Origin of the sequence: Pseudomonas fluvialis (assembly GCF_002234375.1) — a bacterium.
In the GTDB taxonomy this organism is placed as follows: Bacteria; Pseudomonadota; Gammaproteobacteria; order Pseudomonadales; family Pseudomonadaceae; genus Aquipseudomonas; species Aquipseudomonas fluvialis.
This window is the reverse complement of record NZ_NMQV01000011.1, coordinates 1-56,925: the sequence shown is the minus strand read 5'-3', so window position 1 is coordinate 56,925 and position 56,925 is coordinate 1. Positions and strand designations below refer to the sequence as shown.

At 63.1% G+C, this 56,925-nt stretch carries 47 protein-coding genes, 1 tRNA gene and 1 pseudogene (1 of these 49 only partly in view); 37 read left to right on the top strand and 12 right to left on the bottom strand.

The genetic code is table 11. The features are described from left to right. Positions 1-995, top strand: partial view of a threonine synthase gene (thrC, locus tag CFY91_RS06500; protein WP_093985539.1) — the 3' portion only. The gene continues 415 nt to the left of window position 1, outside the view; 995 of the gene's 1,410 nt are visible here — the last part of the coding sequence; its start codon lies beyond the left edge, outside the window; its stop codon occupies positions 993-995. A 53-nt stretch (positions 996-1,048) separates the two neighbouring features. On the opposite strand, the gene CFY91_RS06495 is transcribed toward thrC, so the two are convergent. Continuing rightward, positions 1,049-2,008 carry a GlxA family transcriptional regulator gene (locus tag CFY91_RS06495; RefSeq protein WP_093985538.1) on the bottom strand — a complete coding sequence of 320 codons (960 nt, stop codon included), beginning with the start codon at positions 2,006-2,008 and terminating at the stop codon, positions 1,049-1,051. 113 nt (positions 2,009-2,121) lie between these two features. Here CFY91_RS06495 and CFY91_RS06490 point away from each other — a divergent pair, with 113 nt between their 5' ends. Continuing rightward, positions 2,122-2,601 (top strand): nuclear transport factor 2 family protein, encoded by a 480-nt coding sequence (locus CFY91_RS06490; protein ID WP_093985564.1) that lies wholly within the window; start codon positions 2,122-2,124, stop codon positions 2,599-2,601. Here CFY91_RS06490 and CFY91_RS06485 read toward each other — a convergent pair. Together CFY91_RS06485 and CFY91_RS06480 are read right to left on the bottom strand one after the other, a co-directional pair. Continuing rightward, positions 2,582-3,220, bottom strand: coding sequence for a 2'-5' RNA ligase family protein (locus CFY91_RS06485; protein WP_165765307.1), 639 nt, complete (start codon positions 3,218-3,220; stop codon positions 2,582-2,584). The genes CFY91_RS06490 and CFY91_RS06485 overlap by 20 nt on opposite strands. Positions 3,221-3,224: 4 nt before the next feature. Further along, positions 3,225-4,442 carry a CaiB/BaiF CoA transferase family protein gene (locus CFY91_RS06480; RefSeq protein ID WP_229727108.1) on the bottom strand — a complete coding sequence of 406 codons (1,218 nt, stop codon included), beginning with the start codon at positions 4,440-4,442 and terminating at the stop codon, positions 3,225-3,227. A gap of 182 nt (positions 4,443-4,624) precedes the next feature. On the opposite strand from CFY91_RS06480, the gene bacA reads away from it, so the two are divergent. The 24 genes from bacA (at position 4,625) to CFY91_RS06360 (ending at position 33,253) form a co-directional block, all read left to right on the top strand. Continuing rightward, positions 4,625-5,239: a biofilm formation regulator BacA gene (gene bacA / locus CFY91_RS06475; RefSeq protein WP_093985535.1), complete on the top strand. Its 615-nt coding sequence runs from the start codon at positions 4,625-4,627 to the stop codon at positions 5,237-5,239. A gap of 19 nt (positions 5,240-5,258) precedes the next feature. Further along, positions 5,259-5,954, top strand: coding sequence for a PspA/IM30 family protein (locus CFY91_RS06470; protein WP_093985534.1), 696 nt, complete (start codon positions 5,259-5,261; stop codon positions 5,952-5,954). 63 nt (positions 5,955-6,017) lie between these two features. Further along, a complete protein-coding gene (locus tag CFY91_RS06465; RefSeq protein WP_093985533.1) occupies positions 6,018-6,656 on the top strand; it encodes an OB-fold-containig protein in 639 nt (212 codons plus the stop codon). Between the two features lie 39 nt (positions 6,657-6,695). After that, positions 6,696-8,759 (top strand): flotillin family protein, encoded by a 2,064-nt coding sequence (locus CFY91_RS06460; protein WP_093985532.1) that lies wholly within the window; start codon positions 6,696-6,698, stop codon positions 8,757-8,759. Between the two features lie 95 nt (positions 8,760-8,854). Beyond that, positions 8,855-14,071: a DNA repair ATPase gene (locus tag CFY91_RS06455; protein ID WP_093985531.1), complete on the top strand. Its 5,217-nt coding sequence runs from the start codon at positions 8,855-8,857 to the stop codon at positions 14,069-14,071. Beyond that, complete coding sequence (locus CFY91_RS06450; protein ID WP_093985530.1) at positions 14,071-14,616, top strand: rhomboid family intramembrane serine protease; 546 nt, start codon at positions 14,071-14,073, stop codon at positions 14,614-14,616. The genes CFY91_RS06455 and CFY91_RS06450 overlap by 1 nt, the downstream gene beginning before the upstream one ends. Before the next feature lie 15 nt (positions 14,617-14,631). After that, a complete protein-coding gene (locus CFY91_RS06445) occupies positions 14,632-15,315 on the top strand; it encodes a phospholipase D-like domain-containing protein (RefSeq protein ID WP_093985529.1) in 684 nt (227 codons plus the stop codon). Positions 15,316-15,412: 97 nt separating this feature from the next. Next, positions 15,413-16,576, top strand: coding sequence for a GGDEF domain-containing protein (locus CFY91_RS06440; protein ID WP_093985528.1), 1,164 nt, complete (start codon positions 15,413-15,415; stop codon positions 16,574-16,576). 38 nt (positions 16,577-16,614) lie between these two features. Further along, on the top strand, positions 16,615-17,154 hold the full coding sequence (locus tag CFY91_RS06435) for a YaeQ family protein (protein WP_093985527.1): 540 nt from the start codon (positions 16,615-16,617) through the stop codon (positions 17,152-17,154). A gap of 48 nt (positions 17,155-17,202) precedes the next feature. Further along, entirely contained in the window at positions 17,203-18,912 is a 1,710-nt protein-coding gene (gene recJ, locus CFY91_RS06430) for a single-stranded-DNA-specific exonuclease RecJ (protein ID WP_093985526.1), read from the top strand. 59 nt (positions 18,913-18,971) lie between these two features. Continuing rightward, positions 18,972-19,679, top strand: coding sequence for a tellurite resistance TerB family protein (locus CFY91_RS06425; RefSeq protein ID WP_093985525.1), 708 nt, complete (start codon positions 18,972-18,974; stop codon positions 19,677-19,679). Between the two features lie 106 nt (positions 19,680-19,785). Next, a protein-coding gene (gene prfB / locus CFY91_RS06420) for a peptide chain release factor 2 (protein ID WP_106408248.1) occupies positions 19,786-20,881 on the top strand; the annotation gives its coding sequence in 2 pieces (ribosomal slippage) (positions 19,786-19,857 and positions 19,859-20,881; 1,095 coding nt in all). 121 nt (positions 20,882-21,002) lie between these two features. Further along, positions 21,003-22,520 carry a lysine--tRNA ligase gene (gene lysS, locus CFY91_RS06415; protein WP_093985524.1) on the top strand — a complete coding sequence of 506 codons (1,518 nt, stop codon included), beginning with the start codon at positions 21,003-21,005 and terminating at the stop codon, positions 22,518-22,520. Between the two features lie 186 nt (positions 22,521-22,706). After that, positions 22,707-23,246 (top strand): hypothetical protein, encoded by a 540-nt coding sequence (locus CFY91_RS06410; protein WP_093985523.1) that lies wholly within the window; start codon positions 22,707-22,709, stop codon positions 23,244-23,246. Between the two features lie 17 nt (positions 23,247-23,263). Beyond that, positions 23,264-24,553, top strand: coding sequence for a flavohemoglobin expression-modulating QEGLA motif protein (locus CFY91_RS06405; RefSeq protein ID WP_093985522.1), 1,290 nt, complete (start codon positions 23,264-23,266; stop codon positions 24,551-24,553). Between the two features lie 61 nt (positions 24,554-24,614). Next, a complete protein-coding gene (locus CFY91_RS06400; protein ID WP_093985521.1) occupies positions 24,615-25,361 on the top strand; it encodes a TIGR00266 family protein in 747 nt (248 codons plus the stop codon). Continuing rightward, positions 25,361-26,239, top strand: coding sequence for an alpha/beta hydrolase (locus CFY91_RS06395; protein WP_093985520.1), 879 nt, complete (start codon positions 25,361-25,363; stop codon positions 26,237-26,239). The genes CFY91_RS06400 and CFY91_RS06395 overlap by 1 nt, the downstream gene beginning before the upstream one ends. An 11-nt stretch (positions 26,240-26,250) precedes the next feature. Further along, a complete protein-coding gene (locus CFY91_RS06390) occupies positions 26,251-26,571 on the top strand; it encodes a PA3694 family proteiin (RefSeq protein ID WP_093985519.1) in 321 nt (106 codons plus the stop codon). Between the two features lie 51 nt (positions 26,572-26,622). After that, positions 26,623-27,558, top strand: coding sequence for a DUF2628 domain-containing protein (locus tag CFY91_RS06385; RefSeq protein ID WP_093985518.1), 936 nt, complete (start codon positions 26,623-26,625; stop codon positions 27,556-27,558). A gap of 47 nt (positions 27,559-27,605) precedes the next feature. Then, positions 27,606-30,236, top strand: coding sequence for a phosphoenolpyruvate carboxylase (gene ppc, locus CFY91_RS06380; protein ID WP_093985517.1), 2,631 nt, complete (start codon positions 27,606-27,608; stop codon positions 30,234-30,236). A gap of 330 nt (positions 30,237-30,566) precedes the next feature. Further along, positions 30,567-31,214 carry an adenylate kinase gene (adk, locus tag CFY91_RS06375; protein WP_093985516.1) on the top strand — a complete coding sequence of 216 codons (648 nt, stop codon included), beginning with the start codon at positions 30,567-30,569 and terminating at the stop codon, positions 31,212-31,214. A gap of 80 nt (positions 31,215-31,294) precedes the next feature. Beyond that, positions 31,295-31,978 (top strand): tRNA (adenosine(37)-N6)-threonylcarbamoyltransferase complex dimerization subunit type 1 TsaB, encoded by a 684-nt coding sequence (gene tsaB, locus CFY91_RS06370; RefSeq protein ID WP_093985515.1) that lies wholly within the window; start codon positions 31,295-31,297, stop codon positions 31,976-31,978. A gap of 73 nt (positions 31,979-32,051) precedes the next feature. Next, positions 32,052-32,405, top strand: a complete 354-nt coding sequence (locus CFY91_RS06365) for a hypothetical protein (protein ID WP_093985514.1) — start codon at positions 32,052-32,054, stop codon at positions 32,403-32,405. Further along, positions 32,405-33,253, top strand: a complete 849-nt coding sequence (locus CFY91_RS06360) for a DUF72 domain-containing protein (protein WP_093985513.1) — start codon at positions 32,405-32,407, stop codon at positions 33,251-33,253. Before CFY91_RS06365 ends, CFY91_RS06360 begins: the two co-directional genes overlap by 1 nt. A 6-nt stretch (positions 33,254-33,259) precedes the next feature. Here CFY91_RS06360 and CFY91_RS06355 read toward each other — a convergent pair whose 3' ends face one another. Then, positions 33,260-34,042, bottom strand: a complete 783-nt coding sequence (locus CFY91_RS06355) for a hypothetical protein (RefSeq protein WP_093985512.1) — start codon at positions 34,040-34,042, stop codon at positions 33,260-33,262. 91 nt (positions 34,043-34,133) lie between these two features. On the opposite strand from CFY91_RS06355, the gene CFY91_RS06350 reads away from it, so the two are divergent. Continuing rightward, positions 34,134-34,919: a class I SAM-dependent methyltransferase gene (locus CFY91_RS06350; protein WP_093985511.1), complete on the top strand. Its 786-nt coding sequence runs from the start codon at positions 34,134-34,136 to the stop codon at positions 34,917-34,919. Here CFY91_RS06350 and CFY91_RS06345 read toward each other — a convergent pair. After that, complete coding sequence (locus CFY91_RS06345; RefSeq protein WP_093985510.1) at positions 34,914-35,570, bottom strand: TetR/AcrR family transcriptional regulator; 657 nt, start codon at positions 35,568-35,570, stop codon at positions 34,914-34,916. The two genes, CFY91_RS06350 and CFY91_RS06345, sit on opposite strands and share 6 nt — an antisense overlap. A 94-nt stretch (positions 35,571-35,664) precedes the next feature. Between CFY91_RS06345 and CFY91_RS06340 the strand changes: the two genes are divergently transcribed. Then, positions 35,665-36,768, top strand: coding sequence for an efflux RND transporter periplasmic adaptor subunit (locus tag CFY91_RS06340; protein WP_093985509.1), 1,104 nt, complete (start codon positions 35,665-35,667; stop codon positions 36,766-36,768). A 6-nt stretch (positions 36,769-36,774) separates the two neighbouring features. After that, positions 36,775-39,867, top strand: a complete 3,093-nt coding sequence (locus tag CFY91_RS06335; RefSeq protein ID WP_093985508.1) for an efflux RND transporter permease subunit — start codon at positions 36,775-36,777, stop codon at positions 39,865-39,867. Positions 39,868-39,912: 45 nt separating this feature from the next. On the opposite strand, the gene nadC is transcribed toward CFY91_RS06335, so the two are convergent. Next, on the bottom strand, positions 39,913-40,764 hold the full coding sequence (nadC, locus tag CFY91_RS06330) for a carboxylating nicotinate-nucleotide diphosphorylase (RefSeq protein WP_093985507.1): 852 nt from the start codon (positions 40,762-40,764) through the stop codon (positions 39,913-39,915). 288 nt (positions 40,765-41,052) lie between these two features. On the opposite strand from nadC, the gene CFY91_RS06325 reads away from it, so the two are divergent. Genes CFY91_RS06325 through ampE form a run of 3 tightly spaced genes read left to right on the top strand, consistent with a single transcriptional unit; the run spans position 41,053 to position 44,768 of the window. Continuing rightward, positions 41,053-43,329 (top strand): DUF1631 domain-containing protein, encoded by a 2,277-nt coding sequence (locus CFY91_RS06325; RefSeq protein ID WP_093985506.1) that lies wholly within the window; start codon positions 41,053-41,055, stop codon positions 43,327-43,329. 42 nt (positions 43,330-43,371) lie between these two features. Further along, complete coding sequence (gene ampD / locus CFY91_RS06320) at positions 43,372-43,917, top strand: 1,6-anhydro-N-acetylmuramyl-L-alanine amidase AmpD (protein ID WP_093985505.1); 546 nt, start codon at positions 43,372-43,374, stop codon at positions 43,915-43,917. Between the two features lie 14 nt (positions 43,918-43,931). Further along, a complete protein-coding gene (ampE, locus tag CFY91_RS06315) occupies positions 43,932-44,768 on the top strand; it encodes a regulatory signaling modulator protein AmpE (RefSeq protein ID WP_093985504.1) in 837 nt (278 codons plus the stop codon). 105 nt (positions 44,769-44,873) lie between these two features. Here the strand turns inward: ampE and CFY91_RS06310 are convergent, their stop codons facing one another. Then, positions 44,874-45,776 (bottom strand): ROK family protein, encoded by a 903-nt coding sequence (locus tag CFY91_RS06310; RefSeq protein WP_093985503.1) that lies wholly within the window; start codon positions 45,774-45,776, stop codon positions 44,874-44,876. A 244-nt stretch (positions 45,777-46,020) separates the two neighbouring features. Here CFY91_RS06310 and CFY91_RS16400 point away from each other — a divergent pair. After that, positions 46,021-47,157 (top strand): annotated as a pseudogene (locus CFY91_RS16400) (HAMP domain-containing protein); the annotation flags it as partial. 144 nt (positions 47,158-47,301) lie between these two features. Then, entirely contained in the window at positions 47,302-48,015 is a 714-nt protein-coding gene (locus CFY91_RS16395; RefSeq protein ID WP_371870494.1) for a methyl-accepting chemotaxis protein, read from the top strand. A gap of 47 nt (positions 48,016-48,062) precedes the next feature. Here the strand turns inward: CFY91_RS16395 and CFY91_RS06300 are convergent, their stop codons facing one another. From CFY91_RS06300 to plsB, 3 genes are read right to left on the bottom strand one after another with little or no spacing between them, the layout of a single operon-like run. Next, positions 48,063-48,860 carry a TatD family hydrolase gene (locus tag CFY91_RS06300; protein ID WP_093985501.1) on the bottom strand — a complete coding sequence of 266 codons (798 nt, stop codon included), beginning with the start codon at positions 48,858-48,860 and terminating at the stop codon, positions 48,063-48,065. 4 nt (positions 48,861-48,864) lie between these two features. After that, a complete protein-coding gene (locus CFY91_RS06295; RefSeq protein WP_093985500.1) occupies positions 48,865-49,542 on the bottom strand; it encodes a DUF4197 domain-containing protein in 678 nt (225 codons plus the stop codon). Positions 49,543-49,593: 51 nt separating this feature from the next. Further along, positions 49,594-52,086: a glycerol-3-phosphate 1-O-acyltransferase PlsB gene (gene plsB / locus CFY91_RS06290; protein WP_093985499.1), complete on the bottom strand. Its 2,493-nt coding sequence runs from the start codon at positions 52,084-52,086 to the stop codon at positions 49,594-49,596. A gap of 333 nt (positions 52,087-52,419) precedes the next feature. Here plsB and CFY91_RS06285 point away from each other — a divergent pair, with 333 nt between their 5' ends. From CFY91_RS06285 to CFY91_RS06275, 3 genes are read left to right on the top strand one after another with little or no spacing between them, the layout of a single operon-like run. Continuing rightward, on the top strand, positions 52,420-53,343 hold the full coding sequence (locus CFY91_RS06285) for an ABC transporter ATP-binding protein (RefSeq protein WP_093985498.1): 924 nt from the start codon (positions 52,420-52,422) through the stop codon (positions 53,341-53,343). After that, positions 53,340-54,074: an ABC transporter permease subunit gene (locus tag CFY91_RS06280; RefSeq protein ID WP_093985497.1), complete on the top strand. Its 735-nt coding sequence runs from the start codon at positions 53,340-53,342 to the stop codon at positions 54,072-54,074. Before CFY91_RS06285 ends, CFY91_RS06280 begins: the two co-directional genes overlap by 4 nt. 1 nt (position 54,075) lies before the next feature. Further along, on the top strand, positions 54,076-55,914 hold the full coding sequence (locus tag CFY91_RS06275; protein WP_093985496.1) for a GldG family protein: 1,839 nt from the start codon (positions 54,076-54,078) through the stop codon (positions 55,912-55,914). Positions 55,915-55,990: 76 nt separating this feature from the next. Here the strand turns inward: CFY91_RS06275 and CFY91_RS06270 are convergent. Further along, positions 55,991-56,064: transfer RNA gene (locus CFY91_RS06270), tRNA-Gly, on the bottom strand. Positions 56,065-56,118: 54 nt separating this feature from the next. Continuing rightward, positions 56,119-56,835, bottom strand: a complete 717-nt coding sequence (locus tag CFY91_RS06265) for a pseudouridine synthase (RefSeq protein ID WP_093985495.1) — start codon at positions 56,833-56,835, stop codon at positions 56,119-56,121. Positions 56,836-56,925 lie beyond the last annotated feature (90 nt).

Genomic DNA, 56,925 nt, shown 5'->3' with positions numbered 1-56,925 from the left:
CCACCAGCGGCGACACCGGTTCGGCGGCCATCGAAGGCTGCAAGGCCTGCGAAAACGTCGACATCTTCATCATGCACCCGCACAACCGCGTGTCCGAGGTGCAACGCCGGCAAATGACCACCATCCTGGGTGAGAACATCCACAACATCGCCATCGAAGGCAACTTCGACGACTGCCAGGAGATGGTCAAGGCCAGCTTCGCCGACCAGGGTTTCCTCAAGGGCACCCGTCTGGTTGCGGTCAACTCGATCAACTGGGCGCGGATCATGGCCCAGATCGTCTACTACTTCCATGCGGCCTTGCAGCTCGGTGGTCCGGCGCGCTCGGTGGCGTTCTCGGTGCCGACCGGCAACTTCGGCGATATCTTCGCCGGTTACCTGGCGCGCAACATGGGCCTGCCGATCAATCAGTTGATCGTGGCGACCAATCGCAACGACATCCTGCACCGCTTCATGAGTGGCAACCGCTACGACAAGGACACCCTGCACCCGACCCTGTCGCCGTCCATGGATATCATGGTCTCGTCGAACTTCGAGCGCTTGCTGTTCGACCTGCATGGTCGTAACGGCGCGGAAGTGGCTCGTCTGATGGATGGCTTCAAGGCTACCGGCCAGCTGGCCGTGGCTGACGAACGCTGGAGCGAGGCGCGCCGCCTGTTCGATTCGCTGGCGGTGGATGACGCGCAGACTTGCGCGACCATCGCCGAGGTCTATGCGCAGTGTGGCGAGATTCTCGACCCGCATACTGCGATCGGCGTGCGTGCTGCGCGCGAATGCCGGCGCAGCCTGAGCCTGCCGATGGTCACCCTGGGTACCGCGCATCCGGTCAAGTTCCCCGATGCGGTGGAGCAGGCGGGCATCAGCAAGCCGCTGGAGTTGCCGGCGCATCTGGCCGATCTGTTCCAGCGCGAGGAACGTTGCACCGTGCTGGCCAATGACCTGGCCCAGGTGCAGCAGTTCGTCGCTGCCCATGGCAACCGCGGCAAGCCGCTCTGAGTCGCTTGCCGTGCTAGAAGACCGGCCCCTGGTGGGCCGGTTTTTTTTGCCTTTCAGGGCCTGCTGGCGGCCGTGAGACGACGTCGATAGGCGGCCGGGGTTTCTGCGCAGACGTGCTTGAACAGGCGGCTGAAACTGGCCCGGTCGGCATAGCCCACGGCACTGGCGATGTCCTCCAGGCGTGTGCCGGGGTGGCGCAGGGCTTGCTGGGCGGCCAGGATGCGCAGGCGTTGCAGGTAGGCCAGGGGTGTCAGTCCGGTGGCATGGCGGAAACGCCGCAGCAGGGTGCGTGGCGAGCAATGTAGGCGTGCCGCCATGTTCGCCAGATCAATGGGTTCGGCATAGCGTGGTTGCAGCCAGCGCAGCAGTTCCAGCAGTGCGGGATCATCCTGGCGCGGGCTGGGCAGCAGCGGTTGCAGGCGACTCTGGCTGCCGCGCTGGCGTTCGACGACCAGTGCGCCAGCCACCTGTTCGGCGAGCCATGGGCCGCCATGCAGCTCGACAAGGTGCAGGCAGAGATCGACGGCTGCCTGTGCGCCGGCGGAGCTGAAGCGTTGCCCGCTGGCACAGAACAGTTGCTGGCTGCGTAGCTGTACCTGCGGGTAGCGTTGGCGAAACTGACCGGCCAGTGCCCAGTGGGTGGTCGCCTGGCAGCTATCCAGCTGGCCGGCTTCGGCGAGCAGGAAGGCGCTGCTGCACAGGCTGGCCAGGCCCTGTTCGGCGGGGCGTCTGGCCAGCCAGTTGAGCAGTGTGCCGTTGGCTTGGCGAACGGTTGCCTGGTCGCTGCCGGTGGCCGGGAGCATCACCAGATGGGCTGTTTCGGCCACCTCGAGTCCTCCTTCGACATCCAGCAGGGCGTAAGCCAGGCGTACGGGCTGGCCGTCCTGGCTGAAGCGCTGCAGCTTGAAGAGCGGCTGCGCGCTGAGCTGGTTGGCCAGTTGGAAGCATTCATAAGCCTGCGCCAGGCTGGACAGCACAGTATGCGGGCAGACGTACAGGCAGACGGACAGCATGGAGGCTCCTCGATGACCTTGGCGATTATCATCATAAAGTTGTCATTATCGCCAATAGCCGTACACCTGAATGACTGCGCATACTGTGCTCCTCTGTCGAGGAGATGACCTTCATGCACGCTGCTTCGCTCGCCGTTCTGCAACGTTTCTACCAGGCCCTGCAGCGTGGGGATGGCGAGGCCATGGCGGCCTGCTATCACCCGCAGGCGCGCTTTCATGATCCGGCCTTCGGTACGCTGCAGGGGGCTGAGGTGGGCGATATGTGGCGCATGCTGTGTGCGCGTGCGGAGGGCTTGCAGGTGACCTTCCAGGTGCGCGAGGCCACTGTGCAGCGTGCTCGGGTGGACTGGCAGGCGCGCTATCGATTCAGTCGCAGCGGACGTTGGGTGAACAATCGGATTCGTGGCGAGTTCGTACTGCGCGATGGCTTGATTGTCGAGCACCGTGATCATTTCGCTGTTTGGCGCTGGGCGCGCCAGGCCCTGGGTGCGCCGGGCTGGTGGCTGGGCTGGACACCCTGGCTGCAAGGGCAGGTACGTCGCCAGGCGCGTGCGGGGCTGGCTGCCTGGCGTGCTAGCGCGGCGCCAGGCTAATACTCAGTTGGCGCTCTAGGCGGCTGAATTGATCGCTGCTGGCGTAATGGGCGTAGTCCAGGCGCTCTACCTGCAGCGCATGCTGTGGCATGGGCAGTGCGGCGAGGCGCTGGCGCAGGGTGGCGGCGGCGATGCGCTGGCGATACAGGCCCAGGGTGATGTGGGCGATGTACTCGGCCTGGCGGATTTCCCGGCTGCCGGCGGCGAGCGCCTGGCGCCAGTTGGCCAGGTGTTGTTGCGGGTCGTACACGGGAATGAAGGCGGCACTGGCAAAGCTGTCCGCTGCGCCCAGGGGTAGCACGCAGGCGCTGCCAGCGCGCGGGCGCAGGTGCTGCAACTGGCTGTCGAGCCGGGCCGGGGTGAAGTCGTCAGCGTAGCGCTGGTTGGCCTGCGGGAAGCCGCAGACGAACAGGGTCAGGTGCGGCTGGCGCGCGCCGGGTGGGTGCAGCAGATCGGCCAGCTGTTCCTGCAGGTGCTGGATATAGGCAAGCAGTGCGGGCTGCTGCACCTCGACCATCCACACCGCGTAGTGCGGGCGGCCGCGATGCCACCGCGGGTAGTCACGCAGCTCCGCCGGCAGCGTGTGCCGGGGAAACTGTGCGGCGTCGATCTGGCGCATCTGCTCAGATCGCGCCCTGTGCGCGCAGTGCGGCGATCTGCGCGGCATCGTAGCCGAGCTCGCCGAGCACCTGCTGGTTGTGTTCGCCGAGCGCCGGCCCGGTCCACGCTACGCTGCCGGGGGTCGCGCTGAGCTTGGGGACAATACCCGGCATGCGGAAGGGCTGGCCGTCCGGCAGGCGTGCGCTGAGGAACATCTCGCGGGCCAGGAACTGCGGGTCGTTGAACATGTCGGCGGCCGAATAGATGCGGCTGGCCGGCACCTCGGCGCGCAGCAGCACGGCCTCCACCTCGGCCAGCGGCAGGCTGGCGGCCCAGCGGTCGATCACCCCGTAGAGTTCGTCGCGGCGCGCATCGCGGCCGGCGTTATCGGCCAGGTCGGGGGCATCGGCCAGGTCGTCGCGGCCAATGGCGCGCATTAAGCGCTGGAAGATCGCATCACCGTTGGCGCCGATCTGGATGTGTTTGCCGTCGGCGCAGGTGTGGATGGACGACGGAGTGATGCCGGGCATGATGTTGCCGCTGCGCTCACGGATGAAGCCGAATACATCGAACTCCGGGACCATCGATTCCATCATGGCAAACACCGCTTCGTAGAGCGCCACGTCCACCACCTGGCCCAGGCCGCCATTTACTTCGCGCTGGCGCAGCGCCATCAGCGCGCCAATCACCCCCCACAGGGCGGCAATGGAGTCGCCGATGCTGATGCCGGTGCGTACCGGCGGGCGGTCGGCGAAGCCGGTGATGTAGCGCAGGCCGCCCATCGACTCGCCGACCGCGCCAAAGCCCGGCTGGTCCTTCATCGGCCCGCTCTGGCCGAAGCCAGACAGGCGCAGCATGACCAGCCTGGGGTTGAGTGCATGCAGCTCGTCCCAGCCGAGGCCGAGTTTCTCCAGCACGCCGGGGCGGAAGTTCTCGATCAGGATGTCTGCCCCGGCGAGTAGCTCCCTGAGTACCTGGCGGCCTGCCTCGTGCTTGAGGTTGAGGGTTATGCAGCGCTTGTTGCGCGCCTGTACCAGCCACCACAGCGAGGTGCCTTCATAGAGCTTGCGCCATTTGCGCAAAGGGTCGCCGCCTTCGGGTGATTCGACCTTGATGACCTCGGCGCCGAATTCGGCGCAAATCCGCGAGGCGAAGGGGCCGGCGATCAGGCTGCCGAGTTCGATGACCTTGAGGCCGGCGAGGGGCTTGTCGTGCTGCATGGCAAGGGTTCCGGGAGGCATGGATGGCGGCAAGCCTAAGCCATCGGGCTGGCGATGCGAAGTGCTGGCCGGGTTTTCTGCTTGCGACCTAGTTGGCGCTGGGGTGGGGCCTTCTGGGGTTTAATGGCCGCCCCGGATGGTTCTTCAGAAAAACTTACATGTGATGGATTGATTCATTACATGTAAGTGGTTAGGCTGCCGCCATGGAAAGCAAATCGTCAGCACATTATCAGCGTCTGTATCGCCAGCGCCTGCGTGAGCAGGGGCTGGTCAAGAAGGAGGTGTGGATACTGCCCGAGCACGCCCCGCAGTTGCTGGCGTTCGAGCGTAGGTTGCGCCAGCCTCGCGCGATGCTGGCTTCTATGGAAAAGGAGGAAGGTATGCAAAGACCCCAGGTATGGACTGCCCAGGCATTGCACGATGCATTACTGGCGGCGCCGCTGTTTGTCTCTGGCCAGGCAACGGTCGAGCTGATTCAGGGTGCGGATGCCAGTTTGCATCTGTGCATGCGCGAATACGGCGATCTGCCGCTGTTCGTCGCCGTGTATGGCGAGCAGATCATCGTCGAGGCGTTGCTCTGGCCAGCTGACGATGTGCGCGACCTGGTGGCCTTCAACGAGGAAGTGCTGCGCACCCACAAGCTCTTCCCGTTGTCGTCGATCGGCCTGGAGAAGCTGGCTGATGGGCGTGAGGGCTACACCATGTTCGGCGCGTTGAGCGCTTCCTCGGGGCTGGCCGATATCCTCCTGGAGATCGAGCTGCTGGCCGACAACGTGATCAAAGCCACTGAAGCCTACGAAGGCTTCCTCAAGGCCTGAGCCTGCAAGGAGAGATGCGATGAACGTCTGGAGCAAACTGCTGACGGCGCTGCGTGGTGGTGCCAACGAAATGGGTGAGGCGGTGGTGGATAGCCAGGCCTTGCGAATCCTCGATCAGGAAATCCGTGATGCCGACCTGGAGCTGCGCCGTTCACGTGAAGCGCTGGCCGAGATCATGGCCAAGCAGAAGCTGGCGGCTGAGCGGGTGGCCAAGGTAGCGGCGCAGGTGGCCGAGTACGAAAACTATGCGCTGAAGGCACTGCAGGCCGGTAACCAGTCGCTGGCTCACGAAGTGGCAGAGAAGATTGCCCAGCTGGAGAGCGAGCAGGCGGCCGAGCAGGAGCACAACCAGGCCTATGCGGCGAGTGTCGAGCAACTGCGCCGTGCGGTCGGCCAGGCCGAGGCAAACATCAAGCGCCTCAAGCAGCAGGTGGACATGGTCAAGGCTACCGAAAGCGTGCAGAAGGCCCAGTTGGCGGTAGCCCAGCGCTATGGTGGTTCGCAGGCCAAGCTGCACACGGCGGTAGAGTCGCTGGAGCGAATCAAACAGCAGCAGGCCGAGCGGGCGGCGCGCATGCAGGCCGCCGATGAGCTGGCCGCTGGCAGTGCCCCGGACGACAGCCTGCAGGCCAAGCTGCGTGAAGCCGGGATTCTCGCCGAGTCGAGCAGTGCCGAGGCCGTTCTGGCGCGCCTCAAGGGACGCCAGGGCGACTGAGTTCACGCGTTAGTTGCCGGCGGGCTGCTTGGCCCGCCGTTGCCGTCAGGGAAAGGGAGAGTCATGGACGTTTTTGTGCAGACCGCACTGTCGTTTCCAACGGTGCTGTTCAGCTTTCTGATGTGTCTGGCCATGCTCTATTGGTGTGTGGCCGCGCTGGGCATTCTGGAAGTCGATCTGCTGGATATCGAGGCGGATTCCGCACTGGACTCCGTGCAGCCGGAAGGGCTGGCCGGGCTGTTGCTGCGCCTCGGGCTGAATGGCGTACCGGTGACCCTGGTGCTCAGCCTGCTGTTCTTCTTCGCCTGGCTGGCGAGCTATTTCGTCGAACTGTTGCTGCTCAGCCATCTGCCGCTGGGCGTGCTGCGCTATCCGTTGGGCTTGCTGGTGGCGCTGGCTGCCCTGGCCCTGGCGGTGCCGCCCAGTGCGCTGCTGTGTCGCCCGCTACGTCCGCTGTTCCTCAAGCTGCAAGCCACCACCAGTAAATCGGTGCTGGGGCAAATCGCCGTAGTGCGTAGCGGGCGAGTCACTCTGCAGCATGGTGAGGCCGTGCTGGAAGATGGTGGCGCCGGCCTGATCCTGCGAGTGCGGGCTGACGAAGCGCGCGGCTTCAAACGGGGCGACCGTGTGGTGTTGCTGGAGTATCTGGAGGGCGAGCACGCCTACCGGGTCATTACCGAGGACGAGTTCCAGGGACGCTGAGCCCTGACTCACGCATAGTGTCAAAGGAGATTGATTGTAATGAGCTATGAGCTGCTGATGCCCTTCCTGACTGGAGTGGGGCTGTTCTTCCTGCTGATCTTCGGCTTCTTCGTGTTGTTCAAGGCCTTCTATATCAAGGTTCCGCAGGGCACGGCGCTGATCGTCAACGACATGTCTGCCACGCCCAAGGTGCACTTCACCGGTGCGCTGGTCTATCCGGTGATCTATCTCAAGGAGTTCATGAAGATCTCCCTGATTACCCTGGAAGTCGACCGCCGCGGCAAGGACGGACTGATTTGCCGCGACAACCTGCGTGCCGATATCACCGTGGCGTTCTACCTGCGGGTCAACGAGACCCAGGAAGACGTGCTCAAGGTGGCCAAGGCGATTGGTGTGGATCGCGCTTCCGACCGGGCAGCGGTCAATGAGCTGTTCAATGCCAAGTTCTCCGAGGCACTGAAAACCGTCGGCAAGCAATTCGACTTTGTGCAGCTGTTCGAAGAGCGGCAGAGCTTCCGCGATCGTATCGTCGAGGTGATCGGCAACGACCTCAACGGCTATGTGCTGGAAGACGTGGCCATCGACTACCTGGAACAGACGCCGAAGATGTCGCTGGACCCGACCAACATCCTCGATGCCGAAGGTATCCGCAAGATCACCCAGCTGACTGCCGCGCAGAACGTCATCACCAACGAGCTGGAGCGCAACGAAGAGCTGGCGATCAAAAAGAAAAACGTCGAGACCCGCGAGGCGACCCTGGCCCTGGAACGCCAGCAGGCCGATGCCGAGGCGCGGCAGAAGCGTGAGATCGAAACCATCCGTGCCCGCGAGGAAGCGGAAACCCTGAAGGTGCGTGAGGAAGAGCGCCTGAAGGCGGAACAGGCACGCATCCAGACTCAGCAGGAGCTGGATATCCGCGCCGAGAACCATCAGCGCGAGGTGGAAGTGGCCCAGCAGAACCGCCAGCGCGCCGTGGTCATCGAGGTGGAGAAGGTGACGCGTGCCAAGGACCTGGAAATCGTCGCCCGCGAGCGCGAGGTCGAACTGCAGCGCATCGAAAAGGAAAAGGCGCTGGAAGAAGAGCGCAAGAACATTGCCGCAGTGGTTCGCGAGCGGGTGGCGGTAGAGAAGACCGTGGCCCAGGAAGAGGAACGCATCAAGGAGGTGCGCGAAGTCTCCGAAGCGGAGCGCCTCAAGCAGGTAACCGTGCTGCAGGCCCAGGCCGAAGCCGAGCAGGAGCTGGTGCGCCAGGTCAAGCAGGCCGAAGCCGACGAAACCCGCTCCAAGCACAAGGCCGTGGAAATCAACAACCTGGCCCAGGCTGAGCTGGAAGCCGCGGCCAAGCAGGCTGAGGCCAAGAAACGCCTGGCCGAAGGTATCGAGGCCGAGCGTGCCGCGCCGGGCCTGGCCGATGCGCGGGTGTTGGAAGTCACCGCCGCGGCGCGCGAGAAGGAGGGCCTGGCCGAAGCACGCGTCAAGGCCGAGCAAATGATTGCCGAGGCCAAGGGTGAGCAGGAGAAGGGCCTGGCCGAAGCGCGTGTCCTGGAAGCCCAGGCGGCTGCCAAGGAAAAGGATGGCCTGGCCGAAGCCAAGGTGCTGGAAGAGAAACTCGGCGCCCAGGCGCGGGGCGAGCAGCAGCTGGGCACCGCCAAGGCCCAGGCGACCAAGGATCTGGGTACGGCCGAGGCGGATATCCTCCTGCAGCGCCTGAATGCCGAGGCCGAGGGCCTGGGCAAGAAGTTCGGTGCCCTGGATGCGCTCAGCGACAGCGCGCGGCAGCACGAGGAGTTCCGCATGCAGCTGGAGAAGAACTTCGAGGAGGCCATGGCCGCGATTGCCGCCAACAAGGACATTGCCAAGGACCAGGCCGAGGTGCTGGCCACCGCGCTGGCCAAGGCGAAGATCGAGATCGTTGGTGGCGAGGGCGACTTCTTCAACTCTTTCGCCAAGTCGTTGTCGGTAGGCAAGGCCATCGAAGGCGTGGTTGGCAAGAGCCCGGTCGTCCAGGACGTGCTGGCCCGCCTGCTGGCCGGCAAGGCACCCAGCAGCGCGGTGCTTGCCGAGCGCCCGCTCGACGGTGCCGCTCCGGCCGCCGGGGCCTGACCTGCTCGGGCGGGCCGTGCGGCCCGTCCGGCCACTCTTTCCAGTTCCCGCCCGGAGGGGCGGGGGCCTGACGCCGCAGATTCAGGATGACCAGTATGTCGGACGCTCAAGCACCGCAAACCCAGGACCTAGTGGACAAGGCGGTCGCCGCCGGTGGCGCCTACGAGGTGTTGCACAAGCGCCTGCACGAGCAGGGCCAGCGTCTGCAGCAGATCAGCGAGCAGCTCAACCAGCAGCGCCTGGAGACGTTCGGCAGCAGCCAGATGGCGGTCAGCGCACGGCTGCGGATCCGTACCGAAAACAACTGCATTGCCCGTGACATCGTGCAGGTCGGCGATTGCCTGCTGTTCGGCTACAACGTGTTCCTCGGCCTGAAGAAGGAAACCCGTGTCGAGGACGTGTTCTCCCTGTATCGCCTGGTCGAGCAGGAGGAAGGCTACGAGGCCGAAGCCGTGCCGCTGGCGGGCAGCTTCCTGGCTCAGGCCAGCTTCGTTGCCGACTTCAACGAGCTGTACAGCTACTACAAGAACACCCGCCTGCTGCAGTTGGTGGTGCGTGACGGCAAGCTGCTGGCGAGCTTCCAGATCGGCGAGCGGGTCAGTGATCTGCGCGTGTTCCGCTGGTCGATCTCGGTCGACGGGCAGGACATCCGCTACATCGACAATCGTGGCGAGCGTGACATCGCCTTGCCCGCCCCCTTTGACTTCGAGTGGCAGAAGTGCACGCGCGACAGCGTGGTCAACGGCCGCCACCCGCACCTGAATATCCTCGATACCCTGTTTGTCGAAACCATCGGCGGTGACCTGACCGTCAAGATCGAGAACAACACCAATGACGGCTTGGGCATCTACCGCGAGCCGGTACAGGACAAGACCCAGTCGCTGGATGATGCGCAGGTCGAATATGCCCGCGTGGGCGGGCTGATCCTCCTGAAGATCCTCCCGTATCGCGAAGAGCACTGGCGCTATCTGGTGTTCAACAGCCTGAACGGTACGGTCGAGCGTATCGACGCCATCGGCCTGGCCTGCGTCCAGCTGCCGGAAGACCACGGCATCATCTTCCCCGGTGGCTATTACCTGCAGAGTGGCGAGCACAAGACCTTCGAGCAGTCGATGGCCGGCATGCGCTTCAAGCGCGCGGTACGCTCGCCCAATGGCGAGGATGTGCTGTACATCTTCTATCACCCGGAGGAAGGCCGGGCGGTATTGCTCTGCTACAACCTGATCACCCGCCAGTTGCAGAACCCGCTGTTCGGCCACGGCTATGCGCGCCTGGAGGATGGCCGCATGGTGATCTTCGCTGCGGAAAACGAGCCGACGCGCATCCATCCCATGCAGGTCTGGCAAACGCCGTTCTGTACCGCCGAATATGCCGCACGCCAGCCGGCACGCAGCGGCCTGCTGGGCAAGATCGGCAACGCCGAGCTGGTGCGCGGCATCTCCGACCTCTACGCGCTGAGCCGCGAGATCGATAGCCCGGCGGTTTCCCTGCAGCGCTACGCGGCGCTTTGCCAGCAGACCCGCCGCTTGTTCGATGCCTATCACTGGCTGAGCCATGCACAACTGACCGGGCTGGCGCCCCTGTTGCGTGAGATCACCGCCACCGCCGAACTGGTGCTCGACGAGTATGAGAAGGTCGAGAGCATCCGCCAGCAATCGGCCAAGGCCATGCAGGACGCCGAGAGCCGCCACAAGGCCCTGCTCGATAGCCTGCTGCCGGATAGCTGGGAGCAGGCGCAGAGCTTTGTCGACGCGCTCAATGGCATCACCACCCAGCGCGGTCTGCTCCTGACCATCCGCGAGTACCGCTACATCGACCTGGCACGCCTCGACGTGATGGAGGCCGAGTTGCTCGCCGCCCAGGAGCGGGTATCGGCGGCCACCGCGACCTTCCTCGCCGGCGATGCCGCCCTGCAGCCGTTTGTCAGCCGCCTGCATAGCCTTGACGAGCAGGCGCAGAAGGCCGCCAGCGTGGTGCAGCTGGCCGAGCCGTTAGCGGCCCTGCAGACCATGGCCGCCGACCTGGACATGCTGTCCGCGCTGATGGCCTCGCTGAAGATCGACGACGCTACCCAGCGTACACGCATCGTCGAATCCATCTCCGAGATCTATGCCCGCCTCAACCAGGCCAGGGCGCGTGCCGAACAGCGGCGCAAGGGGCTGGGCTCGGCGGAGAGCGTGGCGCAGTTCGGTGCGCAGTTCAAACTGTTCAGCCAGGGCATCACCAATGCCTTGGGGCAGGCGCAGGACCCGGAGCGTTGCGACGAGCAGCTGGCCCGTCTGCTGGTGCAGCTGGAGGAGCTGGAGAGCCAGTTCGGTGACCAGGAACAGTTCCTCGGCGACATCCTGGCCAAGCGCGAGGAGCTGCTGGAAACCTTCGAGGCGCACAAGCAGGCGTTGCTTGATGAGCGCCAGCGCAAGGCGCAAGGCGTACTGGAGGCGGCCCGGCGTATCCTCGACAGCCTGGCCCGGCGTACCGCGCGCTTCACCCGGGCCGAGGAACTCAACGCCTTCTTCGCCGCCGATCCGCTGATTCTCAAGCTGCGCGAGATGATCGAGCGCCTGCGCGCGTTGCAGGACAGCGTCAAGGCCGACGACATCGAGGCGCGCCTCAAGGGGGCCCGCGACCAGGCGGTACGCGCGCTGCGCGACAAGAGCGAGCTGTTCGAAGAGGGTGGCAACGTCATCAAGCTCGGTCCGCGCCACCGCTTCAGCGTCAACAGCCAGGAACTCGACCTGACCCTGCTGCCGCGTGGTGAGCAGTTGTACCTGCACCTGACCGGTACCGACTTCCTCGAACCGCTGGCCAATGCCGAGCTGGAGGCGCTCAAGCCGTTCTGGCAGGTGGCGCTGGAGTCGGAGTCGGCACAGCTGTACCGCGGCGAATACCTGGCCGGCGAGGTGCTGGCCGCCGCCGATGAGGGGCGCGAGGGCCTCGACCTGGAGCGCCTGAAGTCCCTGCTGGCGCAGCCGGACGAGTTGGCCCGGTTGGTCCGTGACTTTGCTGCGCCGCGCTACAAGGAAGGTTACGAGAAGGGCATCCACGATCACGATGCCGCTGCCATCCTCATCCAGCTGCTGCCGTTGCGCGACAGCGCCGGTCTGCTGCGCTATGGCGCCACGGCGCGCGCCCTGGCCTGCCTGTTGTGGGCCGTGCAGCGCGATAATCCGGCGCTGGCGCAGTGGCCGGAGCGGGCGCGTAGCGGCCGGCACATGCAGCAGTTGTTCGGTCACCGCGAGGCTCTGCAACAGTTGCAGGAGGAAATTGCCCAGGCCTTGCGCGCCTTCCTTGCCGAGCAGCCTGTGGGTCTGGATGTGGCGCTGGTGGGCGAGGCGGCCGAGTACCTGGTGCAGGTGCTGGCCGCCGAGCGCGCCGAGTTTGTTTTCAGCAAGTACGCCCGGCAGTTGCTGGATGGACTCAGGCTGCGTCTGCAGGCGGCGCGGCTGTGGGATGACTACCAGCAGGCCCTGGCTCACCTCGACGGTCGGCCGGCGGCGCAGTGGGCGCTGCTCGACAACTGGTTGCGCGGCCTCTGCGCCCAGGACGAGTTTGCCGCGCTGAGCGGTTATGTCGCCGAGGCCGTGGCACTGTCGCTGCTAGGTGAGGCGTTGCCGGGACGTGTCAGCGAAGTTGATTTGCGCTTTAGCGTCGCCCAGCTGATGGGTGAGCATCCGCGCATTGTCGAACGTCAGCTGGTGTTGGCGGTCGATGACCTGTTTGCCCGCCTGCGCCAGCACCGCACGCAGTTCCTTCCGGGGCTGCAGCGTTACCAGGCGCTACGCCAGGCGGTGATCGCCGAGCAGCGCACGGCGCTGCGCCTCAGCGAGTTCAAGCCGCGACCGCTGTCGTCCTTTGTGCGCAACAAGCTGATCAATGATGTGTACCTGGGCTTTATCGGTGACAACCTGGCCAAGCAGATGGGCACGGTGGGCGAGGGCAAACGTTCCGACCTGATGGGCCTGCTGATGCTCATTTCGCCGCCCGGCTACGGCAAGACCACGCTGATGGAGTACGTAGCGCACCGCCTGGGACTGATCTTCATGAAGATCAACGGCCCGGCGCTGGGCCACGAGGTGCGCTCGGTAGACCCGGCGCAGGCACCGGATGCCACCTCGCGCCAGGAACTGGAGAAGCTCAACCTGGCGCTGGAAATGGGCAACAACGTGATGCTGTATGTCGATGACATCCAGCACACCCACCCTGAGTTTCTGCAGAAGTTCATCTCGCTGTGCGACGGCACGCGGCGAATCGAGGGCGTGTGGAAGGGCCAGACCAAGACCTATGACATGCGCGGCAAGAAGTTCTGCGTGATCATGTCCGGCAATCCCTACACCGAGTCCGGCGAGCTGTTCAAAATCCCCGACATGCTCGCCAACCGCGCTGACATCTACAACCTGGGCGACACCCTGGGCGGCATGCAGGAGGCCTTCGCGCTGTCGTATATCGAGAACAGCCTGACCTCCAACCCGGTGCTGGCGCCGCTGGCCACCCGCGACATGGCCGACCTCTACCGCTTCGTCGCCAAGGCCGAGGGCAAGCCGTTTTCCAGCAACGAGCTGTCGCACAGCTACAGCGGGGCGGAAATCAACGAGATCGTCAGTACCCTGCAGCGTCTGATGCAGGTGCGTGACGTGGTTGGCCGGGTCAATCAGCAGTACATCGTCAGCGCCGCGCAGGCCGACCAGTACCGTAGCGAACCACCGTTCAAGCTGCAGGGCAGTTACCGCAACATGAACAAGATGGCCGAGAAGGTCAGCGCGGTGATGAACGATGCCGAGCTGCTGCAACTGATCGCCGATCACTACCAGGGCGAGGCACAGTTGCTGACCAGTGGCGCCGAGGAAAACCTGCTCAAGCTGGCCGAGCTGCGTGGCAACATGACGGCCGAGCAGGCCGAGCGCTGGACACAGATCAAGCGTGACTTCCTGCGCAACAAGGCGATGGGGGGCAGCGACAGCGATGTCGGCGCGCGGCTGGTGGCGCAGCTCAATGATCTGGTCGAGAGCGTGCGCGGGCTTGGCCGGCCGGCCGGCCGCGAGGAGGCATTGCCGGCACTGCTGCAGGCCGTCGAGCAATGGCAGCAGACCCCGCCGCAACTGGCCGTGCATGTACAGGTGCCGCCCCAGCAGGGCGTGCAGGCCGTTCTGGAAAGCCTCGCCGACAGCCTGCAGAACAGCCTGTTGCCACTGGTGCGGGCCATGGACAAGAAAATCGATATTGACCTGGGGACGCACAACCGCATGCAGCAGATTTCCGGCCAGTTGCGTGAACTGGCCGAGCAGCTTGGTGCGGGGCAGGGCAGTGCGGGCTGATGAGGAATATCGGCAGCGAGTTGCGTGTGCTGTTGGCGCTGACCGCCAGCCTGCTGCTGGTACAACTGCTCAACAGCCTGACGGGGGATGCCCTGTATGGCCTGGGGCTGGTGCCGCGTCAGCTGGCAGCGCTGCCCGGCATCCTGTTTGCTCCCTGGCTGCACGGCGGCTGGCTGCATCTGCTGAGCAACTTGAGCGGTTTGCTGGTGCTGGGTGGTCTGCTGATTCTGCGTTCGCGTCGCGATTTCCTCCGCGCCAGTGCGTTCATCGTCCTTGGCAGCGGACTGCTGGTCTGGCTATTTGCCCGGCATGGCCTGCATATCGGCGCCAGCGGCTGGCTGTTCGGCTTGTGGGGCCTGCTGCTGGCCCGCGCCTGGTTCCAGCGCAGCCTGATCGATCTGCTGTTCGCCGCCCTGGTGCTGTTTCTCTACGGTGGCTGGCTGTTTGGCCTGGTGCCGCAGCCCGGCGTGTCTTTCGAATACCACCTGGCGGGGGCCTTGTGCGGGGTGTGCTATGCCGCGCTGAGCCGTCGCCGCCAGCCATGAATAGAGGGAACCTGCATGGATTTCAATCAGCTTGACCAGCAGTTGCGTGACAGCCTGAGTGACCTGCGCCTGAGCAACCAGGAGCGTGACGAGTTGCGCCAGTTGGGCAGCAACCTGAGCACCGAGCAGGTGCGCTACCTGCGTAACCGGGCCTTCGCCCTGGTGCGTGAACTGGTCGCTGAGCCGGGCAATGTCGAGCCGGCACTCAAGTGGCTGGAACAGGTGGTCAAAACCCTGGATAGCGCGGCTGCTCCCCGCCAGCTCGAGGTGGCCAGCGCGCACTTCAGCCCGGGGGAAAGCTGCCGGCGGAAGATCCGCGAGCTGTGCCGGCAGGCGCGGCGCAGCGTGGATATCTGTGTCTACACCATTTCCGACGACCAGCTCAGCGAGGAAATCGTCGCCTGCCATCGTCGCGGCATCGTGGTCAGGGTGATCAGCGATAACGACAAACAGTTCGACGAGGGCAGCGATATCCAGTGGTTGCAACGCCAGGGCGTGCCACTGCGTATTGATGACAGCCCCTACCACATGCACCACAAGTTCGCGCTGTTCGATGGCCGCCTGTTGCTCAATGGCAGCTTCAACTGGACACGCAGCGCCACCACCAGCAACGAGGAAAATCTTCTGGTGATCGATCACCCCGCGCTGCTGGCGGCCTATGCCGCGGAGTTCGAGACGCTGTGGGCGCGTTTTGCCTGACAATCCCAGGTGAGCTTTTGCGGGCAATCGGCTAACGTATCGGCACTTTGCCGGCACGGACGTGCCGGGCCTGGCTGAAGTCCCGCGAGCTGCAAGCATGTCATCACTGCATATCCCTTCCCTGTTGCTGGCCAATGGCAGCGTGGTCACCCTGTGCGGCCTGCTCATGCTGTTCAGTTGGTGGCGAGGACGCACTCAGCCGGCCTTGCTGTGGAATGGTTGCATGCTCTTGCTGGCGGCCATCGGCCTGGTGTGCAACGCGCTGCGTGGTTTGGGTTTCGACTGGTTGCCGATCATCGTTGGCAATATGCTGCTGCTGTTCTGTGCCGGTATGAACTGGACCGTCATGCGCGTGCTTTGCGGTCGTGCGCCGCGCTGGCCGTGGCTGTTTTCCGGGGCGCTGGTCTGGTGGCTGCTGTGCCAGTGGCCGGCTTTTTACCAGAACCTCAGCTGGCGCATCCTGGCGCATACCTTGCTGATGTCCTGCTTCATGCTGTTGGCCATGCGCGAGTTGTGGCGGGCGCGTCGGAAACTCCAGGTGTCCGTGCTGCCGGCGCTGTTGCTGATCGGCTTACATACCTTGTTCTACGTGATGCGCATGCTGATCAGTGTGCAGCACACGGATCGTCCCTTGCAGGAAAATCCGCTGTTCCCGGTGCTGCTGGTGGAAAGCATGTTGTATGCGGTGGGCATCGCCTTCGTGGTGCTGGCCATGGTCAAGGAACAGATCGAGCAGCGCTATCGCCTGGCGGCCTACTCCGACCCGCTGACCGGCATCGGCAATCGCCGCGCCTTTCTCGACAGTGGCGAGCGGCTGCTGGGACTGTGCCAGCGTCAGCAGCAGCCGGTGGCCTTGCTCCTGTTCGATCTGGATCACTTCAAGGCGGTCAATGACCGTTTCGGCCATTCCTCGGGCGACAAGGTGCTGCAGGCGTTCAGCCAGGGCGCGCAGTTGCAGTTGCGGCGCGGTGATGTATTCGGGCGCATTGGTGGTGAGGAGTTTGCCTGTCTGATTCATGGCCGCCTGGAAGACGCCTTGCAACTCGCCGAGCGTATGCGCCAGGGATTTGCCGAGCATTGTGTGGAGCAGCACCGGCATACCGTGAGCGTGGGGGTGGCAGCCAGTGACCAGGCGGGCTACGACCTGGAGCGCCTGTTGGCGCTGGCCGACGCGGCGCTGTACCGTGCCAAGCATGCCGGGCGCAACCGGGTCATGGCGCATGGCGCCGACATGCCCCCGCAGGGCGTGCCGTCCTGTTAGACTGCGCGCCCTCGATCAGTCTTCGGATATCACCGCGCATGGCCCTGCAAGCGACGCCCTACAAAGTCGACCTGAACCTCACCGACATGGACCGTGGCGTCTACGAAAGCCTGCGTTTCACCGTGGCGCGTCACCCTTCGGAAACCGAGGAGCGCCTGGCCGTGCGGCTGATCGCCTATGCGATGTTCTACCACGAGCAGCTGGCCTTTGGTCGGGGCCTGTCGGATGTCGACGAGCCGGCACTCTGGGAAAAGAGCCTGGATGGCCGCGTGCTGCACTGGATCGAAGTCGGTCAGCCGGATGCCGAACGCATCACCTGGTGCTCGCGCCGCGCCGAGCGCTTCACTCTGCTGGCCTATGGCAACCTGCGTGTCTGGCAGGGGCGGGTGCTCGAGCCGCTGCGCGCCCTGAAGAATATCCATGTGCTGGCTGTGGATCAGGAGGCGCTGGCCAACCTGGCGCAGGACCTGCCGCGCGCCTTGAGCTGGAGTGTGATGATCAGCGATGGCGAGCTGTTCGTTACCGATGAGCGCGGCCAGCATGAAATTCCCCTGCAATGGCTGGTTGGCCAGCGTTGAGCAGGCCTGTCTGCCTGCCGCGCCAGCGCCCGAGGAACGGTTCGTAGCATGCGTATCGAAGTTCGTCCGTTACCTGAGCAGATGCCCGACCTGGGCGAGTTGCCCGCGCTGTTGGCGCGTCTGTATGCCGCGCGAGGCGTGCGCAGTGCCGAGGAGCTGGACAAGGCCCTGGGGCGCTTGCTGCCTTATCAGCAGCTCAAGGGCATCGAGGGCGCCGTGGACTTGCTGGTGCAGGCTTTGCAGCAGCGCCAGCGCATCCTCATCGTTGGCGACTTCGATGCCGACGGCGCCACGGCCAGTTCGGTGGGCGTGCTGGGCTTGCGTCAGCTGGGCGCTGCGCAGGTCGACTACCTGGTGCCCAACCGCTTCGAGTATGGCTACGGACTGACGCCGGAAATCGTCGCAGTGGCTTTGCAGCGCCAGCCCGATCTGCTGGTGACCGTGGATAACGGCATTTCCAGTGTGGAGGGGGTGGCTGCCGCCAAGGCCGCCGGGCTCAGGGTGCTGGTCACCGATCACCACTTGCCGGGACCGCAGTTACCGGCGGCCGATGCCATCGTCAACCCTAACCAGCCGGGCTGTAGTTTTCCCAGCAAATCTCTGGCTGGCGTCGGGGTGATGTTCTATGTGCTGCTGGCGCTGCGTGCGCGGCTGCGTGAGATGAGCTGGTTTGTCGGGCGCGCCGAGCCGAATCTGGCCGAGCTGCTCGATCTGGTGGCGCTGGGTAGTGTGGCCGATGTGGTGCCGCTGGATGCCAACAACCGCATCCTGGTGCATCAGGGGCTGGCACGTATCCGCGCCGGACGTGCGCGACCGGGCCTGCGGGCGATTCTCGAGGTTGCCGGGCGCGATCACCGGCGCATCAGCTCCACCGACCTGGGGTTCATCCTCGGCCCGCGCTTGAATGCGGCGGGTCGCCTGGATGACATGAGCCTGGGCATCGAATGCCTGCTGTGCGAGGACGAAGCGCTGGCCCGTGATATGGCCGTGCAGCTCGACCAGCTCAATCAGGACCGCAAGGCCATCGAGCAGGGCATGCAGCGCGAGGCGCTGGCCCAGCTCAAGGATTTGCCGCTGGATGATCTGCCCTATGGGCTGTGCCTGTTCGAGCCGGACTGGCACCAGGGGGTGATCGGCATTCTTGCTTCACGCCTCAAGGAGCGTTACCACCGTCCGGCCATCGCCTTTGCCGATGCCGGGGATGGGCTGCTCAAGGGCTCGGCGCGCTCGGTGCCGGGACTGCATATCCGTGACGCCCTGGATGCCGTGGCGGCGCGTCATCCCGGACTGATCAGCAAGTTTGGCGGGCACGCCATGGCCGCCGGACTGTCACTGCCGCAGGAGCATTTCGGCGCCTTTGCCGTGGCCTTTGACGCCGAGGTGCGTCGCCAGTTGAGTGCCGATGACCTGACCGGCCGGCTGTTGTCCGATGGTCAGCTGCAGGTGGGTGAATTCAACCTTGAGCTGGCGCGTGCCTTGCGGCATGCCGGCCCCTGGGGGCAGCATTTCCCCGAGCCGCTGTTCCATGGGCGTTTTCAACTGGTGCAGCAGCGTCTGGTCGGTGAGCGCCATCTCAAGCTGCAGCTGAAAACCGAATGTGGCAGCCAGGCTCTGGACGGTATCGCCTTCAATGTCGACCGTGAGCAATGGCCGAATGCCAACGTGCGTTGGGTGGAGCTGGCCTACAAGCTGGATCTCAACGAGTACCGGGGTAATGAATCGGTACAATTGCTGGTCAATTATCTGGCCCCCTGTTAGCTGTCTGGCGGGTTTTAGTGCGCTACGTTTAGCCTTTGTCCTTCAGGAGCTGCATATCCATGAATACCCGCGGTTTGCTCGATCAACTGCTCAAGTCCGGACAGCAATTGCTGCAACAAAATGGCCTGGGCAATAACCAACCGGCCGGCGGAGCCGGGCAGGGCGCCTCGCCGCTGGGCAGCCTGCTGGGTGGTGCGGCCGGTGGTGCGCTGGCCGCCGGTGCGCTGGGCCTGCTGCTGGGCAACAAGAAGGCCCGCAAGTTCGGTGGCAAGGCGCTGACCTACGGGGGCCTAGCGGCGCTCGGCGTGATGGCCTACAAGGCCTATGGCAACTGGCAGGCGCAGCAGGCCGGCAGTGCGCCGGCGCGCGAGCCGCAGACCGTCGATCGTCTGCCGGCACCGCAGGCCGAGCTGCACAGCCAGGCGATTCTCAAGGCGCTGGTGGCGGCGGCCAAGGCCGATGGGCATGTCGATGCCCGCGAGCGCGCGTTGATCGAGGAAGAAATGACCAAGCTCAGTGGTAACGACCTGCAACTGCAGCGCTGGCTGGAGCAGGAACTCAACCGCCCGCTGGATCCGGCTGCAGTAGCTGCCGCCGCGACGACGCCGGAAATGGCTGCCGAGGTCTACCTGGCCAGCGTGCTGATGGTTGATGAGGAGCATTTCATGGAGCGTGCCTATCTGGATGAACTGGCTCGCCAGCTGCAACTGGCTCCGGAACTGAAGAGCGCCCTGGAGGCCCAGGTTCAGCAGCTCGGACAGGCCTGAAAGTCTACCTGTACGTCGCCGCCCGGCGACGTACAGGACTGCCCGGGCGCGGCGCGCTCGGGTATACTCGCCGGCTTTTGCAATAGCGTGCAGCGAGTATCCCGCCATGGAAATCAATCCGATCCTCAACAGCATCAAGGACCTCACCGAACGCACCCAGTCCATTCGGGGGTATCTTTGACTACGATCAGAAGCATGATCGCCTGATCGAAGTAAACCGCGAGCTGGAAGACGCCGGCGTCTGGAACAAGCCCGAGTACGCCCAGGCCTTGGGCCGTGAGCGCGCCATGCTGGCGCAGATTGTCGAGACCATCGATGACCTTACCGGCAGTCTGGCCGATTCCAGGGATCTGCTGGAAATGGCTGCCGAAGAGAACGACGAAGGCGCGGTGAAGGATATCGTCGCCGAAGTGGAACGTCTGCGCGAAATCCTTGAAAAGCTGGAATTCCGCCGCATGTTCAGCCACGAGATGGACCCCAACAACTGCTACCTGGATATCCAGGCCGGTTCCGGCGGTACCGAGGCTCAGGACTGGGCCAATATCCTGCTGCGCATGTACCTGCGCTGGGCCGACAAGCGCGGCTTCGATGCCACCATCATCGAACTGTCTGAAGGCGAAGTCGCCGGCATCAAGGGCGCCACCGTGCACATCAAGGGCGAGTATGCCTTTGGCTGGCTGCGCACCGAGATCGGCGTGCACCGCCTGGTGCGCAAGAGCCCGTTCGACTCCGGCGCGCGTCGCCACACCTCGTTCTCGGCGGTGTTCGTCTCGCCCGAGATCGACGACAAGGTGGAAATCGAGATCAACCCGGCCGACCTGCGCATCGACACCTACCGCTCCTCCGGCGCCGGTGGTCAGCACGTCAATACCACTGACTCGGCGGTGCGTATCACCCACGTGCCGACCAACACCGTGGTGGCCTGCCAGAACGAACGCTCCCAGCACGCCAACAAGGACACTGCCATGAAAATGCTGCGGGCCAAGTTGTACGAGCTGGAAATGATGAAGCGCAACGCCGCCTCGCAGGCCCTGGAAGACAGCAAGTCGGACATCGGCTGGGGGCACCAGATCCGTTCCTATGTGCTGGATGACTCGCGCATCAAGGATCTGCGTACCGGTGTCGAGCGCAGTGACTGCCAGAAAGTGCTCGATGGCGACCTCGATGGCTACCTCGAGGCCAGTCTGAAACAGGGCCTCTAAAGCAGGCGCATGCTTCAAGCGATAAGCTGCACGCTGCAGCGGGTGAGCCTCCAGGTGGAGGCCCCCGCTTGAACTGTGCAGTGACCTTTCAAGAACGATGATTTGACCGGGACGACCCGCAATGAGCGACCAACACCTCGACCAGTCCAGCCTTTCCCACGAAGAGCGGCAGCACGAAGAAAACAAGCTGGTTGCCCAGCGTAAGGAAAAGCTGGCCGCCGTGCGTGAGCAGGGCAATGCCTTTCCCAACGATTTCCGCCGCGACAGCCTGTGTGCCGACCTGCAGAAACAGTATGCGGAGAAGAGCAAGGAAGAGCTGGAAGCGGCCGCCATTCCGGTCAAGGTTGCCGGGCGCATTATGCTTAACCGTGGCGCCTTCATGGTGATCCAGGACACCTCGGGTCGCCTGCAGGTGTATGTCGACCGCAAGACCCTGCCGGCCGAGCAGCTGGAGGCGGTCAAGCATTTCGACCTCGGCGACATCATTGCCGCCGAAGGCACCCTGGCGCGTTCCGGCAAGGGTGACCTGTACGTCTACATGCACAGCGTGCGCCTGCTGACCAAGTCGCTGCGTCCGCTGCCGGACAAGTTCCACGGCCTGACCGACACCGAGCAACGCTACCGCCAGCGCTATGTCGACCTGATCATGAACGAAGACGTGCGCCAGACCTTCCGCGTACGCTCCCAGGTAATTGCACACATCCGCCGCTTCCTCAATGAGCGGGGCTTCCTCGAAGTGGAAACGCCGATGTTGCAGACCATTCCCGGCGGTGCCGCGGCCAAGCCGTTCGAAACTCACCACAATGCCCTGGACATGCAGATGTTCCTGCGCATCGCCCCGGAGCTGTACCTCAAGCGCCTGGTGGTCGGTGGCTTCGAGAAGGTCTTCGAGATCAACCGCAACTTCCGCAACGAGGGCGTGTCGACCCGGCACAATCCCGAGTTCACCATGCTGGAGTTCTACCAGGCTTATGCCGACTACCGCGATAACATGGACCTCACCGAGGAGCTGTTCCGCGAGCTGGCCCTGGCGGTGCTGGGCAGCACCGACGTGCCGTACGGCGACAAGGTGTTCCACTTCGGTGAGCCGTTTGCGCGCCTGTCGGTGTTCGACTCGATCCTCAAGTACAACCCGCAGATCACCGCCGAAGACCTCAATGATGTCGAGAAGGCCCGTGCCATCGCCAAGCAGGCCGGTGCCAAGCTGCTCGGCCACGAAGGTCTGGGCAAGCTGCAGGTGATGATTTTCGAGGAGCTGGTCGAGCACAAGCTGGAGCAGCCACACTTCATCACCGAGTACCCCTTCGAGGTCTCGCCGCTGGCCCGGCGCAACGACCAGAACCCCAACGTCACCGACCGCTTCGAACTGTTCATTGGCGGCCGCGAGATCGCCAATGCCTACTCCGAGCTGAATGATGCCGAAGACCAGGCCGAGCGTTTCCACGCGCAGGTAGCCGAGAAGGACGCCGGTGATGACGAGGCCATGCATTACGACGCCGACTTCGTGCGTGCCCTGGAATACGGCATGCCGCCGACGGCCGGTGAAGGCATCGGCATCGATCGCCTGGTGATGCTGCTGACCAACTCGCCGTCGATCCGTGACGTCATCCTGTTCCCGCACATGCGTCCGGAACACTGAGTCGCCTGCAGTCTCACAACAGCCCGCCTTCTTGGCGGGCTGTTGCGTTTTAGGCAGCAGTACACGCCCCGGACAAACGCTTGCGGCTGATGGTTGACGGCGGCCGGGGGCGCCCGCCAAGATCATCGCCAGGCGCCTGGTGGTGGGCGCATGAGCTTCCGGCCTGGTCTTTCCAAGGAGCGTGCCATGCACGTATGGCGTGTGTTGTGTCTGTGTTGCCTGGCACTGCTGGGCGGTTGCCTGGTGTCGTTCGAGCAGGGTATTCCGCCCGAGGAGGCCGCGCCCATGCCTTTGCTGGGTGACTGGCAGCGACAGAACGAGTGGGGCGAAAGCCAGTACCTGTCCATCAGTCATGCGGGTGCACAACGCTATCGCGCACGCCTGGCCGATGATGACGACAAGTTCGAGGAGTATCCCTTTACCGTGCGCCACCATGGCCGTCGCTGGTACCTCAGCGCCGAATTGCCCGAACGCCTGGGCGGACGGCATGCCTGGCTGGGGTTCGAACTGACGCGGGGCAATGAGCTGGTGCTGTTCAGCCTGGATATCGAACGCGTCATGCGCGATGTCGAAGAGGGACGCCTGGCCGGTTCGCCCTTCGACACCGAGGAAGGCGAGGGACTGGCCATTGCCAGCCCGCTGCATGAAGTGCTGGGCTATCTGGACGATCCGGCCAATGCCGGGTTGTTCGTCGAAGTGGCGCGCTTCCAGCGTCGCGCGGACTGAACAGGCAGGGTAGGCGCATGGCGGCGACGAGCGGACTGGATGATTATCAGCTGAGCATTCGCCGGCTTTCCGAGCGTATCGTCGCCGCGCAGGTGCCGATTCGCATACTGGATGCGGTGAAGTGGGACGATGGCGTACGTGAGGGCTTCTTTGCCCAGGGGGCGCAGGCGCTGCCGGCGGTGGATCGCGACTACTACCTGGCTCGCCCGCTGGGTTTCGACCCGGCGGCGAAGAAGCAGGAGTTGCAGGCCATCGAGCGGGATATCACCAGCCAGCTCGGCCAGTTCAGCCCGGTGGGGCAGATCATGCGACGCATGTGCAAGGAATACCGCATGGTCATTCGCATGCTCGAAGGCCGGGGTACGGCGGATTTCGGCCTGATCTCCCAGGAGTTGTATGGCGCTGCGACCGATGCCTTCCATGCCGGCGACCCGACCCTGGCTGACCTGGGACTGATGCTCAGCGATTACCTGAATGCCATCGCCGCACGCGGTGACCTGGTCGATGAAGCGAAAACCCTCGACGCCAGTCAGGCGGTCAACCTGCTGCAGCAGCGGCTGTCGGCGTTGTTCGGTGACGATACGGTGCGTGTCATGGTGTCCGACGGCATTCTCGCCGATGCCGCGGCCGGTGCCGACTACATCAAGCTGCGTAGCGATGCGCGCTTCAATGAGCGCGATGTGCGGGCTCTTGAGGTACATGAGGGCATGGTGCATGTGGGAACCACGCTGAATGGCCTCAACCAGCCGATTTGTACCTTCCTCGCCAAAGGACCGCCCTCGTCGACGGTGACCCAGGAAGGCCTGGCGATTCTCATGGAGGTGATTACCTTTGCCTCCTATCCGTCGCGCCTGCGCAAGCTGACCAACCGTACCCGGGCCATCCACATGGCCGAGGAGGGCGCAGATTTCCTGGAAATCTACCGCTTCTTCCTGGAGCAGGGTTTCTCCGCCGAAGACAGCTACGCCAACAGCAGCCGGGTGTTTCGCGGCTCGTTGCCCGACGGCTTGCCCTTCACCAAGGATTTGTCCTATCTGAAGGGCTTCATCCTGATTTACAACTACATCCAGCTGGCGGTGCGCAAGGGCAAGCTGGAGCAGATTCCCCTGCTGTTCTGTGGCAAAACCACCCTGGAGGACATGCGTGCGCTGCGCCAGCTGGTCGATGAGGGCATCGTGGTGCCCCCCCTGTACCTGCCGCCACAGTTTCGTGATCTCAATGCGCTATCAGCCTGGATGTGTTTTTCCAACTTTCTCAACCACCTGAGCCTGGAACGCATCGAGGCGGACTACGCGAACATCCTCTAGCAGCTGCAAGCGTTTAACTCCCTGCACGCTTGTGGCTTGCCGCTAACCCAAGGTTACTTCCATGCCCAGCCATCAACTCGACTATGAAATTCTCGGCTCCTCGGCGCAGACCGTGGAGATCATTCTCGACCCCGGCGAGACGGTGATCGCCGAGGCCGGGGCGATGAACTACATGACCGAGGGCATCCGTTTCGAAACGCGCATGGGCGATGGTTCGGCCAATGGTGTGCTGGGCAAGTTATGGGGCGCCGGTAAGCGTCTGCTGACCGGTGAGTCGCTGTTCATGACGCATTTCAGCAACCACGGCCAGGGCCGGCAACGGGTGGGCTTCGCTGCGCCTTACCCGGGCAGCGTGGTGCCCATCGAGCTTGGCCAGGTCGGCGGCAAACTGATCTGCCAGAAGGATGCCTTTCTCTGCGCGGCTTACGGTACGCAGATCGGCATCAGCTTCAGCAAGCGCCTGGGTGCCGGTTTTTTCGGCGGTGAGGGGTTCATTCTGCAAAAGCTCGAAGGTGACGGCCTGGCTTTCGTGCATGCCGGCGGTACGGTGATTCGCAAGGAGTTACGCAACGAGACGCTGCGTCTGGATACCGGCTGCCTGGTGGCCTTCAGTGCCGGCATCGACTACGACATCGCCCTGGCCGGCGGTCTCAAGAGCATGCTGTTCGGTGGCGAGGGTATTCTTCTGACCACTTTGCGCGGCACCGGCACGGTGTGGATCCAGAGCCTGCCGTTCTCGCGCCTGGCCGAGCGTATCTACGAGGCGACCTACAAGGCGCGCGAGGAAGTGCGCGCCGGCGGCAAGTGATGCGCAGCCTGCTGCTGGGGCTGTGCCTGTTGCTGGGTGGCTGCAGCCAGTGGCTGTTCTACCCGCAGGCGGGGCTGCCGGTGACCCCGGCGGTACTGCAGCTGGACTATCGCGATGTGTATTTGCAGGCGGCCGATGGCACGCGCCTGCATGCCTGGTGGCTGCCCGCGGCGCCGGGGGTGGCGCCGCGTGGCACGGTGCTGCACCTGCATGGCAATGGTGGCAACCTGGCCTGGCACCTGCAGGGGGTGGCCTGGTTGCCGGCCCAGGGTTATCAGGTGCTGATGCTCGATTACCGGGGCTATGGCCTGTCCGCCGGACAACCGAGTCTGCCGGCGGTGTACCAGGATATCGAGGCCGCCTTTGCCTGGCTGGCGCAGGCGCCGGACGTGCAGGGCAAGCCGCTGGTCGTGCTCGGCCAGAGCCTGGGTGGCGCGCTGGCAGTACGTTACCTGGCCGAGCATGCCGAACAGCGCCAGCGTCTGCAGGCCTTGCTGCTGGATGGCGTGCCGGCCAGCTATCGCGGCGTGGCCCGGCATGCGCTGGGCAGTCACTGGCTGACCTGGGCCTTGCAGTACCCGTTGTCCTGGCTTTTGCCCGAGCAGGAAAGCGCCGCTTATGCCATCGAACACCTGCAGGGCTTGCCCATTCTCATCTACCACAGCCCGGATGATGCGGTGGTGCCGCTTGCCAACGGCGTGCAGCTGTATCAGGCTGCGCAGCCGCCGCGGGTCTTCCAGCCTACCCGCGGTGAGCATGTGCAGACGTTCGCCGAGCCCGTGTGGCGCGAGGTGATGCTGCGTTACCTGGAGGACCCGCAGGGCTATCGTGGCCTGCGGCGCCTGGGTGAAATAGCCAATCCCGACCATCCGCATTAAGTGATCCGACGATGACCGAAGAGCGTAACCTGATCCCTTGCATCCTGACCGCCGTGGCGACAGTCGCGGCCACCGTGGCCGCTTTGTGGTACTACGGCTACCTGCATATCGCCAAGGAAGAAGATGCCCTGCTGCTGGCCGATTACACCTTCCTCAAAACCATTCCCGGCCAGGACTACAAGGTGTCTCATGAGCCTGCCCAGCAGGTTGCCCAGTGCATCGACGGTGTGCTGGTTCTGTTCGATACCAAGCAGAAGGGGCTTTCCGGCGTGCTGGTCGACAAGCGCAAGCGTGCCGTGCGTTGTCACGCTGATACGCCGGCGGCACTGTAAGGCCTGTGCGCCCTCCGAGGCGCGGGCCTGCTACCTGACAGGGATGTTCACATGACGCTATGTAACCATTGCGCCAGCCGGCAAATGCCGGCAGCGCGTTTTTGCTCGTCCTGCGGTCAGCCGCTGGACAGTCAGCCTGTATCGCCCGCGGCAGAGCGGGAGGAGTGGTATCGCGCGGTGATCGGGCCGCGTCATAGCGCCTATTACTTGCGCCAGTTCCAGCGTTTTGATGCCGCCGGCAAGGCAGGTATCAGCTGGCACTGGCCGGCCTTCTTTATCTCCTTCTACTGGCTGCTGTATCGCAAGCTGTGGCTGCACGGGCTGGCCTATTTCAGCCTGCCCTACGTGCTGATGTTGCTGCTGGGGCTGCTGGGTGTCGCGGCGGGTGAAGCCGCCGGCAGCGTGATCGGACTGGGGTACCTGCTTTACCTGTTAGCCATCCTGCTGCTGCCGCCCTTGTATGCCAATGCCTGGTACTACCGTGCCTGTCAGCGCAAGATTGCCGAAGCCAGAGCCAGCAGCACCGATCCCCAGCGCCAGTTCGCCTTGCTGGCGGCCAATGGTGGTACCAGTCATGCGGCGCTGTTCCTGATCCTGGCGGTGTTCTGCGTAGCCGTCGTCGGTATTCTGGCGGCGATCGCCATTCCGGCGTATCACGACTACAGTCAGCGTGCCCGGGTCGCCCAGGCCGAAGTGCTGGGGCGCTCCGCCAGTGTGGTGGTGAGCAGCTACTACTACCGACAGCAGCAACTACCGTCCAGCCTGGCCGAAGCGGGCTTTGCCACGCCCTTGCCGGACAGCGTGCAGCGTATCGAGCTGGACGCGGAGAGTGGCACGCTGCATATCACCCTGGCCGGCACGACGCTGGCCGGCCAGCAACTGCTACTGGTGGCCCAGCCCCAGGCCGATGGTCGTCTGGAGTGGCAGTGCCGTAGCGAGCAGATCAGTGACAAATACCTGCCTGGGCGCTGCCGTGAGCAGCCCTGAGCAGCTATAACTGCAGGCACAGCCTTGTGCCTAACGGGGGAACGGCCATGTCGAAGATTGATCCGCGTCTGCGTGAAGACGTGCACCTGCTCGGCGAGTTGCTGGGGCAGACCATTCGTGATGATCGCGGTGAGGATTTCCTGGCCTGTATCGAGCGCATTCGCCAGGCTGCCAAGGCTTCCCGCCAGCTCGATGGCCAGGCTGCGTTGCAGGCGGAACTGGCCCGCCTGGATGATTCGCAGTTGTTGCCAGTGGTGCGCGCCTTCAGCCAGTTTCTCAACCTGGCCAATATTGCCGAACAGTACCAGCAGTTGCGTCGCGAACCGCCCAGCCAGGCCGCCCAGTTGGCCGAACAAGCCTTGCCGCAGTTGCTTCGCCAGTTGCGCGAGCAGGGCCACGCGGCGGATGCCTTGGCCCAGCGTCTGGGCAGTCTGGACATCGATCTGGTCCTGACTGCTCACCCCACCGAAGTGGCCCGCCGTACGCTGATCCAGAAGTACGATGCGATCGCCGCACAACTGGCCGCGCTGGATCATGCCGATCTGTTACCGGTTGAGCGACAGCGTATTCATCAGCGCTTGCAGCAACTGGTGGCCGAGGCCTGGCATACCGACGAGATCCGCCATGCGCGGCCGACTCCGGTGGACGAGGCCAAATGGGGCTTTGCGGTGATCGAGCATTCGTTGTGGCAGGCTGTGCCGGAGTTTCTTCGTCAGGTCGAGCAGGCCGTCCAGCAAACGTGTGGCCAGGGCTTGCCTCTGGGAGCCGCGCCGCTGCGTTTTTCCTCGTGGATGGGCGGCGACCGCGATGGCAACCCCAATGTCACTGCGCGGGTGACCCGCGAAGTGCTGCTGCTGGCGCGCTGGATGGCGGCGGACCTTTTTCTGCGTGATGTCGAGCAACTGATTACCGAACTATCCATGCACCAGGCCAGCGCCGAACTGCTGTCCCAGGCTGGCACGCGCACAGAGCCCTATCGTGAGGTACTGCGCCATTTGCGTGAGCGTTTGCGGGCTACGCGTGCCTGGGCGCATGCGGCATTGCATGAAGAGCTGCCCCCCGGCCCGCTGGTTCTGCAGGATAACCAGCAACTCTGGGAGCCCCTGGCGCTCTGCTATGCCTCGTTGCAGGCCTGTGGCCTGTCGGTGATTGCCGCCGGCTCGCTGCGCGATTGCCTGCACCGGGTGGCTACCTTCGGTCTGTTCCTGGTGCGTCTGGATATTCGCCAGGACTCCAGCCGACACGCCGCGGCGCTCAGCGAGATCACCAACTACCTGGGGCTGGGCTGCTACCAGGACTGGTCGGAAGCACAGCGCCTGGCTTTTCTGCAGACCGAATTGGACAACCCACGGCCCTTGTTGCCGGCGCATTACCAGGCCAGCGAGGACACCGCCGAAGTACTGGCCACTTGCCGGGTGGTGGCGCAGGCCCCGGCGGCCTCGCTGGGTTCCTACGTGATCTCCATGGCCGGAGCGGCCTCCGACGTGCTGGCCGTGCAGCTGCTGCTCAAGGAGGCCGGGCTGCAGCGCAGCATGCGCGTGGTGCCGCTGTTCGAAACCCTGGCGGATCTGGATAACGCCGCGCCGGTGGTCAGTCAGTTGCTGAGCCTGGCCAGTTACCGGGCGCGCCTGAGTGGTCCGCAGGAGGTGATGATCGGCTACTCCGACTCGGCCAAGGACGCCGGCACTACAGCGGCGGCCTGGGCACAGTACCGTGCGCAGGAAGCACTGGTGGCGGTTTGCCAGGCGCAGGACGTGGAACTACTGCTGTTCCATGGCCGTGGCGGTACGGTCGGGCGGGGTGGTGCACCGGCCCATGCGGCGATTCTTTCGCAGCCGCCGGGTTCGGTGGCAGGGCGCTTCCGGACTACCGAGCAGGGCGAAATGATCCGCTTCAAGTTCGGTTTGCCGGGCATTGCCGTGCATAACCTCAGCCTCTACACCGCTGCAGTGTTGCAGGCCACCCTGTCGCCGCCACCGCAGGCCAAGCCGGCCTGGCGTCAGCTCATGGATCAGCTGGCGGCAGACGGCGTGCAAGCCTATCGCCAGGTGGTGCGCGAGGAGCCCAGCTTCGTCGAGTATTTCCGCCAGGCAACCCCGGAACAGGAGCTGGGACGTCTGCCGTTGGGGAGTCGGCCGGCCAAGCGTCGCGAAGGTGGGGTAGAAAGCCTGCGGGCCATTCCGTGGATCTTTGCCTGGACACAGACGCGTCTCATGCTGCCAGCCTGGCTGGGCTGGGAGCGCGCGTTGGGTAACGCGTTGGCGGGCGGGCAGCTGTCGGTGTTGCGTGAGATGCGCAGGGACTGGCCATTTTTCGGTACGCGCATCGACATGCTGGAAATGGTGCTGGCCAAGACCGATGCTGATCTTGCTCGCCTGTATGACGAACGCCTGGTGGCAGCGCCGCTGCGGCCGCTGGGTGAGCGCTTGCGCCAGTTACTGGCTGATGCGCAGGCGCGTGTGCTGGAAATTACCGGCGCCGACTGCCTGCTTGCCGGCAGCCCGGAAACTCGTGCGGTGCTGGCGGTACGCAACACCTATCTGGACCCGCTGCATGTGCTGCAGGCTGAGCTATTGGCCCGCTCGCGCCTGCCTGAGGGTGCGCAGCAGGCTGCCGTGCAACAGGCGCTGCTGGTCAGTGTGGCGGGGATCGCGGCAGGCCTGCGCAATACCGGTTGAGCAATGGGTCACACTATGACCTTGCCGTCACGCGCGTGAATGCGACCTATGGCTGCTTGTAAGGTGTTGATACGCTGTGTATCTTGACAACCCTTTCGCCCGTCGAGGCCGCATTATCACTGCGCCCGGCAGGCCGGAACATGACTCCGGGCGTGTCGACGAGAGCCGTATGGCAGGTCGGCACGGTCATCGACAGGCGTGTGCCAGGCGACACCAGGCCGACAGCGTCACCCCAGTCCCAGCGACCTGTATGCCAGGCGCGAAACGAATACCTGCGATGGGCCCGAGCGGCCTGTCCGAGCCTTTTGAAACTGTTTTAGGAGCACAACGATGCGCGTGATTCTGTTGGGGGCGCCCGGTGCCGGTAAAGGTACCCAGGCTCGCTTCATCACCGAGAAGTTCGCAATCCCGCAAATCTCCACGGGTGACATGCTGCGCGCCGCCGTCAAGGCGGGCTCCCCGCTGGGCCTGCAGGTCAAGGACATCATGGCCAGCGGTGGCCTGGTCTCCGACGAGATCATCATTGCCCTGATCAAGGAACGCCTGACCCAGGATGACTGTGCCAATGGCTTCCTGTTTGATGGCTTCCCGCGCACCATTCCTCAGGCAGAGGCTTTGCAGCAGGCCGGTGTGAAGCTTGATCATGTGCTGGAAATCGCTGTGGACGATGAAGAAATCGTCAAGCGCATTTCCGGTCGCCGGGTGCATGAAGCGTCTGGCCGCGTTTATCACGTCGAGCACAATCCGCCCAAGGTGGCCGGTGTTGACGACGAGACAGGCGATGCGCTGATTCAGCGTGCTGATGACAGCGAGGAAACCGTACGCAAGCGTCTGGCGCTGTATCACGAGCAGACCAAGCCGCTGGTGGATTTCTACTCGCGCCTGGCCGCCGTCGAGCAAACGCCCAAGTGCTCCAAGGTAGAGGGTGTGGGTTCGGTGGAAGAGATCACTGCGAAGGTCCTGGCTGCGCTCAGTTAAGCCGTTCGGTATGTCATGCAACGGCCCGCTTGCGGGCCGTTGTCGTTTATCATCTTCGCCCTTGTTGACCGGAGTTGCCCATGACTACTCTGCTGGCCTTGGATACCGCCACTGAAGCCTGCTCTGTTGCCGTGCTGCACGATGGGCGCTGCCTGAGCGACTATCAGGTGATCCCCCGTTTGCATGCCCAGCGCCTGCTGCCGATGATCCAGCACCTGTTGAGCGAGGCTGGGCTGAGCCTGAGCCAGCTGGATGGGATTGCCTTCGGTCGTGGCCCCGGCGCCTTTACAGGGGTGCGTATTGCCATTGGCGTGGTGCAGGGATTGGCGTTTGCCTTGCAGCGTCCGGTGCTGCCGGTGTCCAACCTGGCTGCTCTGGCACAGCGTGCCTGGCGCGAGCAAGGGGCGACGCAGGTGGCCAGTGCCATCGATGCCCGGATGGATGAAGTCTACTGGGGTTGCTATCGCCTGGAGCAGGGCGAGATGCGTGCCTGCCAAGAGGAAGCGGTGCTGCCGCCGGAGGCCGTTCGTCTGCCGATGGGCGAGGCCAGCGAATGGTTCGCCGCGGGGACGGGCTGGGGCAGCCATGCGGCACGGCTTCCCCAGGTGCCCAGGCAGCAGGCCGACTTGTTGCCGCATGCCCTGGATATCCTGCAGTTGGCACGCTTTGCCTGGCAACGTGGTGAGGCACTGCCGGCCGAGCAGGCTCAGCCGGTCTATCTGCGTGACAATGTCGCCACGCCCAAGCAGGCCAGTGCCGGCTGACCACTGGCAGATTGCCAAGCTGCACGGCGAAGGCTAGATTTTCCTCAGATTCTCCCGGGTAGTGTTGCGTACGATGCGTATCGATTCCTTCAATGCAGGCTACAACCCCGAGCGCAGTGGCCGTACCGGCAATGCGCTGACGCCGTATCCCGAGGTGCAGCGCCAGGTTGAGCAGCAGCGTCAGCAGCCGGTCAGTCCCGCCCTGACCCAGGGGTTGGATAATCTCGCGCGTACCCGGCGTGCCGAGGCGGGTACGGCGTCTGGCGAGGTATTGCCGGCGCGCACGCAGAACTATGGCGAGTTCTCCGAATTGCGCCCGCAGGTCAGCTCACGTGCCGCCCAGGCACTGGCTAGCTATGCCAGCACCTCGGCGATGGTGGTGCAGAGTGATGCCCAAGAGGTTCTGGGGCTTGATCTGTACGCCTGATGTTGCCGTACTTCCTGGGTTGCCCGGCCTGGAACGAGCCGGCCTGGCGCGCGCACCTCTATAGTCAATCCGGGGCTGGCCACGCCCTGCAACGCTATGCCAGGGTGTTCAATACGGTCGAAGGCAATACCACCTTCTATGCCGTGCCGAGTGTCGAGACGGTGCGGCGCTGGGCGCAGCACATGCCGGCGCACTTTCGTTTCACGGCCAAGTTGCCGCGCAGCCTCAGCCATGCACCCAGTTTGTATGGGCAGCAGGCGCTGCTGGAGCGTTTCCTTGAGTTGCTGGCGCCGCTGGGTGGTCGTGTGCATCCGTTGTGGTTGCAGTTACCTGCCAGCTTCGCCCCGGCACGTCTGGGTGAGCTGGTTGCCTTGCTCGATGCCCTGCAGGGACGGGCCGTGGCGGTGGAAGTACGTCATCCGCTGTTCTTTGCCCGCGGTGAAGAGGAGCGGGCGCTCAACCGCCTGTTGCGTGATCGTCAGGTCGAGCGTATCTGCCTGGATGCGCGGGCCTTGTTCAGCTGCACCCTGCAAAGCCCGGCGGTACGCCATGCCCAGGCCAAGAAACCACGGCTGCCGGTGCGTCCGACGGCGTTCAGCGACAGTCCGCAGCTACGTTTCATCGGTCATCCACAGTTACCTGCCAACGATGCCTTCCTGCAGCCCTGGCTGGACAAGGTGGCCGACTGGATTACTGCCGGACTGACCCCGCATGTCTATCTGCATACCCCGGACAACCAGCTGGCGCCACTACTCGCCTGGCGTTTTCACCGCCAGTTGCAAGCACGCCTGCCAGGGCTGAGCGATCTGCCATGGCCTGCCGCCAGCGAGCAGTACGCGCTGCTCTGAGCCTTGTTAGCGCTGGGCGAGCAGCAGATCGGCGGCCTGGCCGCTGCGCCCGTCAGCAAACTCGAAGCTGCCCAGCTGGGCGATGCGGTCGTAGGCGCCGAGGGCAATGTCCACGTCCCGGGCACGCAGGTTGATGGCGCTGACGCCGGCCTGCTCCAGGCTTTGCAGTTGCTGGCGACCCTGGCTATCGAAACGCAGCAGGCGTAACTGCTGGAAGGCCGCATCCTGGGCATCCAGGCGTCCGTCACGGTTGTCATCCAGACGGGCCAGTTCGGCAAAGCCGTTGGCCGCACCACGCTGGTCACCAAACAGTTCGCGGCCGTCGTCAATGCGTCCGTTGCCATTGCGATCCATGGCCAGCAACGCGTCATCGCCGCTGGGCATGCTGGTCAGGGTTTGCCGGCCGTCGCCATTCAGGTCGAAGCGAACGCCACGCTCCAAGCCTGTGGTACTGAAACCATTGCCGGCCAGATCAAGCACCAACGGATCACTGACCTGCGGGGTGGCGGGCTGGCCGATCTCTACCTGCAGTTCACGCTGGCTGAGTACCTGCTCGAAGCGTGCCACGTCGCGGGCGGCGCTTTCCAGGAGTTGCTCGGGATCGGCAGCTGTTTCGGGCTGCTTTTCCACGGGAGCTTTAGGGGGCGCCGCCTCGCTGGCAATGCCCAGGGTACGACGGAGGATCTGGTAGTCGAGCGAGGCTTCGATGTCGCTCTGCAAGCGCTGCTCAAGGTTGTCGCTGCGTGGCGTGGGCGCGCTGGCTTGGCGCGCGCTGATGACCTCGAACATGCTGCACCTCGCTGCGACGTGGTGGCCGGGCTCTGGCAAAATGTCGCTTTGCCGAGTTATCGGCGCAGGTGGGCAATCATTGAGCGAGACGATGGCGAGAAACGACGAATGGCAGGCCGTGCGTCTGAGTGTGCAAGCCCTGCAAGCTGAATATGCGCTTCCGGCTCAGGCATTGGCGGCACAACTCGGCCTGGCGTATCAGACGACGGTGGCGGATTTTGCCCTGCAACTAGGTGAACAGGGTTTGCAGTTGGTCGAGTTGGGACCGCAGGCGCCGGGGCCGGTGCGCGTCGATTTTGTTGAAGGTGCGCTGGCGCACCGTCGCCAGTTCGGAGGTGGCGCCGGGCAGATGATTGCCAAGGCGGTGGGCCTGGCTCCGGGGATTCGTCCCCATGTGCTGGAGGCTACGGCGGGATTGGGGCGTGATGCGTTTGTGCTGGCCAGTCTGGGGTGCCGGGTGCAGATGTGCGAACGGCAGGCGGTGATCGCGGCACTGCTGGCCGATGGCCTGCGGCGTGCCGCGACTGATGATCAGGTGGCTGCCATCGTGGCGCGCATGCAGCTGCTGGAGGGCGACGCCATTGCCCTGATGCGTGACTGGCAGGGTGACGTGCCGCAGGTCATCCACCTCGATCCGATGTTTCCGCACCGCGACAAGAGTGCTCTGGTGAAGAAGGAAATGCGCCTGTTTCGCCCGCTGGTGGGTGATGACGAGGACGCGTCCAGCCTGCTGGAGGCAGCACTGGCACTGGCTTCCCATCGCGTAGTGGTCAAGCGCCCGCGCAAGGCGCCGGTGATTAGCGGCCCTGCACCCAGTTACAGCCTGGAGGGTAAATCCAGCCGCTATGACATTTATGCCAAGAAAAAACTTTCATGAACTCGCGCGGTAGGCGCGCAGGAACAAACCGACCACGTCACTGACGTGCTCTTCTGCGGCACTACCGCTGAGCGGCTCGCACAGGCCGATCAACAGACGGAAATTGCATCCGCCGCGAATCAGGCAGAAGAAGTGTTCGGCGGCGCGTGCCGGGTTGTCGATCTGCAGTTGGCCACGCTGGCAGGCCTGCTCGAGCAACTTGTGCATGGCGTCGAGCATGCGCTGCGGGCCGGCATTGAAGAACAACTGGGCCAGTTGCAGATTCTGTCCGCCCTGCGCAGTCATCAGTCGCTGTAGGGCCAGTGATTCGTCGCTGTTGACCAGCGTATTGAAGCCCCGCCCGATCGCCAGCAGGCTGGCCTCGATCGGCACATCTGCTGCCAGCTCAAAATAGGTGGCTGGCAACTGTTCCTCGCATTTGGCGGCCACGGCGCAGGCAAACAGGGTTTCTTTGTCGGTGAAGTGACTATACACGGTGAGCTTGGAAACGCCCGCGGCGCTGGCAATGGCATCCATGCTGGTGCCTTCGTAGCCCTGCTGGAGGAACAGCTGCTTGGCGGCGTCGAGGATTGCCTGACGTTTGAGCTGATCCTTGGGGCGGCCGGGGCCGTTGCTGGGCGTGGACAGGCTGGTGGAAAGAGTGTCTGACATCGTCGTTTAAATACTGGACTGGCGGGTTTGCTATTTTTACTATACTCGCCGGTATAAATATTCCAATAACCCTATTTGTGCAAAGGTTGCTCCCATGTTTCGTCATGTCTTGCCGCTTGCCATACCCGCTGTATTGGGCCTGTTGCTCACTGCCTGTGGCAGCGAGGAACCTACTGCCAGTGCGGCGCGTCCGGTGCTGGTGGTGCAGCCGGTACCTGCCGGTGCGCTGGTGGATACCTTTCCTGGCGAAGTGCGGGCCCGCTTCGAGCCGGAACTGGGCTTTCGCATCGGCGGCAAGATGAGTAAACGCCTGGTCGAAGTCGGCGAGCGGGTCCGCAAGGATCAGCCGCTGGCTGAACTGGACCCGCAGGATGTGCGCCTGCAACTGGAAGCCATGCGCGCCCAGGTGACGGCTGCCGAAGCCAATCTCAAGCTGGTACGCGCCGAGCGTGATCGCTACAAGACCCTGCTGGCTCGTCAGTTGGTCAGCCAGTCGCAGTACGACAACGCGGAAAATCTCTACCGTGCCGGTGAGGCGCGCCTCAAACAGGTGCGTGCCGAGTACAACGTAGCCAGCAACCAGGCTGGTTATGCCGTGTTGCGCGCACCGCAGAACGGGGTGATTGCCAGTCGGCGCGGCGAGGTAGGCCAGGTGCTGGCGGCCGGGCAGACGGTATTCGTGCTGGCGGCGGATGGCGAGCGCGAGGTGCTGATCAGCCTGCCCGAGCAGAGCTACGAGCGTTATCGCATTGGCCAGCAGGTCGAGGTTGAGCTGTGGTCGCAGCCCGGTCGTCGCTACCCGGGGGTGATTCGCGAGATGGCGCCCTCGGCAGACTCGCAGTCGCGCACCTTTGCTGCGCGGGTTTCGTTTGTCGACACCAAGGTTCCCGCTGAGCCGGGGCAGAGTGCCCGGGTGCATGTCCAGCATGATGGCGAAGTCCCCTTGTCGGTGCCGCTGTCGGCGCTCAGCGCCGATAACGACCAGCCTTATGTGTGGGTAGTGCGCGGCAGCGAAAGCCGTCTGCAGCGCGTGTCGGTGGTGATTGGTCCCTACCATGAGGAACGTGCGGCCATTCTCAACGGCCTGCATGGCGACGATTGGGTGGTGGTGGGCGGCGTTCACCTGCTCCGTGAAGGGCTGCGGGTACGACCGGTTGATCGCGATAACCGTCCGGTTGATCTGGCGGGCAAGGAGTAATCGCGGATGAACTTCAACCTTTCCGAATGGGCACTGAAGAACCGTCAGATCGTCCTTTATCTAATGGTTCTGCTGGCGGTGGTCGGGGCGATCTCCTACAGCAAGCTGGGCCAGAGCGAAGATCCCCCCTTTACCTTCAAGGCCATGGTGGTGCGCACCTTGTGGCCGGGGGCGACGGCTGAGGAAGTGTCGCGGCAGGTGACCGAGCGCATCGAGAAGAAGCTCATGGAAACCGGTGAGTACGACAAGATCGTGTCCTTTTCTCGCCCCGGCGAGTCGCAGGTCACCTTCATCGCCCGTGACTCTCTGCGCTCCAAGGATATTCCCGAACTGTGGTACCAGATTCGCAAAAAGGTCTCGGACATTCGTCACAGCCTGCCGCCAGGTGTCCAGGGACCGTTCTTCAATGACGAGTTCGGCACCACCTTCGGCAACATCTATGCCTTGACCGGTGAAGGCTTCGACTATGCGGTGCTCAAGGACTATGCCGACCGTGTGCAGTTGCAGCTGCAGCGGGTCAAGGATGTCGGCAAGGTCGAGTTGATCGGTTTGCAGGATGAGAAGATCTGGATCGAGCTGTCCAATACCAAGGCGGCAACCCTGGGCCTGCCGTTGCCTCTGGTGCAGCAGGCCTTGCAACAGCAGAACGCCGTGACTTCGGCAGGCTTCATCGAGACGCCGACTGACCGGGTGCAACTGCGCGTGAGCGGCAGTTTTCGCAGCGTCGAGGAGATTCGCAACTTCCCCATTCGCGTCGGCGACCGCACCTTGCGGATTGGCGATGTGGCGGAGGTGCAGCGTGGCTTCAATGATCCGCCTGCGCCACGTATGCGCTTCATGGGCGAGGATGCCATTGGCCTGGCGGTATCGATGAAGCCGGGTGGTGACATCCTGGTGCTCGGCAAGGCTCTGTCTGCGGAATTTGCACGTATCCAGGAAACGCTGCCGCTGGGCATGCAGTTACGCCAGGTGGCCGATCAACCGGCTGCGGTGCGTGCGGGTGTTGGCGAGTTTGTGCGGGTGCTGGCTGAGGCGGTGGCTATTGTCCTGCTGGTGAGTTTCTTCTCTCTGGGTATGCGCACCGGCCTGGTGGTGGCCTTGTCGATTCCGCTGGTGCTGGCGATGACGTTTGCCGTCATGCATTACCTGGGTATCGGTCTGCACAAGATTTCCCTGGGTGCGCTGGTGGTGGCGCTGGGGCTGTTGGTAGACGATGCGATCATCGCCGTGGAGATGATGTCGATCAAAATGGAGCAGGGCTTTTCGCGGATCAAGGCAGCCAGCTATGCCTGGACCAGTACGGCCTTTCCCATGCTCACCGGCACGCTGATCACTGCCGCCGGCTTCCTGCCGATTGCCACGGCGCAATCGGGAACGGGCGAGTACACCCGGTCGATTTTCGAGGTGGTCGCCATTGCCTTGTTGGTTTCGTGGATCGCCGCCGTGGTTTTCGTGCCTTACCTGGGCGAGCGCCTGCTGCCTGATCTGGCCAAACTGCATGCAGCCAAGCACGGCGGTAGCGGTGCAGGGCATGACCCTTATGCCACGCCGTTCTATCAGCGGGTGCGTTATGTGGTGGGGTGGTGTGTCGAAAACCGTGGGCGGGTGTTGCTGTTGACCCTGGGACTGTTTGCCCTGTCCATCGTGCTGTTCCGCTTCGTGCCTCAGCAGTTCTTCCCGGCCTCCGGGCGTCCCGAGCTGATGGTCGACCTGAAACTGGGCGAGGGCGCTTCGTTGCGCGCTACCGAAGAACAGGTGGCACGTCTGGAGGTACGGCTGCGCGAGCACGCGGAGATCGAGAACTACGTGGCCTATGTAGGAACGGGCTCGCCACGCTTTTATCTGCCCCTGGATCAGCAGTTGCCCGCGACCAGCTTTGCCCAGTTCGTGGTGTTGGCCAAGGATGTCGAGGCGCGCGAGCGGGTACGCAGTTGGCTGATTGAGCTACTCAACAACGATTTCAGTCAGCTGCGCTCGCGGGTTTCGCGTCTGGAAAATGGCCCTCCGGTAGGTTACCCGTTGCAGTTCCGGGTGTCTGGTGAACACATCGATACGGTGCGCGAGCTGGCCCATCAGGTCGAAGAGAAGGTGCGCGAAAACCCCCATGTGGTCAATGTGCACCTGGACTGGCAGGAGCCGAGCAAGGTGGTGCGTCTGGATATCGATCAGGATCGCGCCCGTGCCTTGGGGGTCAGCACCGCGGACTTGTCTGCCTTCCTGCAGGGCGCGCTGTCCGGAACGCTGGTTAGCCAGTACCGCGAAGGCAACGAGCTGATCGAGATCCAGCTGCGCGGCACGCCCGATGAGCGCTTTGGCCTGGGCCAGCTCGGCAGCCTGGCGGTGCCGACGGACAAGGGGCGCAGTGTGGCGTTGTCGCAGGTGGCCACCCTGACCTATGGTTTCGAGGAAGGCGTGATTTGGCATCGCAATCGCCTGCCCACGGTCACGGTGCGCGCCGACATCTATGGCGACGAGTTGCCGGCTTCGCTAACCCGGCAGATTCTGCCGACCCTGGAGCCGATTCGCCGTCAGCTACCGGATGGTTACCTGCTGGACGTGGGGGGCACGGTTGAGGATTCGGCGCGTGGCCAGGCGTCGGTCAATGCCGGGCTGCCGCTGTTCGTAGTGGTGGTGCTGAGCTTGCTGATGCTGCAGCTGAAGAGCTTCTCGCGCTCGGTGATGGTTTTCCTGACCGCACCGCTCGGACTGATTGGCGTGACGCTGTTTCTGTTGTTGTTCCAGCAGCCTTTCGGCTTTGTCGCCATGCTCGGCACCATTGCCCTGTCCGGGATGATCATGCGCAACTCGGTGATTCTGGTTGATCAGATCGAGCAGGATATCGCCGCAGGCTTGAGTCGCTGGAATGCCATCATCGAAGCGACCGTGCGGCGTTTCCGGCCCATTGTGCTGACCGCGCTGGCCGCGGTACTGGCGATGATTCCGTTGTCGCGCAGCGTATTCTTCGGGCCGATGGCGGTGGCCATCATGGGCGGTTTGATCGTTGCCACGGCACTCACCTTGCTGTTCCTGCCGGCGCTCTATGCTGCCTGGTTCAGGGTGCGCGCCGATGAACCGACGCGCCCCAGGGCAGACCACTGAATGGGCTGGCGCCCCTTGCCGACTGGGTGAGGGGCGTCGTGCGGGTCAGTCGGCCAGCAGGCGCAGTGACAGGTCGACGGCCTTGATGTCCTTGGTCAGCGTGCCAAGCGATATGTAGTCGACGCCGGTTTCCGCCACGCTACGCAGGTTTCCGCCATGGATGCCGCCGGAAGCCTCCAGCTTGGCGCGCCCACCGCACAGTCGTACGGCTTCGCGCATATCGGCATCGCTCAGTTCGTCGAGCATAATGATGTCGGCGCCGGCGGCGAGTGCCTGCTGTAGTTCCTGCAGATCCTCGACTTCGACTTCCACCGGCTTGCCGGGGGCGATGTGGCGTGCCTGCGCGACAGCCTGGGCGATACCGCCGCAGGCGGCAATATGGTTTTCCTTGATCAGGAACGCGTCATACAGGCCAATGCGGTGATTGTCGCAGCCACCGCAGGTGACCGCGTATTTCTGCGCCAGGCGCAGGCCCGGCAGGGTCTTGCGGGTATCGAGCAGGCGCACACCGGTGCCGCTGACCAGATCGGCATATTGGCGGCAGCGGGTCGCTACGGCCGATAGGGTCTGCAGAAAGTTCAGTGCCGCACGCTCGCCACTGAGAATGGCCCGTGCCGGGCCGCTCAGGCGCAGGAGTAGCTGGTTGGCGAGTACCTGCTGGCCGTCCTCGACCAGCCACTCCAGACTGACTGTCGGATCAATCTGACGGAATACCTCGTTGACCCAGGCGCAGCCACTGATGACGGCTGCTTCACGGGTGATCAGCTGGGCGCGAGCCTGGCGCTCGGCAGGGATCAACTGGGCGGTGATGTCTCCGCTGCCAATGTCTTCCTTCAGGGCGCTGCGTACGTTGGCCTGGATTTCATCGGTCAGCTGGGCAAGGGTCAGATTAGGCATGATCGGCTCTCTGGGGTGAGTTGGCGATTATACGGTGCCGTCTTGCGCTCGTCAGGTTGCGCCGTCGGTCACGTACCTTGACCGTTTGTAGGTTGATTTGGTCTGGGTGTGATCTGAGTCATGTCTAGGGCAAAACGGCCCTTGGTAGAAAGGCGACGCTCTTCAATAATGCAAACGACCAATCAGATTTTGACGCCATATCTATGGCGCGGCTGGTAAAAGATTGATTCCAGTTGTTCGCACAGCAGACCCGTCTACCCTTTGCGGTAAGGTCGGCAGGAGAGCGCAATGCAGACCGAGGCTAATGTGGTACACCTCAAGCGTGTAGTTGCAGAGCAGACTAATCCCTCGCCGGTAGGAAGGTTGCCCGTGGCGTTGACCCAGGTGCGTGACAAGGCTGCCTTGCAGCTCAAACAAGCCCTGCAGGCATTGTTCGACAATGCCGACGACTCGCTGTTCGAGATGGCCGACCGGGCCACCAGCAACACCGAGCAGAATGCCTATTTCGAGGCCATGCGCGACTTGCGCCTGAAGCGCAAGGTGATTGAACGGGCTTTCCTGCAAAAGGTTTTCGAGTCGTTCTCGTTGCTCAACCAGTACGAGATCGGCAAGCCGGCGCCGCAACTGGATGTGCTGGACAGTTCTGCGCTCAGCCTGGTGCAAGAGGAAGAGCTGGAAGAGTCGGTTGCCATCGATACCATGGTTGCCAAGGTGCTCAATCGTGATGGTCAGGCGCTTGGCCATGTCACGCAGCGTATCAACACACTGGTCAGTAAAACGGTCGATGACAAGAGCAATCCGCTGGGGCCGCGTTTTCTCTGCGAAGCATTTGCCGAGGCTACGCGTTCGCTGGAGGTGGAGATACGCGTCAAGCTGATCGTCTTCAAGTTATTCGAGCGCTTTGTGCTGAGCAGCCTGGGAGAAATCTACGCGCACGCCAATGAGCAACTGATCAACGCCGGTGTACTCCCCAACCTGCAGTCCCAGCGTCCGGCGCGCCCCTTGCCGGCGGCTGGTCAGGCCGCTGGCAGAGCGCCGGGAGTGAGCCTGCCCGTCGACGATGCCGGTATGCAGGAGGCTTTCAGCGTGTTCCAGGAGCTGCTGGCTCAGGTGCGTGATGTGGCGTTGCCGCAGCGTCAGCGTCCCGCCGATGCCTTGCCGATCAGCAGCAACGACTTGTTGCGTCTGCTCTCGCATATGCAGCAGCAACTCCCGGTGTCAGCCCAGGCGGATATCGATCTGCGTGACCAGGTGGATTCACTGCTGACGCGTGCCAGCGCCCGCAGTGGCAAGGCGCGCATGGTCGGTCAGGTCGATGATGATGTGATCAACCTGGTATCGATGCTCTTCGAGTTCATTCTCGATGATCGCAACCTGCCTGACTCGCTCAAGGCGCTGATTGGCCGTCTGCAGATCCCGATGCTCAAGGTGGCGGTGATCGACAAGAGTTTCTTTGCCCGTGGCAGCCATCCTGCACGACGCTTGCTCAATGAAATTGCCGCCGCCGCGATGGGCTGGGCCGATCAGGATGATGTCCAGCGTGATGGGCTTTACCAGAAGATCGACCAGGTAGTGCAACGTCTACTCAAGGACTTTGTCGATGACCCGGCGATCTTTGCCGAGTTGCTGGCGGATTTTCTGGCCTTTACCGGCGACGAGCGTCGGCGTAGCGAATTGCTGGAGCAACGTACGCGTGATGCCGAAGAAGGGCGGGCGCGTGCTGAAATGGCGCGCCTGCAGGTCGAGCAGGCGCTCAATGAGCGCTTGCTTGGGCGCACCCTCCCGGAGGTTGTGGTACGTCTGCTCCAGGAAGCCTGGAGCAAGGTGCTGCAGTTGACCTGCCTGAAGCACGGCAGTGAGTCGCCTGAGTGGCAGGCCATGCTGACCACCATGGATGACTTGATCTGGAGCGTAGAGCCCCATGATGAGCCCGAGGCGCGTCTGCAGTTGTTGCAGTTGGTGCCCAATCTACTCAAGGCGCTGCGCGACGGCTTGAATGGCGCAGGGTTCGACCCCTTCGCTGCGGGTGATTATTTCACCCAGTTGGAAGCACTGCATGTTCAGGCTTTCCAGCGCTTCAAGAAAAGCATGGCCGAGGCACCGGAAACCATCCCTGACGAGGCGTCGCATGAGCTTGGACATGGGTTGGCCGAGCTTGATCTGCCGGTTGTCCTTGCTGTTCCGGAAGAGCCGCCAGCGATGGTCGAGGTGGTTGAGGAAATTGTCTTGCTGGCACCTGGCGAAGCGCGTCCTGCTGGTGAGGAATGCCAGTTGCCCGACGATGATGAGGCATTGCTCAAGGTCGATCAGTTGGGGGTTGGCAGCTGGGTCGAGATTCAGGAGGACGAAGAGCACAAGCTGCGTTGCAAGCTGGCGGCGATCATCAAGCCAACCGGCAAGTATGTTTTCGTCAACCGTACCGGCATGAAAGTGCTGGAAAAGACCCGTATGGGGCTGGCTGTCGAGTTTCGTCGCAATGCGGTGCGCCTGCTGGATGACGCCTTGTTGTTCGACCGTGCCCTGGAGTCGGTGATCGGTAACTTGCGGCGTCTCAAGGGCGCCTGATCCATCAGGGCTCTGCTAGAGTGACGGCTACAAGGAGCCGTCATGCAATTCGATCCGCAAAGCGGCTGGTGTACGGGCATCAGCCATTGTCCTTCGGACAACTTCAACGAACGACCCGATGGGGAGATTTCCCTGTTGGTGATTCATAACATCAGCCTGCCGCCCGGTCAGTTTGCTACCGGGCAGGTTCAGGCACTTTTTCAGAATCGCCTCGATCCGCAGGCCCATCCCTATTTCGCCGGGATCGCCGGGTTGCGTGTCTCTGCACATTTTCTCATCGAACGAGACGGTCGGCTGTGGCAGTTTGTTTCCTGCCTGCAGCGTGCCTGGCACGCAGGCGTTTCCTGCTTTGCCGGGCGTGAGGGGTGCAACGACTTCTCGTTGGGTATTGAGCTGGAGGGTACTGATGATCTGCCTTTCAGCGAGGCGCAATACAATCAGCTAACGAGCCTGACTCGTCTGCTTCGCCAGCACTACCCGGCGATTAGTCTGGAGCGTATCGTCGGCCATAGTGACATTGCGCCGGGACGCAAGACAGATCCCGGCCCATACTTTGACTGGCAGCGCTATCGCGCCAGCCTGGTCTGACAGGGAGAGCGTATATGAGTTTTCTGGTGTTGCTGCTGCTGGTCTGGATCGAGAAGTTTTCTGCCTGGCGCTTGCGCCTGCAGCAGGATGGCTGGTGGCAAGCCTGGTTGCAGCGTGTAGAAGGTGAAGAGCCTGCGGCCAATCATACGGGTTGGCAATTGTTGTGCTTGATTTTGTTGCCACTCTTCCTGCTGGGGCTGTTGCTCTGGGGGCTGGAGTCGGTCGCTTATGGCTGGCTGGCTTTCCCGGTGCATCTGCTGGTGATGCTCTACAGTCTCGGGCGTGGTGATCTACTGGCGCAGCAGGGGCCATTTCGTGATGCCTGGCGCCGCGGCGACCAGCAGGGTGCACTGCATGCCGCAGAGCGTGACATGGGCGTGACTGCCGAGCAGGGTGATGAGTTGCTGGCCCGCGTGCAGGGGCATCTGTTGTGGCAGTCTTGCCAGGGCTTCTTCGTGGTGATTTTCTGGTATGCGCTGTTGGGACCGCTGGTTGCCCTGGCCTATCGCTTGCTGGCGCTGACGGAGCAGCAGGCAGCTAGCCCGGTGTTGCGCGAGCGGGCTGGGCAATGGCGGCACGCTCTGGACTGGTTGCCGGTACGCTTGCTGATCAGCAGCTTTGCCCTGGTAGGCAACTTCGTTGCCGTGAGTCGCGGTTACCTGGCCGAGCTGCTCAATTGGGATATCGAGGGGCAGCGCTTGGTCGCCGAAGCCGGACGAACCGCGGCGGAAGTGCCTGCACAGGCTTCTGGTGAGGCCGGATTGCGCACGCTGGATGCCTTGTGGCATCTGCTGTTGCGTACCGCTGTGGTTTGGTATGCCGCACTGGCCCTGTGGATTCTGTTGATCTGAGCGAGTGACCTGTTGGGCTGAGGCCGCCCGCCAATCTCCTCGCCAGGCTTGTGTTTCGGCTTGTCACGGCGCAGGCCTGGCGGTCGGTGTGAGTCACGCGGCAAACTAGACGTCGGTTTGTGCTCCCAGCCAGGCGGCACCGCGTACGCCGCTGGAATCGCCATGCCGGGCGCGTACCAGGCGCGTGTTGACGCGGTCGGAAAATACGTGCTCCTGCCAGTGCCGTACGACGCCTGGGTAGAGTTCGTCGATATTTGACAGGCCACCACCCAGTACGATCACGTGCGGGTCGAGCAGATTAATCACGCTGGCCAGGCTACGGGCCAATTGCTCGATATAGCGCTGCAAGGCTGCCTGTGCCTTGGGTTGCCCGTTGCGGGCGGCGATAACCAACTGTTCGGCCTCCAGTTGCAGCTGGCTACGTGCGGCCCAGCCAGGACCGCTGAGAAAGGTCTCGATGCAGTCCCGGCGGCCACAGTAGCACGCCATGCTTGGGCCATCCTCAGTCCCGCGGGCCGGCAGGGGATTGTGTCCCCACTCGCCGGCAATGCCATTGGGACCGGCAAGCAGCTGTCCGTTGATGACGATACCGCCACCCACACCGGTGCCGAGAATAGCCCCGAAGACCGAAGGGGCGCCGCCAGCAGCGCCATCAGTGGCTTCGGACAAGGCAAAGCAGTCGGCATCATTAGCCAGTCGTACCGGGCGTTGCAGGCGTCTCTGCAGGTCACCTTGCAAGTCTTGGCCGATCAGCCAGGTGGAGTTGGCGTTCTTGATCAGGCCATGATCGGGAGAGCGCGTGCCGGGTATGCCGACACCCAGGCTGCTGCACGGGCCAAGCTGTCTTTCGGCAGCCTCAACCATACCGGCTATAGTATCCAGTGTGGCTGGGTAGTCGCCACGCGGTGTGGCTTGCCGGCGGCGTAGCAGCTCCTGTGATCCATGCAGGGCGATGATTTCGGTCTTGCTGCCCCCCAGGTCGATGCCCAGGCGTATCGGTTCGTGCATGATTTACCTTAAGTTACAGAAAGATAGGCCGATATCAGGTACACAGGTGCTGTCACCGTGTGGCGTCAGGGTGCCATCATTGCCCTGCATGTCTTGCTATCGCGTTGGTTGATCCGCCGAGCAGCCCTGTGCGGCGGCCTGGGGGCGTGAGATGCTTGGTCTGCTGCAAAGCCCATGCCGCATAAAATAAAAAAACGACGGGAGAAGTCCAGTGAAGACCGTGTTGTATCCGGCCATCGCGTTGATGAATCGCCTGAGCTTCGGCATGAAGTTCAGCCTGATCAGTGTGCTCTTCTTTCTGCCCATGCTGATCACCAACTATTACCTGGTTAGCGATTCCTACCGTCAGGTAGTGGCGACCGAGACCGAGTTGCAGAGTCTGGACCTGCTCGGTAGCAGTTTGAAGCTGCGGCGTGACGTCGAGGCCCTCAATGACTTTACGCTTATCAACATGATGATTGGCCAGTCGGGCAATGCCGGCGATCTGGACTCGCGTATCCAGGCCATGGAGAAACAGCTGCAGGCTGATCTACAGGCCATGAGCCCAAAAACGCGCGATGCAGCGGTGCTGGAAGAGTTCAATAGCAAGCGCGACGAACTGTTGGCTGCCTTGCGTGCGCTGAGTGAGCAGTCGTCACTGCAAAGCAAAGTACAAATGGCTGAGCAGTTGGTCGGTAGCACGCAGATCTTTGCGCGCTTCATCGCCGCTCTGGGAGGGCTTAGTCAGGACGCAGAGCGTGATGTGCGGCAGTTGGCTGAGCTGATTACCGGCGGTACGCCGCAAGTGACCGCGGCACTGGGTGTGGGGCGCGCCACGGGCGCTTATTCGATTGGCCAGGGTTTCCTCAACTCGGCGGCCAGTACCCGGCTGGACGACCTGTTGCTGACTTTGGAACGCCTGCATGGTGACTACGGCACGCGCATCAGTGAGGCGTTGGCGAGTCCGGCTGTACGCAGTGAGCTGGGGGGGCAGGCGGAAGCCAGTCAGGCTTCGCTCAAGGAAGCCATGCTGCTACTGGAAGACCAGGTCATCATGGCCGAGGAGATGAATACCCCCTGGCTGGATTTCTACCAGCAAATGGGCTCGCTGATGGAGAAAACCTATCAGCTGGATGATGCCGCCCTGGCTGTGATCGAGCGCGATCTGCAACAGCGTCTGGGCGAGAAACGTGGCCAGATGATCTTGCTGGTGATTGCACTGGTTTTGGTCTTCCTGGCCATTGTCTACCTGTATGGCGGCTTCTATGTGTCGACACGCAGTTCGCTGAAAGCGCTTGGCCAGGTCATGGGGCGCATGGCCGATGGTGATATGACGGTCACGTTCCGTGTGCAGAGCCAGGACGAGCTGGGCGAGCTGGGACAGGCGGTCAATGATGCAGTGGGCAAGATCCACCAGTTGATCCGTGAAGTAGGCGATACCGTATCCAAGGTTGAGCACCAGGCTGTGCAGGTCGAGCAGGTTTCTGACCAGAGCAACCAGGCGGTGGCCGGGCAGCGTGGGCAGATCGAGCAGGTGGCCACGGCCATGAACGAAATGTCTGCTACTGCCCAGGAAGTAGCCCGCAGCGCGGCGGCGGCGGTGGGCAGTGCGCAGAGCGTCAACGAGGAAACGGTGAGTGGCCGTGCGCTGGTCGAAGCGCAGGTTGGCAGCATTGAGCGCCTGGCCGCGGAGATTGACCAGTCGGTGACCGTGATAGACCAACTGGCCAGTGACAGCGCCTCGATCAGTCGGGTGCTTGAGGTTATCAAGGGGATTGCCGAGCAAACCAACCTGCTGGCCCTCAACGCGGCTATCGAAGCTGCGCGTGCCGGCGAGCAGGGACGAGGGTTTGCCGTGGTGGCTGATGAGGTGCGCACCCTGGCCAAGCGTACTCAGCAATCGACCGAGGAAATCGAGCAGATGATCGCGCGTCTGCAGCAAGGGGTGGCCGCAGCCGTGAAGGCCATGAACAGCAGTCACCAGAAAGCCGATGGCACGGTCAGTGAGTCGTCCAAGGTGCAGTTGGCGCTGGAGAACATTTTGGCGGCAGTCGGCATGATCGTCGACCAGAACCAGCAGATCGCTGCGGCGGCTGAGCAGCAGACAGCTGTGGCCCATGATATCGACCAGAACATCGTCGAAATCAACCAAGCGGGAGAGCGCACGGCCGAAGGTGCCAGCCAGACCGCGCGTGCCAGCCGCGAGCTGAGCAGCCTGGTAGGCCAGCTCAAGCAGCTGATTGCCACATTCAAGGTTTGAGAGCAGGACTATGGTTCGACGAGGCGGCCTGCGGGCCGCTTCGTGCGTTAAGGGGCGAGTGCCAGGTCTGGCCAGGCAAAAAGCTCGGCGCAGTTGCGGCTGCTGTGCCAGGCCAGTTGCTCCGGGCTGCAGTGCAGGTGTGTGGCCAGTGCCGTGCAGATGGCTGGCAGGTGCGTAGGGCTGTTGCGTTGCCCGGCGAACATGGCTGGCGCCATATCAGGTGCGTCGGTTTCCAGTACCACGCCGTGCAACGGCAGGCGTCCCAATACCCGCTGCAGGCGGCTTGCTGCCGACCAGGTAGCGGCGCCGCCAAGGCCCAGTTTAAAGCCCATGCGCAGGTATTCGCGGGCTTCTTCGTAGCTGCCGGAAAAGGCGTGCACTATGCCTGCGCGTGGCAGGCGTAGCTGTTTGAGCAGGGCGATACAGTCGGCATGAGCGCGTCGTACATGTAGCAGTACCGGCAGGTTGAAGGCTTTGGCCAGCTGCAACTGGGCCAGCAGCAAGGCTTGTTGGGCATCGCGTGGGCTGTCTGCCTGCGCATAGTCGAGGCCGATTTCGCCGAGCGCACATAGGCGCGGGTGTCCCCGCAGGCGCTCCAGCCACTGCTGCAGCTCGCCAAGATGCCGGGCATCATGCTCGGCAAGAAAGCACGGATGCAGCCCCAGGCTGCCGTAAAGCATGCTGTGCTGCTCAACCAGCTCCCAGAGGCGCGGCCAGCCTGCCGCTTTCACGGCGGCCACAACCACGCGGGTCACGCCCTGTTGGCGGGCTTGCTCGAGCAGCGTCTGGCGATCCGCATCGAAGACGGGGAAGTCCAGATGACAGTGGCTGTCGACCAGCAGCATCGGCTTATTGCAGACCAAAGACCTTGCGGGCCAGGCTGCCGGCTGCCTGGGCTGGATTGCGGCGAATGCCGGCTTCCTGCTCGGCAATGATCTTGAACAGGCCGTTGAGTGCCTGCTCGGTCACGTAGTTCTCGATCTGCGCACTTTGTGCATCGATGACCCCAAAGCTGGCGGCCTGCCCGGCAAAGGCATTGTACTGCTGGGCCAGACCAACTTGCTGGGTAGCCTGGCGCACGATAGGCAGAAAACGGCTGCGCAGTTGTTCGCGGCTGCTTTTATCCAGGTAACGGGTGGCTGAGTCTTGCGGGCCGGCAAGAATGGCCTTGGCATCTTGCAGGGTCATGTTCTGCACGGCTTGCAGGAGCAGTGCCTGGGCCTGGGGAACGGCTGCTTCAGCGGCCTGGTTCATGCTGGCTTCCAGTTGTTCGACCTGGGCGCCCATCCCCATCAGCTTCATGGTACGTGCCGCCTTGCCCAGCTTGCCGGGCAGGCCGATACGTACCTGCGGGTCGCTGCTGAAGCCACCGGGGCGTCCCAGTTGGGCGACTGCGGCTTTGGCGCCTTGGTTGAGGGCCTGTTTCAGCCCGCTGGCGGCGTCTCCCTGGGACAGCTCGGCCAGCGACAGGGCAAAGCTCGGGCTGCTTAGCAGCAGGCACAACAACAGACTGATCAGGCGTGGCATGGCGCTTCTCCACAAGGGTAGGGGGAGCAGGTGTATGCCTGCTCCGCTGAGTCAAGCAGGTGTTTCGTCGCTTTGCTCGTCATGACTATGCTGGGCAACCTGGCGAATCGACAGACGGATTTCCGCAGGCAACACGCGCTTGGCGGCGCCCTCCACCAGTTCGCCCAGTTGTGGGTGGTAACTGAGGGTGCCTTCCGCACTCTGGCGCAATACCCGGTGGTCGAGCAGGCTCTGGATAAAGTGGCGGAACAGGCTCTTGTCGAAGAACTCCGGGGCATTCAGTCCGTGGAGAATCGACAGGCGCTGGGCCATCACCGTACACAGCTGTTCCAGGCGTTCGGCGCTCAAGCTGTTCTGTCCGTTGTTGAGCAGCAGGGCAATGGCCATGTAGAAGCGTTGCAGGGTCTGCACGATGGCGCGTGCCAGCAAGGTCAGCAGGACGAACTCACGGGAGCTGGGTGCTGGCCGGCTATACATCTCGCCATCGACCTTGAGCAGGCCCTGATCGACCAGTGCAGTCAGCCACTGGTCAATGACTTCGTCCAGTTCCTCCAGTTCCCAGCGGATGAACAGCTCGGCCTGCAGGTAGGGGTAAAGGGCCCGGGTGAAGCGCAGGATCTGCTCGCGGCTCATGCGGGCGCTGCTCTGGAAGAAGCTGGCAAGCAGCGCGGGCAGGGCAAATACATGCAGCACATTGTTGCGGTAATAGGTCATCAGCACCGCATTCTGCTCATCCAGATAAAGAATGCGGCCAAGCGCATCGCGCTGTTCGGCGAGCAGTTCCATGCTTTGTACGTATTCGATCAGGGCCAGGCCATCGCCTTCCGGGAGGGTGGCATAGGGCGAATAGGGCGCCTGGCGCAGCAGGTTGAGATAGAGATCCAGGGTGCGTGCCAGGGCTTTTTCGTCCAACGCCAGCTTGCTGGTAGAAAGCAGGGCCAGGGCGACCAGGTTGACCGGATTGACGGCCGTCGCATCGTTCAGATGCCGTGCAATGCGTTGGCCCAGACGGTGCGTGGTGTCGTTGAGCCAGGCCGGGCGGAATTGCGCGCCATGGTCGGCGCTGCGCCAGCCAGGCTGCTGCTGGTCGAGGAAGGCGGCCAGATGGATGGGTTCGCCGAAGTTGACGGCGACCGAACCAAAACGCTGTTTACGGATGGCGTTGAGCACGCGAATGATGTCAAACACCGATTCCTTCTTCTTGCTCGCGCCACGCAGTTCGCCCAGGTAGGTACGGCCTTCCAGCACCCGCTCATAGCCGATGTAGACCGGTACGAATACCACCGGCAGGCGCGACGAACGCAGGAAGCTGCGCAGGGTGATGGCCAGCATGCCCGTCTTGGGCTGCAGCATGCGCCCGGTACGCGAGCGTCCGCCCTCGACGAAATACTCCACCGGGAAACCCTTGCAGAACAGGGTGTGCAGGTACTCGTTGAACACCGCGGTGTACAGCGGGTTGCCCTTGAAGGTGCGACGCATGAAGAAGGCCCCGCCACGGCGCAGCAGGCCGCCGACCACAGGCATGTTGAGGTTGATGCCGGCGGCGATGTGTGGAGGTGTCAGGCCGTTGGTGAACAACAGGTAGGACAGCAGCAGGTAATCGATGTGACTGCGGTGGCAGGGCACATAGATGATCTCGTTGCCATGGGCGATTTCCTGCACCTGTTGCAGGTGGTTGACCTTGATCCCTTCGTACAGCTTGTTCCAGAACCACGACAGCACCAGCTCCAGAAAGCGGATGGCGGTATAGGCGTAGTCCGAGGCGATCTCGTTACCGTATTTGAGGGCCTGTGCTTCGGCTTTTTCCACGCTGATGCCTTCGCTGGCCACCTGTGCCTCGATGGCCTGGCGTACCAGCGGACCGTGAATCAGCCTCTTGACCAGGTTGCGGCGGTGCGAAAGGTCCGGGCCGATCACCGCCGCTTTCTGCTGGCGGAAGTGCACCCGTAGCAGGCGATAGACCATGCGCGGGGTGCGCTCCGGGCCTTTGCCTTCGTCGATGATCTGCCGCAGCTTGAGCGGTGCGGAGAACTGCACACGGGTCTTGCGACCTAGAATGAGAATAGTGAACAGCCGCCGCAGGCGTCCGGTAACTGCCCAGCTGTCGGCAAACAGGAGTTTCCAGGGGCTGGTTTCACTGTCCGGAGACTGTCCCCAGAACACGCTGACCGGGACGATCTGCACGTCGTCTACCTGTTGCTGGTTAACCGCATTCAATGCGCGTACCAGCGTCGGTGCTACACCGGGCTTGCTGCTGCCGCCAAACCAGCCCGGTTCGGGGGTCAGGTAGAAGAAACCCTTGCTCTCCTGATGGTTGCCCAGCTGTACCGGCAGCACCGGGCGTGGCAGGCCGGCCTTGCGGCACTCGCTATCGACCACCGAGAGGTCGCTGGCCGAAGGCTGTTGCAGGACATAAAACACCGGTTTACTGCAGTCAAGTTTGAGCGTAAAGGCCGATTGATTGATGGTTTCCGAGCGTACCCACAGGTACAGCAGGCGGTGCAGGGCGCCAAAGGCCAGACGACGGAAGGGTGAGCGGGTCATAAGCAATTCGGTCGGACAGGCGAGCCGGGGCTCGGGGATGGCTAGTGTGCCGTATTGGCTGACGCCTCGCAAAAGGCAGGCGTGCTGGGTAAGTGATCTTTTATCCGCATAACTGCCTGATTTTGCGTCGCCTTTTGCAACTTTTTAGCCTGTGCGATGGTCTTGCATTGCCGGTTCAGCGACCCCTATAGTCGCGCAGCGTTGCAAAGGAAGCCCTGCAGCAGCCAGTGTCTGGCCCTGCGGCACAGGTTTGGGTGTTCATTGACCCGATCCATGCCGGTAGTCGCTGCCGTGATGGTCGCTGCCGGGTTCTGATCCCAATGGTGAGAGGCCATGATCGAGATAACTAATCTAAGCAAGCGTTTTGCCCAGCAGCTGGCAGTGGACAACCTGTCGTTCAGCGTGGCTCCCGGAGAGGTACTGGGCTTCCTGGGCCCCAACGGGGCCGGCAAATCGACCACCATGAAGATGCTCAGTGGTTTTCTGGCGCCCACCTCGGGCACGGCCAGCATTCATGGATTCGATATCCAGAAACAACGGCTCAAGGCCCAGCAACTGATTGGCTACCTGCCCGAAGGTGCGCCCTGCTATGGCGACATGCGTGTGCAGGGCTTTCTTGAATTTATTGCCGAGATACGTGGCTTCCGTGGTGCGGAGAAGCGCAGCCGCGTGGCCAAGGCCAGCGCCCAGCTGGAACTGGACAAGGTGCTCGGGCAGTCCATCGAGACCCTGTCCAAGGGCTTCAAGCGCCGTGTCGGGCTGGCCCAGGCCATCCTCCACGACCCGCGGGTGCTGATTCTCGATGAGCCCACCGACGGTCTGGACCCCAACCAGAAACACCAGGTGCGGCAACTGATCCAGGGCCTGGCCAAGGACAAGATCGTCATCATCTCCACGCATATCCTCGAAGAGGTGTCGGCCCTGTGCACCCGTGCGGTGATCATTGCTGGCGGGCGGCTGCTCGCCGACGGTACGCCGCTGGAACTGGAGAGCCGTTCGCGCTACCACCAGGCCGTGACCCTGCTGGCTGATGCGGCCGTGGACAGCAGCGCACTGGCCGCGTTGCCCGGAGTGGCTGGTGTAGAGCGCAACGAGCGTGACGGCAGCCTGACCGTGCTGGCCAGCGCCGGGCAGGTGATCTTTCCCCAGGTCAATCAGCTCATTCACCAGCGTGGCTGGGCGGTGCGCGAAATTGAAGTGGAGCGGGGCCGACTGGATGAAGTGTTCCGTAGCCTGACCCGTGGAGAAGCCGCATGAAGCAGTTACCGGTAATCTTCAAACGCGAACTGGCCAGCTACTTCAGCACGCCGCTGGCCTACGTGTTCATCCTGATTTTTCTCGTATTGTCCGGGGTGTTCACCTTCTACCTGGGCGGCTTTTTCGAGAGCAACCAGGCCAGCCTGGCGCCGTTCTTCAATTTTCATCCCTGGCTCTACCTGTTTCTGGTGCCGGCGATTGCCATGCGCCTGTGGGCCGAGGAACGCAAGTCTGGTTCCATCGAACTCTTGATGACCCTGCCGGTGACACGTTTCGAGGCGGTTGCCGGTAAGTTCCTCGCCGCCTGGAGCTTTGCTGGCCTGGCGCTGCTGCTGACCTTCCCGATGATCATTACCGTCAACTACCTGGGCGAGCCGGACAATGGCGCGATCATCACCGGTTACCTGGGCAGCTGGTTGCTGGCCGGGGCCTACCTGGCGGTGGGTTCGTGCATGTCGGCGTTGGCCAAGAACCAGGTAATCGCCTTCATCCTTGCGGTCGCTGCCTGTTTCCTGTTCATCGTCAGTGGCTTCCCCATGCTGCTGGATGCCTTCAGTGGCTGGGCGCCGCAATGGCTGATCGACGCGGTGGCTTCGCTGTCCTTCCTGATTCGCTTCGAGGCGATCAGCAAGGGTGTCATCGACCTGCGTGATCTCCTGTATTTCCTCAGCTTCATCGTCGCCTGGCTGGCTGCCACGGCGCTGGTGGTTGACCTGAAGAAGGCTGACTGACATGAAGAAACTGATGTATTCCAGTGCCGGCTTGCTGGTCATTGCCCTGGTTTTCCTGGGCTTCAACATGCTCTCCGGGCTGACCTTGCAGAATGCCCGGCTGGACCTGACCGAGCAGAAGCTCTACACCATCTCCAGCGGTACCCAGCGCATCCTGGAGAGCCTTGATGAGCCGGTCACCCTGCATTTCTTCTACTCCGACAGCGCCGCCAAGGACCTTACCGCACTGCGCAATTACGCACGTCGCGTGGAGGAGATGCTGATGGCCTACCAGCGTGCCAGTAACGGCAAGCTGCGTGTGGAAGTGATCGATCCGCAACCCTTCTCCGAGGACGAGGACCGCGCGGCGAGCTTCGGCTTGCAGGCGGTGCCATTGGATCAGAGTGGTGGGCAGTTGTATTTCGGTCTGGCCGGCACCCGTGGGCAGGCAGATAACGCACAGCAGGTCATCCCGTTCTTCCCGCTGGACCAGGAAGAGTTCCTCGAGTACGAGATCAGTCGTTTGGTGCAGGGGCTGGCCAAGCCGCAGCGTCCGGTGATCGGCGTGCTGTCCGCCCTGCAGTTGCACGGTGGCTTCGACATGATGGCCCGCCAGCCGACCCCGCCGTGGATGGTCATGGAGGAAGTTCGCCAGCTGTTCGAGATCGAAAGCCTGAAGGCTGGCATCGATCAGATCCCCGAACAGGTGTCGGTGCTCTGGCTGGTGCATCCTAAGGATCTGCCCGAGCAAACGCTGTATGCCATCGATCAGTTCGTGCTACGTGGTGGCAAACTGCTGGTCTTCGTCGATCCGTACAGCGAGGCCGATACCGGCCTGGGCATGCCCGGCGAGATGGCCGAGGACAAGGCTTCCAACCTGGAGCCGCTGTTCAAGGCCTGGGGGCTGCGCCTGCGTGACCAGGAAGTGGTCGGCGACGGTGCCTATGCCATGTCGGTCAGCATGGGCCAGCAGGCGGTGCGGCATGCCGGTTGGCTGAGCCTGCCTAGTCGTGCGCTGGACCAGGAGGATGTGGTCACCAATGGCCTGGAGCGCATCAACCTGGCGACCGCCGGTATCCTCGAGCCACTGGAGGATGCCAAGACGCAATTCCAGCCGCTGCTGCGCAGTTCCGAGTACGCCATGCCCTATGCGGCACAGCGTTTCGCCATGCTCAACAACCCCGAGGAGCTGATTCGCGAACTCAAACCCACGGGGGAACGCTACACCCTGGCGGCCCGCATCAGCGGTCCGGCGCAGACCGCCTATCCGCAGGGTATCGAGGGGCGCGAGCCAGGCGTGCAGTCGGCTGACAACATCAACGTCATTGTGGTGGCCGACACCGACCTGCTCACCGACCGTCTCTGGGTGCAGGTGCAGGACTTCTTTGGCCAGCGCATTCCGCAACCCTGGGCCGACAATGCCGGGCTGGCGATCAATGCACTGGATAACCTGGCCGGCAGTGACGCGCTGATCAGCGTGCGTTCCCGTGGTCGCTTCAGCCGTCCCTTTGAGGTCGTCGAGAACCTGCAGCGCGAAGCCGAGGCCCGTTTCCGCGAGAAGGAAGAAGTGTTGCAGAAGCGCCTGGCGGAAACCGAGCAGCAACTGGCCGCCCTGCAGCAGCAAGACGATCCGGCCAAGGCACTGGAGATGACCCCGGAGCAGCAGGCCGCGGTGCAGCAGTTCCTCGCCGAGAAACTGCGTATTCGCAAGGAGCTGCGCGAGGTGCGTTACCAGCTCAATGCAGATATCGAGGCCTTGGGCCGTACGCTCAAGCTGCTGAACATCCTGCTGGTGCCGGTGTTGATCACCCTGTTGGCACTGGCGGTCTGGTGGTGGCGCCGCCGCCGTCGCCGTCGCTGAGGGCGCCTGTCACAGGCCGCCATGGCGGCCTGTGACAGGCATAAAAAAACCGGCTTTTGGCCGGTTTTTTTGCATCTGGAGCGGGTGATGGGAATCGAACCCACGGCTCTAGCTTGGGAAGCTAGGGTATTACCATTATACGACACCCGCTTGGGGCAGCCTTTTTACCAGAACAACCTGGCAAAATGAAGGCTTGTCTGCATTTTAATACGTCTCGGCGCCTGCTTCGCGGCTCAGGCGCTGTACTTCCTCGCTGCTCAACTCACGCCAGCTGGCGTAGGGCAGGTCGCCCAGCTGCAGGCTGCCGATGGCTTCGCGATGCAGGTCGCGCACCGGGTTGTGGTAACAGGCGAACATGCGTTTGATCTGATGATGGCGGCCTTCGTGCAACGTCAGGCGTGCACTATGGCTGTCCAGCAGGTGCAGGGTGGCCGGTAGCGTGGGCCGTGGATCACCCTCCAGGAGCAAGCCGTGGGCAAAGTCGCTGACGCAGGCGGGATCGATGGGCTGTTCGGTACGCAGCCAATAGTGCTTGGCCAGGCGGCTGCGCGGCAGGGTCAGGCGGCGCGTCCACAGGCCGTCGTTGCTGATCAGCAGCAGGCCGCTGGTATTCAGGTCCAGGCGTCCGGCGAGGTGCAGTTCCTCAGCCTGAGGAACCTGCAGCAGGTCGATGACCGTTTTGTGCTGGCTATGCCGGGTAGCGCTGACGACTCCGCGTGGCTTGTGCAGCAGGTAGTAGCGGGCCGTCTGTGCGGCCTGCAGGGGCTGTTGGTCGAGGTCGATTTGCTGGAAGCGTCCGACTTCGTGCAGGCCATCACGACAGACCTGGCCGTCCACGGTGATGCGCCCTTGCGCAAGCAGTTGCTGGGCCTTGGCGCGATTAAAACAGGGCTGATTGGCCAGCCAGCGATCCAGACGCATCAGTCGGCCTGGTTCAAGGCTTGCGCGCAGGCAGGGCAGAGGCAACTGCGTGCCTGGCTATCGAACTGGCGCAGGCGCTGCAGCGCCTGC

Bases quoted from the DNA above. Each gene is read 5' to 3' on its own strand.
- recJ (WP_093985526.1), top strand. From the start codon at position 17,203: ATGCGTATCGAAGTTCGTCCGTTACCTGAGCAGATGCCCGACCTGGGC.
- CFY91_RS06300 (WP_093985501.1), bottom strand. From the start codon at position 48,860: ATGCTGCTGGTCGACAGCCACTGTCATCTGGACTTCCCCGTCTTCGAT.
- CFY91_RS06445 (WP_093985529.1), top strand. From the start codon at position 14,632: ATGGATTTCAATCAGCTTGACCAGCAGTTGCGTGACAGCCTGAGTGAC.
- CFY91_RS06460 (WP_093985532.1), top strand. From the start codon at position 6,696: ATGAGCTATGAGCTGCTGATGCCCTTCCTGACTGGAGTGGGGCTGTTC.
- tsaB (WP_093985515.1), top strand. From the start codon at position 31,295: ATGACTACTCTGCTGGCCTTGGATACCGCCACTGAAGCCTGCTCTGTT.
- CFY91_RS06405 (WP_093985522.1), top strand. From the start codon at position 23,264: ATGGCGGCGACGAGCGGACTGGATGATTATCAGCTGAGCATTCGCCGG.
- ampD (WP_093985505.1), top strand. From the start codon at position 43,372: ATGCAATTCGATCCGCAAAGCGGCTGGTGTACGGGCATCAGCCATTGT.
- CFY91_RS06440 (WP_093985528.1), top strand. From the start codon at position 15,413: ATGTCATCACTGCATATCCCTTCCCTGTTGCTGGCCAATGGCAGCGTG.
- CFY91_RS06360 (WP_093985513.1), top strand. From the start codon at position 32,405: ATGTTGCCGTACTTCCTGGGTTGCCCGGCCTGGAACGAGCCGGCCTGG.
- lysS (WP_093985524.1), top strand. From the start codon at position 21,003: ATGAGCGACCAACACCTCGACCAGTCCAGCCTTTCCCACGAAGAGCGG.
- CFY91_RS06450 (WP_093985530.1), top strand. From the start codon at position 14,071: ATGAGGAATATCGGCAGCGAGTTGCGTGTGCTGTTGGCGCTGACCGCC.
- CFY91_RS06275 (WP_093985496.1), top strand. From the start codon at position 54,076: ATGAAGAAACTGATGTATTCCAGTGCCGGCTTGCTGGTCATTGCCCTG.
- CFY91_RS06470 (WP_093985534.1), top strand. From the start codon at position 5,259: ATGAACGTCTGGAGCAAACTGCTGACGGCGCTGCGTGGTGGTGCCAAC.
- adk (WP_093985516.1), top strand. From the start codon at position 30,567: ATGCGCGTGATTCTGTTGGGGGCGCCCGGTGCCGGTAAAGGTACCCAG.
- CFY91_RS16395 (WP_371870494.1), top strand. From the start codon at position 47,302: ATGAACGAAATGTCTGCTACTGCCCAGGAAGTAGCCCGCAGCGCGGCG.
- CFY91_RS06390 (WP_093985519.1), top strand. From the start codon at position 26,251: ATGACCGAAGAGCGTAACCTGATCCCTTGCATCCTGACCGCCGTGGCG.
- CFY91_RS06410 (WP_093985523.1), top strand. From the start codon at position 22,707: ATGCACGTATGGCGTGTGTTGTGTCTGTGTTGCCTGGCACTGCTGGGC.
- bacA (WP_093985535.1), top strand. From the start codon at position 4,625: ATGGAAAGCAAATCGTCAGCACATTATCAGCGTCTGTATCGCCAGCGC.
- CFY91_RS06485 (WP_165765307.1), bottom strand. From the start codon at position 3,220: ATGCGCCAGATCGACGCCGCACAGTTTCCCCGGCACACGCTGCCGGCG.
- CFY91_RS06340 (WP_093985509.1), top strand. From the start codon at position 35,665: ATGTTTCGTCATGTCTTGCCGCTTGCCATACCCGCTGTATTGGGCCTG.
- CFY91_RS06395 (WP_093985520.1), top strand. From the start codon at position 25,361: ATGCGCAGCCTGCTGCTGGGGCTGTGCCTGTTGCTGGGTGGCTGCAGC.
- CFY91_RS06385 (WP_093985518.1), top strand. From the start codon at position 26,623: ATGACGCTATGTAACCATTGCGCCAGCCGGCAAATGCCGGCAGCGCGT.
- CFY91_RS06400 (WP_093985521.1), top strand. From the start codon at position 24,615: ATGCCCAGCCATCAACTCGACTATGAAATTCTCGGCTCCTCGGCGCAG.
- CFY91_RS06435 (WP_093985527.1), top strand. From the start codon at position 16,615: ATGGCCCTGCAAGCGACGCCCTACAAAGTCGACCTGAACCTCACCGAC.
- CFY91_RS06350 (WP_093985511.1), top strand. From the start codon at position 34,134: ATGGCGAGAAACGACGAATGGCAGGCCGTGCGTCTGAGTGTGCAAGCC.
- CFY91_RS06465 (WP_093985533.1), top strand. From the start codon at position 6,018: ATGGACGTTTTTGTGCAGACCGCACTGTCGTTTCCAACGGTGCTGTTC.
- CFY91_RS06455 (WP_093985531.1), top strand. From the start codon at position 8,855: ATGTCGGACGCTCAAGCACCGCAAACCCAGGACCTAGTGGACAAGGCG.
- CFY91_RS06365 (WP_093985514.1), top strand. From the start codon at position 32,052: ATGCGTATCGATTCCTTCAATGCAGGCTACAACCCCGAGCGCAGTGGC.
- CFY91_RS06335 (WP_093985508.1), top strand. From the start codon at position 36,775: ATGAACTTCAACCTTTCCGAATGGGCACTGAAGAACCGTCAGATCGTC.
- CFY91_RS06325 (WP_093985506.1), top strand. From the start codon at position 41,053: ATGCAGACCGAGGCTAATGTGGTACACCTCAAGCGTGTAGTTGCAGAG.
- ampE (WP_093985504.1), top strand. From the start codon at position 43,932: ATGAGTTTTCTGGTGTTGCTGCTGCTGGTCTGGATCGAGAAGTTTTCT.
- CFY91_RS06480 (WP_229727108.1), bottom strand. From the start codon at position 4,442: ATGCCTCCCGGAACCCTTGCCATGCAGCACGACAAGCCCCTCGCCGGC.
- CFY91_RS06265 (WP_093985495.1), bottom strand. From the start codon at position 56,835: ATGCGTCTGGATCGCTGGCTGGCCAATCAGCCCTGTTTTAATCGCGCC.
- CFY91_RS06490 (WP_093985564.1), top strand. From the start codon at position 2,122: ATGCACGCTGCTTCGCTCGCCGTTCTGCAACGTTTCTACCAGGCCCTG.
- CFY91_RS06495 (WP_093985538.1), bottom strand. From the start codon at position 2,008: ATGCTGTCCGTCTGCCTGTACGTCTGCCCGCATACTGTGCTGTCCAGC.
- plsB (WP_093985499.1), bottom strand. From the start codon at position 52,086: ATGACCCGCTCACCCTTCCGTCGTCTGGCCTTTGGCGCCCTGCACCGC.
- CFY91_RS06310 (WP_093985503.1), bottom strand. From the start codon at position 45,776: ATGCACGAACCGATACGCCTGGGCATCGACCTGGGGGGCAGCAAGACC.
- CFY91_RS06425 (WP_093985525.1), top strand. From the start codon at position 18,972: ATGAATACCCGCGGTTTGCTCGATCAACTGCTCAAGTCCGGACAGCAA.
- nadC (WP_093985507.1), bottom strand. From the start codon at position 40,764: ATGCCTAATCTGACCCTTGCCCAGCTGACCGATGAAATCCAGGCCAAC.
- ppc (WP_093985517.1), top strand. From the start codon at position 27,606: ATGTCGAAGATTGATCCGCGTCTGCGTGAAGACGTGCACCTGCTCGGC.
- CFY91_RS06345 (WP_093985510.1), bottom strand. From the start codon at position 35,570: ATGTCAGACACTCTTTCCACCAGCCTGTCCACGCCCAGCAACGGCCCC.
- CFY91_RS06355 (WP_093985512.1), bottom strand. From the start codon at position 34,042: ATGTTCGAGGTCATCAGCGCGCGCCAAGCCAGCGCGCCCACGCCACGC.
- CFY91_RS06285 (WP_093985498.1), top strand. From the start codon at position 52,420: ATGATCGAGATAACTAATCTAAGCAAGCGTTTTGCCCAGCAGCTGGCA.
- CFY91_RS06280 (WP_093985497.1), top strand. From the start codon at position 53,340: ATGAAGCAGTTACCGGTAATCTTCAAACGCGAACTGGCCAGCTACTTC.
- CFY91_RS06295 (WP_093985500.1), bottom strand. From the start codon at position 49,542: ATGCCACGCCTGATCAGTCTGTTGTTGTGCCTGCTGCTAAGCAGCCCG.